The 55,675-nt window shown below is 70.4% G+C and carries 54 protein-coding genes and 2 tRNA genes (2 of these 56 only partly in view); 30 read left to right on the forward strand and 26 right to left on the reverse strand.

Annotated features, from left to right (window positions below; translation table 11 throughout):
- From serS to ACFY1E_RS08560, 8 genes are all read right to left on the reverse strand, one after another.
- Positions 1–600: the start of a serine--tRNA ligase gene (serS, locus tag ACFY1E_RS08525; RefSeq protein ID WP_389072946.1), read on the reverse strand. The gene continues 678 nt to the left of window position 1, outside the view; 600 of the gene's 1,278 nt are visible here — the first part of the coding sequence; it begins with the start codon at positions 598–600; the stop codon falls past the left edge of the window.
- 543 nt (positions 601–1,143) lie between these two features.
- On the reverse strand, positions 1,144–2,076 hold the full coding sequence (gene pheA / locus ACFY1E_RS08530; RefSeq protein ID WP_344403254.1) for a prephenate dehydratase: 933 nt from the start codon (positions 2,074–2,076) through the stop codon (positions 1,144–1,146).
- A 34-nt stretch (positions 2,077–2,110) separates the two neighbouring features.
- Entirely contained in the window at positions 2,111–3,421 is a 1,311-nt protein-coding gene (gene efeB / locus ACFY1E_RS08535; protein WP_389072949.1) for an iron uptake transporter deferrochelatase/peroxidase subunit, read from the reverse strand.
- Positions 3,422–3,429: 8 nt separating this feature from the next.
- The gene (locus ACFY1E_RS08540) at positions 3,430–5,577 is read right to left on the reverse strand and encodes a copper resistance protein CopC (RefSeq protein WP_389072951.1); all 2,148 of its coding nucleotides are present in this window, start codon (positions 5,575–5,577) and stop codon (positions 3,430–3,432) included.
- A gap of 13 nt (positions 5,578–5,590) precedes the next feature.
- Positions 5,591–6,040 carry a copper chaperone PCu(A)C gene (locus ACFY1E_RS08545; RefSeq protein WP_389072952.1) on the reverse strand — a complete coding sequence of 150 codons (450 nt, stop codon included), beginning with the start codon at positions 6,038–6,040 and terminating at the stop codon, positions 5,591–5,593.
- Positions 6,037–6,690 carry an SCO family protein gene (locus ACFY1E_RS08550; RefSeq protein WP_389072953.1) on the reverse strand — a complete coding sequence of 218 codons (654 nt, stop codon included), beginning with the start codon at positions 6,688–6,690 and terminating at the stop codon, positions 6,037–6,039. The genes ACFY1E_RS08545 and ACFY1E_RS08550 overlap by 4 nt, the downstream gene beginning before the upstream one ends.
- A gap of 81 nt (positions 6,691–6,771) precedes the next feature.
- Positions 6,772–7,509, reverse strand: a complete 738-nt coding sequence (locus tag ACFY1E_RS08555) for a YcnI family protein (protein WP_389072955.1) — start codon at positions 7,507–7,509, stop codon at positions 6,772–6,774.
- A gap of 146 nt (positions 7,510–7,655) precedes the next feature.
- Positions 7,656–8,489: a hypothetical protein gene (locus ACFY1E_RS08560; protein ID WP_389072957.1), complete on the reverse strand. Its 834-nt coding sequence runs from the start codon at positions 8,487–8,489 to the stop codon at positions 7,656–7,658.
- Positions 8,490–8,712: 223 nt separating this feature from the next.
- Between ACFY1E_RS08560 and ACFY1E_RS08565 the strand changes: the two genes are divergently transcribed.
- Positions 8,713–9,159, forward strand: coding sequence for an ATP-binding protein (locus ACFY1E_RS08565; protein ID WP_389072959.1), 447 nt, complete (start codon positions 8,713–8,715; stop codon positions 9,157–9,159).
- A 286-nt stretch (positions 9,160–9,445) separates the two neighbouring features.
- Here the strand turns inward: ACFY1E_RS08565 and ACFY1E_RS08570 are convergent, their stop codons facing one another.
- The 3 genes from ACFY1E_RS08570 to ACFY1E_RS08580 form a co-directional block, all read right to left on the reverse strand.
- On the reverse strand, positions 9,446–10,813 hold the full coding sequence (locus ACFY1E_RS08570) for a PLP-dependent aminotransferase family protein (RefSeq protein WP_389072961.1): 1,368 nt from the start codon (positions 10,811–10,813) through the stop codon (positions 9,446–9,448).
- Positions 10,814–10,894: 81 nt separating this feature from the next.
- A complete protein-coding gene (locus ACFY1E_RS08575) occupies positions 10,895–12,361 on the reverse strand; it encodes an aminopeptidase P family protein (protein ID WP_389072962.1) in 1,467 nt (488 codons plus the stop codon).
- Between the two features lie 81 nt (positions 12,362–12,442).
- Complete coding sequence (locus tag ACFY1E_RS08580; RefSeq protein WP_389073375.1) at positions 12,443–13,954, reverse strand: PP2C family protein-serine/threonine phosphatase; 1,512 nt, start codon at positions 13,952–13,954, stop codon at positions 12,443–12,445.
- Positions 13,955–14,449: 495 nt separating this feature from the next.
- Between ACFY1E_RS08580 and ACFY1E_RS08585 the strand changes: the two genes are divergently transcribed.
- Positions 14,450–15,115, forward strand: coding sequence for a bifunctional DNA primase/polymerase (locus ACFY1E_RS08585; protein ID WP_389072965.1), 666 nt, complete (start codon positions 14,450–14,452; stop codon positions 15,113–15,115).
- A 109-nt stretch (positions 15,116–15,224) separates the two neighbouring features.
- Entirely contained in the window at positions 15,225–15,761 is a 537-nt protein-coding gene (locus ACFY1E_RS08590) for a hypothetical protein (protein WP_389072966.1), read from the forward strand.
- Positions 15,762–16,004: 243 nt separating this feature from the next.
- On the opposite strand, the gene ACFY1E_RS08595 is transcribed toward ACFY1E_RS08590, so the two are convergent.
- The 3 genes from ACFY1E_RS08595 to ACFY1E_RS08605 all read right to left on the reverse strand — a co-directional run bounded on the left by ACFY1E_RS08595 (position 16,005) and on the right by ACFY1E_RS08605 (position 18,753).
- Entirely contained in the window at positions 16,005–16,970 is a 966-nt protein-coding gene (locus ACFY1E_RS08595; protein WP_389072968.1) for a DUF5926 family protein, read from the reverse strand.
- A gap of 91 nt (positions 16,971–17,061) precedes the next feature.
- Positions 17,062–17,622, reverse strand: coding sequence for an ATP-binding protein (locus ACFY1E_RS08600; protein WP_389072970.1), 561 nt, complete (start codon positions 17,620–17,622; stop codon positions 17,062–17,064).
- 303 nt (positions 17,623–17,925) lie between these two features.
- Positions 17,926–18,753 (reverse strand): glycerophosphodiester phosphodiesterase, encoded by an 828-nt coding sequence (locus ACFY1E_RS08605; RefSeq protein WP_389072972.1) that lies wholly within the window; start codon positions 18,751–18,753, stop codon positions 17,926–17,928.
- 257 nt (positions 18,754–19,010) lie between these two features.
- Between ACFY1E_RS08605 and ACFY1E_RS08610 the strand changes: the two genes are divergently transcribed.
- The 3 genes from ACFY1E_RS08610 (at position 19,011) to ACFY1E_RS08620 (ending at position 21,147) form a co-directional block, all read left to right on the forward strand.
- A complete protein-coding gene (locus ACFY1E_RS08610; RefSeq protein WP_389072974.1) occupies positions 19,011–20,438 on the forward strand; it encodes a S1C family serine protease in 1,428 nt (475 codons plus the stop codon).
- Between the two features lie 93 nt (positions 20,439–20,531).
- Positions 20,532–20,616 (forward strand) — tRNA-Ser (locus tag ACFY1E_RS08615).
- 48 nt (positions 20,617–20,664) lie between these two features.
- Positions 20,665–21,147: a hypothetical protein gene (locus ACFY1E_RS08620; protein WP_389072976.1), complete on the forward strand. Its 483-nt coding sequence runs from the start codon at positions 20,665–20,667 to the stop codon at positions 21,145–21,147.
- 14 nt (positions 21,148–21,161) lie between these two features.
- Here the strand turns inward: ACFY1E_RS08620 and ACFY1E_RS08625 are convergent, their stop codons facing one another.
- Positions 21,162–21,629 (reverse strand): hypothetical protein, encoded by a 468-nt coding sequence (locus ACFY1E_RS08625; protein ID WP_389072978.1) that lies wholly within the window; start codon positions 21,627–21,629, stop codon positions 21,162–21,164.
- A 39-nt stretch (positions 21,630–21,668) separates the two neighbouring features.
- Positions 21,669–22,538 carry a bifunctional DNA primase/polymerase gene (locus ACFY1E_RS08630; RefSeq protein WP_389072980.1) on the reverse strand — a complete coding sequence of 290 codons (870 nt, stop codon included), beginning with the start codon at positions 22,536–22,538 and terminating at the stop codon, positions 21,669–21,671.
- A gap of 332 nt (positions 22,539–22,870) precedes the next feature.
- On the opposite strand from ACFY1E_RS08630, the gene ACFY1E_RS08635 reads away from it, so the two are divergent.
- The 6 genes from ACFY1E_RS08635 (at position 22,871) to ACFY1E_RS08660 (ending at position 28,459) form a co-directional block, all read left to right on the forward strand.
- Positions 22,871–23,182, forward strand: coding sequence for a hypothetical protein (locus tag ACFY1E_RS08635; RefSeq protein ID WP_389072983.1), 312 nt, complete (start codon positions 22,871–22,873; stop codon positions 23,180–23,182).
- 204 nt (positions 23,183–23,386) lie between these two features.
- Positions 23,387–24,331: a bifunctional MaoC family dehydratase N-terminal/OB-fold nucleic acid binding domain-containing protein gene (locus ACFY1E_RS08640; protein WP_389072986.1), complete on the forward strand. Its 945-nt coding sequence runs from the start codon at positions 23,387–23,389 to the stop codon at positions 24,329–24,331.
- Positions 24,328–24,744, forward strand: a complete 417-nt coding sequence (locus ACFY1E_RS08645; protein WP_389072988.1) for a MaoC family dehydratase — start codon at positions 24,328–24,330, stop codon at positions 24,742–24,744. The genes ACFY1E_RS08640 and ACFY1E_RS08645 overlap by 4 nt, the downstream gene beginning before the upstream one ends.
- Positions 24,741–25,907 carry a lipid-transfer protein gene (locus ACFY1E_RS08650; protein ID WP_389072990.1) on the forward strand — a complete coding sequence of 389 codons (1,167 nt, stop codon included), beginning with the start codon at positions 24,741–24,743 and terminating at the stop codon, positions 25,905–25,907. Before ACFY1E_RS08645 ends, ACFY1E_RS08650 begins: the two co-directional genes overlap by 4 nt.
- Positions 25,908–26,086: 179 nt before the next feature.
- The gene (locus tag ACFY1E_RS08655; RefSeq protein ID WP_389072992.1) at positions 26,087–26,644 is read left to right on the forward strand and encodes a SigE family RNA polymerase sigma factor; all 558 of its coding nucleotides are present in this window, start codon (positions 26,087–26,089) and stop codon (positions 26,642–26,644) included.
- A gap of 138 nt (positions 26,645–26,782) precedes the next feature.
- Positions 26,783–28,459 (forward strand): long-chain fatty acid--CoA ligase, encoded by a 1,677-nt coding sequence (locus ACFY1E_RS08660; protein WP_389072994.1) that lies wholly within the window; start codon positions 26,783–26,785, stop codon positions 28,457–28,459.
- Between the two features lie 162 nt (positions 28,460–28,621).
- On the opposite strand, the gene ACFY1E_RS08665 is transcribed toward ACFY1E_RS08660, so the two are convergent.
- A complete protein-coding gene (locus ACFY1E_RS08665) occupies positions 28,622–29,818 on the reverse strand; it encodes an MFS transporter (RefSeq protein WP_389072996.1) in 1,197 nt (398 codons plus the stop codon).
- A 180-nt stretch (positions 29,819–29,998) separates the two neighbouring features.
- Here ACFY1E_RS08665 and ACFY1E_RS08670 point away from each other — a divergent pair, with 180 nt between their 5' ends.
- Entirely contained in the window at positions 29,999–30,577 is a 579-nt protein-coding gene (locus ACFY1E_RS08670; protein ID WP_389072998.1) for a TetR family transcriptional regulator, read from the forward strand.
- 53 nt (positions 30,578–30,630) lie between these two features.
- Here the strand turns inward: ACFY1E_RS08670 and ACFY1E_RS08675 are convergent, their stop codons facing one another.
- On the reverse strand, positions 30,631–34,692 hold the full coding sequence (locus tag ACFY1E_RS08675; RefSeq protein WP_389073001.1) for a PAS domain-containing protein: 4,062 nt from the start codon (positions 34,690–34,692) through the stop codon (positions 30,631–30,633).
- 253 nt (positions 34,693–34,945) lie between these two features.
- Positions 34,946–35,407, reverse strand: coding sequence for an SSI family serine proteinase inhibitor (locus ACFY1E_RS08680; protein ID WP_389073003.1), 462 nt, complete (start codon positions 35,405–35,407; stop codon positions 34,946–34,948).
- Between the two features lie 198 nt (positions 35,408–35,605).
- On the opposite strand from ACFY1E_RS08680, the gene ACFY1E_RS08685 reads away from it, so the two are divergent.
- Positions 35,606–35,699: transfer RNA gene (locus ACFY1E_RS08685), tRNA-Ser, on the forward strand.
- 60 nt (positions 35,700–35,759) lie between these two features.
- On the opposite strand, the gene ACFY1E_RS08690 is transcribed toward ACFY1E_RS08685, so the two are convergent.
- Together ACFY1E_RS08690 and ACFY1E_RS08695 are read right to left on the reverse strand one after the other, a co-directional pair.
- Positions 35,760–37,268 (reverse strand): tyrosine-type recombinase/integrase, encoded by a 1,509-nt coding sequence (locus tag ACFY1E_RS08690; RefSeq protein WP_389073006.1) that lies wholly within the window; start codon positions 37,266–37,268, stop codon positions 35,760–35,762.
- Positions 37,265–38,080 carry a hypothetical protein gene (locus ACFY1E_RS08695; protein ID WP_389073009.1) on the reverse strand — a complete coding sequence of 272 codons (816 nt, stop codon included), beginning with the start codon at positions 38,078–38,080 and terminating at the stop codon, positions 37,265–37,267. The genes ACFY1E_RS08690 and ACFY1E_RS08695 overlap by 4 nt, the downstream gene beginning before the upstream one ends.
- A gap of 128 nt (positions 38,081–38,208) precedes the next feature.
- Here ACFY1E_RS08695 and ACFY1E_RS08700 point away from each other — a divergent pair, with 128 nt between their 5' ends.
- From ACFY1E_RS08700 to ACFY1E_RS08755, 12 genes are all read left to right on the forward strand, one after another.
- Complete coding sequence (locus ACFY1E_RS08700; protein ID WP_389073011.1) at positions 38,209–38,445, forward strand: helix-turn-helix transcriptional regulator; 237 nt, start codon at positions 38,209–38,211, stop codon at positions 38,443–38,445.
- A gap of 475 nt (positions 38,446–38,920) precedes the next feature.
- Entirely contained in the window at positions 38,921–39,439 is a 519-nt protein-coding gene (locus ACFY1E_RS08705; RefSeq protein WP_389073012.1) for a hypothetical protein, read from the forward strand.
- The gene (locus ACFY1E_RS08710; protein ID WP_389073013.1) at positions 39,436–39,837 is read left to right on the forward strand and encodes a hypothetical protein; all 402 of its coding nucleotides are present in this window, start codon (positions 39,436–39,438) and stop codon (positions 39,835–39,837) included. The genes ACFY1E_RS08705 and ACFY1E_RS08710 overlap by 4 nt, the downstream gene beginning before the upstream one ends.
- A gap of 67 nt (positions 39,838–39,904) precedes the next feature.
- Positions 39,905–42,577, forward strand: coding sequence for a hypothetical protein (locus tag ACFY1E_RS08715; RefSeq protein ID WP_389073015.1), 2,673 nt, complete (start codon positions 39,905–39,907; stop codon positions 42,575–42,577).
- A 243-nt stretch (positions 42,578–42,820) separates the two neighbouring features.
- Entirely contained in the window at positions 42,821–43,054 is a 234-nt protein-coding gene (locus ACFY1E_RS08720; protein ID WP_389073017.1) for a hypothetical protein, read from the forward strand.
- An 11-nt stretch (positions 43,055–43,065) separates the two neighbouring features.
- Complete coding sequence (locus ACFY1E_RS08725; protein ID WP_389073019.1) at positions 43,066–43,323, forward strand: hypothetical protein; 258 nt, start codon at positions 43,066–43,068, stop codon at positions 43,321–43,323.
- Between the two features lie 414 nt (positions 43,324–43,737).
- The gene (locus tag ACFY1E_RS08730; RefSeq protein WP_389073022.1) at positions 43,738–44,061 is read left to right on the forward strand and encodes a helix-turn-helix domain-containing protein; all 324 of its coding nucleotides are present in this window, start codon (positions 43,738–43,740) and stop codon (positions 44,059–44,061) included.
- Positions 44,062–44,424: 363 nt separating this feature from the next.
- Entirely contained in the window at positions 44,425–44,712 is a 288-nt protein-coding gene (locus ACFY1E_RS08735; protein ID WP_389073024.1) for a WhiB family transcriptional regulator, read from the forward strand.
- An 86-nt stretch (positions 44,713–44,798) separates the two neighbouring features.
- Positions 44,799–45,446, forward strand: coding sequence for a hypothetical protein (locus tag ACFY1E_RS08740; protein WP_389073025.1), 648 nt, complete (start codon positions 44,799–44,801; stop codon positions 45,444–45,446).
- Positions 45,447–45,763: 317 nt separating this feature from the next.
- Complete coding sequence (locus ACFY1E_RS08745) at positions 45,764–45,919, forward strand: hypothetical protein (RefSeq protein ID WP_389073027.1); 156 nt, start codon at positions 45,764–45,766, stop codon at positions 45,917–45,919.
- Positions 45,920–45,978: 59 nt separating this feature from the next.
- Entirely contained in the window at positions 45,979–46,395 is a 417-nt protein-coding gene (locus ACFY1E_RS08750) for a hypothetical protein (protein ID WP_389073029.1), read from the forward strand.
- A gap of 3 nt (positions 46,396–46,398) precedes the next feature.
- On the forward strand, positions 46,399–50,418 hold the full coding sequence (locus ACFY1E_RS08755) for a phage tail tape measure protein (RefSeq protein ID WP_389073031.1): 4,020 nt from the start codon (positions 46,399–46,401) through the stop codon (positions 50,416–50,418).
- Between the two features lie 303 nt (positions 50,419–50,721).
- On the opposite strand, the gene ACFY1E_RS08760 is transcribed toward ACFY1E_RS08755, so the two are convergent.
- Genes ACFY1E_RS08760 through ACFY1E_RS08770 form a run of 3 tightly spaced genes read right to left on the reverse strand, consistent with a single transcriptional unit; the run spans position 50,722 to position 51,526 of the window.
- A complete protein-coding gene (locus ACFY1E_RS08760) occupies positions 50,722–50,907 on the reverse strand; it encodes a hypothetical protein (RefSeq protein WP_389073034.1) in 186 nt (61 codons plus the stop codon).
- The gene (locus ACFY1E_RS08765; RefSeq protein WP_389073036.1) at positions 50,904–51,134 is read right to left on the reverse strand and encodes a hypothetical protein; all 231 of its coding nucleotides are present in this window, start codon (positions 51,132–51,134) and stop codon (positions 50,904–50,906) included. Before ACFY1E_RS08765 ends, ACFY1E_RS08760 begins: the two co-directional genes overlap by 4 nt.
- On the reverse strand, positions 51,131–51,526 hold the full coding sequence (locus tag ACFY1E_RS08770; protein WP_389073038.1) for a DUF6415 family natural product biosynthesis protein: 396 nt from the start codon (positions 51,524–51,526) through the stop codon (positions 51,131–51,133). The genes ACFY1E_RS08765 and ACFY1E_RS08770 overlap by 4 nt, the downstream gene beginning before the upstream one ends.
- Positions 51,527–51,756: 230 nt before the next feature.
- On the opposite strand from ACFY1E_RS08770, the gene ACFY1E_RS08775 reads away from it, so the two are divergent.
- Genes ACFY1E_RS08775 through ACFY1E_RS08785 form a run of 3 tightly spaced genes read left to right on the forward strand, consistent with a single transcriptional unit; the run spans position 51,757 to position 53,391 of the window.
- The gene (locus tag ACFY1E_RS08775) at positions 51,757–52,017 is read left to right on the forward strand and encodes a hypothetical protein (protein WP_389073041.1); all 261 of its coding nucleotides are present in this window, start codon (positions 51,757–51,759) and stop codon (positions 52,015–52,017) included.
- Entirely contained in the window at positions 51,989–52,516 is a 528-nt protein-coding gene (locus tag ACFY1E_RS08780) for a DUF6879 family protein (RefSeq protein WP_389073043.1), read from the forward strand. The genes ACFY1E_RS08775 and ACFY1E_RS08780 overlap by 29 nt, the downstream gene beginning before the upstream one ends.
- 23 nt (positions 52,517–52,539) lie before the next feature.
- On the forward strand, positions 52,540–53,391 hold the full coding sequence (locus ACFY1E_RS08785) for a helix-turn-helix domain-containing protein (RefSeq protein WP_389073046.1): 852 nt from the start codon (positions 52,540–52,542) through the stop codon (positions 53,389–53,391).
- A gap of 62 nt (positions 53,392–53,453) precedes the next feature.
- On the opposite strand, the gene ACFY1E_RS08790 is transcribed toward ACFY1E_RS08785, so the two are convergent.
- Complete coding sequence (locus tag ACFY1E_RS08790) at positions 53,454–54,032, reverse strand: hypothetical protein (RefSeq protein ID WP_389073048.1); 579 nt, start codon at positions 54,030–54,032, stop codon at positions 53,454–53,456.
- Positions 54,033–54,175: 143 nt separating this feature from the next.
- The gene (locus tag ACFY1E_RS08795) at positions 54,176–54,730 is read right to left on the reverse strand and encodes a hypothetical protein (RefSeq protein WP_389073049.1); all 555 of its coding nucleotides are present in this window, start codon (positions 54,728–54,730) and stop codon (positions 54,176–54,178) included.
- 207 nt (positions 54,731–54,937) lie between these two features.
- On the opposite strand from ACFY1E_RS08795, the gene ACFY1E_RS08800 reads away from it, so the two are divergent.
- Positions 54,938–55,675, forward strand: the 5' portion of a protein-coding gene (locus tag ACFY1E_RS08800) for a hypothetical protein (protein ID WP_389073051.1). 201 nt of this gene lie beyond the right edge of the window; 738 of the gene's 939 nt are visible here — the first part of the coding sequence; it begins with the start codon at positions 54,938–54,940; its stop codon lies off the right edge, out of view.

Consider the following 55,675-nt stretch of genomic DNA (forward strand, 5'->3'; position numbering starts at 1 on the left):
GCGGACCAGGGCGGGCGTCAGCATCGGCGTGAAGCCGGCCGCGGTGGCCTGCGCGATCGCCGCGTTGACCAGGGCGAGCTCGAGCAGTGCGCCGACACCCGTCAGGAAGTAGAAGCGCGAGCCGGAGACCTTCGCGCCGCGCTCCACGTCGATCGCGCCGAGGAGCGTGCCGAGCTCCAGGTGGTCCTTGGGCTCGAAGCCCTCGGCGCCGAAGTCGCGGATCGTGCCGTGCGTCTCGAGGGTGACGAAGTCCTCCTCGCCGCCGACGGGCACATCGGGGTGGACGAGGTTGCCGAGCTGGAGGAGCAGCTCCTGCGTCTCGGTGTCGGCGGCGTCGCGCTCGGCGTCGGCGGCCTTGACGTCGGCGGCGAGCTGGCTCGCCTTCTTCAGCAGCTCCGCCTTCTCGTCCGCGGAGGCCTTGGGGATGAGCTTGCCGAGCTGCTTCTGCTCGGCGCGCAGCTCGTCGAAGCGGACGCCGGACGACCTGCGCCGCTCGTCGGCAGACAGGAGAGCGTCGACGAGCGCGACGTCCTCTCCACGGGCGCGCTGGGACGCGCGCACACGGTCGGGGTCCTCACGGAGCAGGCGAAGGTCAATCACGCGGTCAAGGCTACCGGTGCCGGGATACGGCCCACGACTCACCATTCCCAACAGCCATCAATTGCGGCTTACGTTCAGTTATGAGCGAATTGCCCACAGTGTCAACAAAAGGCGTCCCACTCCCTGGAACGGGGCAGCCGGTTGGCGCCCGGTTGACCCGATTCCCTTGTGGGGAGCGGGACTTGGGGTTTGGTTGTCCACAGCGATCCACACCCCGAAGAAAGTTATCCACAGGCTGTGCGAGGGGTCTGTGGATTTCGGAATTGATCACTCCGAAACCGGAGCGTCACGCCTGGGAATCGTGCCCCAGACCCCGATTTACCACCACTTTCGAGTGGAAAGCGGTCGCCCCAAAGGATTGCCTAAAGGAAACACGTGGACGAACGGTGACATGCGAGCTGATGGATGCAAGGGGGCTCCACAGGCAGATTTGTCGACAGAGTCATGGTTCCGTGTCGACTTGTCCCCAGGTCGAGAAGCTTGCCTGTGGATAACTTCTGTGGACAACGAAAATCTGCAGGTAGGACCGGCCGGTCGGACCGGCTAGAAGCGGCCGTCCTGGCAGCGCGCGACCCAGTCCGACGCTGCGAGGAACTCCTCGTCCGACGTCCCCTGGCGCGGTGCGCGCACGTCCTCGACGCCGATGTCCGCGCGCGGGTACGAGCCCAGGAAGCGCACCTCGAGGCAGATCCGCTTGAGTCCCATCAGGGCCTCGGCGACCCGGCGGTCGGAGATGTGGCCCTCGGCGTCGATGCAGAAGCAGTAGTTGCCGATGCCGGCGCCCGTGGGCCGGGACTGCAGCAGCATCAGGTTGATGCCGCGGGTGGCGAACTCGCCCAGCAGGTCGCGCAGACCGCCGGGGTGGTCGTCGCGCTGCCACAGCACGACGGACGTCTTGTCGGCGCCGGTGGGTGCGGCGGGCCGGGCGGGCCGGCCGACCAGCACGAACCGGGTCTGCGCGTTCTCGGCGTCGTGGATCCCGGTCTCCAGGGCCTCCAGGCCGTACCGGGCGGCCGCGAACTCGCCCGCGAAGGCGGCGTCGTACTGGCCCTCCTGGACCAGGCGGGCGGCGTCCGCGTTCGAGGCGGCGGACTCCCAGTGGGCGTCCGGGAGGTTGTTCTTGAGCCAGTTGCGCACCTGTGGCTGGGCGGCCGGGTGGGCGGAGACCGTCTTGATGTCGGAGAGCTTCGTGCCCGGCCTGACCAGCAGCGCGAAGGTGATCGACAGCAGCACCTCGCGGTAGATCATCAGCGGGGCGCCCGCGACCAGTTCGTCGAGGGTGGTGGTGATGCCGCCCTCGACGGAGTTCTCGATCGGCACGAAGGCGGCCTCGGCCTCGCCTGCGCGGACCGCGTCCAGCGCGGACTGCACCGACACGTACGGGATCAGTTCCCGGGTGGCCGCTTCGGGAAGGGTGCGCAGGGCGACTTCGGTGAAGGTGCCCTCGGGGCCGAGATACGCGTAGCTCGCTGGCATGACCTCACCCTAATGGGCCTTACGCACACGCGGCTCACGCCTCCAGCAGCCGCTGCCCCACGTACTCGCCCTGTGCCGCTCCGCCCGGTACCGCGAACAGGCCGCTCGCCTCATGGCGGATGTACTTCGACAGGGCGTCGCCGCGGTCGAGCTTGCGCTGGATGGTGACGAAGCCGCGCAGCGGGTCGGCCTGCCAGCAGACGAAGAGGAGCCCGGCGTCGGGGACGCCGTTCGCGTCGAACCCGTCGTGGTAGGAGAACGGGCGGCGCAGGATGGCGGCACCGCCGTTCTGGTCGGGGCGGGAGATGCGGGCGTGGGCGTTGCCGGGGACGACGTAGTTGCCCTGTGCGTCCGTCTTCTCCAGGTCCATCGCGGTCGTTTCGGTGCCCCCGGACAGGGGGGCTCCGTCGGACTTGCGGCGCCCGATGACGTTCTCCTGGTCCTTGAGGGAGAGCTTCTCCCAGTCGTCGAGGAGCATGCGGATGCGGCGTACGACGGCGTAGGAGCCGTTCGCCATCCAGGCGGGGTCGTTGGAGCCCGAGGGCGGTACGAAGATCCGCTTGTCGAAGTCGGGCTCGGTGGGCTTGGGATTGCGGGTGCCGTCCAGCTGGCCCATGAGGTTGCGGGCCGTCATCGGGTGGGCGGTGGCGCCGGGAGTGCGGTTGAAGCCGTTCATCTGCCAGCGGATGCGGGCTGCGCTGCCCGCGTCCTTCTGGATGGCCCGCAGGGCGTGGAAGGCGACCAGGGCGTCGTCGGCGCCGATCTGCACCCACAGGTCGCCGTTGCTGCGGGCCTTGTCGAGCTGGTCGGAGGAGAAGTCGGGCAGGGGGTCGAGGGAGACCGGGCGCTGCTTCTCCAGGCCGGTGCGGGAGAAGAAGCTGTGGCCGAAGCCGAAGGTGATGGTCAGGGACGACGGGCCCGCGTCCCGCGCGACATCTGTGTCGTCGCTCGCTGCCGCCTCGCCCGCCATCAGCCGCTCGGCCGTCGCCGACCAGCGGCGCAGCAGTGCCGCAGCCTCCTTGCGGCCCGCGCCCGCCGTCAGGTCGAAGGCGACGAGGTGTCCGCGGGCCTGGAGGCCCTCGGTGATGCCGGGCTGGTGTTTCACGTGAAACATCACCCGATTGGAGCCGATTGAGCTGAGCGGGGTGGCCTCGGAGGGTGCGGCGGCATACCCCACGGCTCCGCCGGCAGCGCCGAGCGCGAGCCCGGTGGCGCCGGCGGTGCCGAGCAGCTTCCGTCGCGAGATGCCGTCTCCGGAGAGCGCCTTTTCGGAAACGCCCTCCTTCGGAGCCGCTTCGGGAGCTGCGTCGGGAGTGCGGGCCTCCCGGATGGACTTGTCAGCCATGGTGCGATTCAGCCGATCTGCGCGTTCTTGGAGACGGTCACCTGGTCGATGTCGGAGGTGCGCACGGTCACGGCGACCTTCCAGTCGCCGGCCATGGGGATCTGCACCCCGTTCGTCGCCCAGTGTCCGGTGGCGATGTGGTCGGGGCTGACGGGCAGCGGCCCGATCTTCTTCGTCTCCAGGGTGAAGGCGACCTTCACCTCGGGGATGTCGAAGGCGCGCCCGTTGGGCCGCTGGACGTAGACGTGCATGTCGTTGCCGCCCACGCGCGCGGGGTCGAGGTCCACGGACACGACGCCCTTGCCGTCCGTGCCGCCCGTGTCGAACGGCATGGTCAGGGTCAGCGCGCCGGACGACGAGTCCGCCGTCGACGAGGAGGACGAGGACGCCGAGGTGGCGGCCTTGGCCTCCTGTTCCGTGCGTCCGGGCTCGGTCTGGGTCAGCACGGTGGTGACGGCGAGCAGGACGACGGCGACGCCTGTCTCGGCGAGTACGGAGCGCCGTAGGCCGAACCGGTCGGGGTCGGCGTCGCGCTGCCGCTTCTGCCGTGCGGTGGCCATGGCGGCCTTCTGGCGGGCGAGCTGGGCGGCGCGCTCGGAGTCGGCGGGGGCTTCGGAGTCATCGGAGGCCCGGGCCTCGTCGGCCGTCTCGGGCTCGTCGGGCTCCTCGGAGCCGGTCGTGGACGCGGTGGCACCGGCAGCCGTGGAACCGCGGGCGGCCCGCGGTCCTGTGCCGGCCGAGGCGTCGGCGGGCGCCGTCGCCGTCTTCGCGGAGCCTGCTCCGGCCCGGGCGGCGGCCGGCTCCTTCACACTCAGGTCGTCGCCCTCCGAGGGCGTGTCCTGCTCCGCCGCCTCCTCGCGTGGCTGCACGACGGCGGTGTCCGCAAGGCGTGCCGTCCACCGCCGGGAGATGCCCGCGATGCCGACGAGCAGCGCCACGAGCCCGATCTTGACGAGCAGCAGCTGTCCGTACGCCGTGTCGGTGAACGCCGACCAGGAGCCGAGCTGGCGCCAGGACTGGTAGATGCCGGTCGCGACGAGGGCGAGGACGCTGCCGAAGGCGACTCGGGAGAAGCGGCGTACCGCCGCGGCCTCGATCGGGGGGTCCGACCGGTACAGCGCCACGAGGAGCGCGCACAGGCCGCCGAGCCATGCGGCCACGGCCAGCAGATGGACGACGTCGACGGGCATCGCGACGCCCGGCTGGAGCCCGGTGGAGGCGTGCTCCGCCATCGCCCAGCTCGCCGCGAGCCCGGCGGCCACCACGGTTCCGCCGATCGCGAGTCCGAACGTCAGGTCCCGCTTCTCCTCGTCGTCCCTTGAATCAGGCAGTCGGCGCGAAGCGTCGTCGTTCGGGGTGGTGGTGGGAGACGGGCGGGCGTAGGCGCCGAAGAGCACGGCGATGAACAGGGCCGCGGCGGCGAGCAGCAGCAGCCGGGAGATCAGTGCCGCGCCCGCTTTGGTCTGCAGCACCTGCCCGAGCAGGCTCAGGTCGAAGATGGCACTGACTTTGCCGGAGCTGGTGTAGGAGCCGCGCAGGAGCAGCAGCAGGAGCGTGGCGGAGGTGAGCGCGAGCCACCCGGAGACCACGAACCGCTGCAGTGCCCGTACGCCGGAGCCGCGCCGCCAGCAGACGAGGACGAAGGCGGCGCCGCCGACCATGACGATGTAGCCGGCGTACGACACATACCGGCCGAAGCCGTACAGCCGGCCGACGATTCCGCCGCCCACCGTCCGGTCGGTGACCGAGACGGTGGTGGTGGAGGGGGCGCCGATGGAGAAGGTGAAGGCGCCGGCGACGGGGTGGCTGTCCGCGGACACGACCTGCCAGGACACCGTGTAGGTGCCGTCCGGCAGGCCGCTGTGCAGCGGCACGGCGTAGGAAGTGCCGCTCACGTTGGACGGTTTGCCGGTGTCGACGCGCTTGCCCTTGGGGTCGAGGACGCGCAGTGAGTCCTCGGAGGTGGCGACCTTCTCGGAGAAGGTGAGCGTGACCTGGCTGGGTGCCTTGTCGACCACCACCCCCTGGGCGGGGTCGCTGCCGGTCAGCGCGGCGTGCGCGGAGGCCGGCCCGGCAGCGGCGAAAAGCATGCCGAGGACGGCCAGGAACAGCAGCGCCAGAGTCCGCACGCGGCGGGGGGTGATGGTCCGGGTCACAGTGGTCCCTCCCTCAGTGGCCGGTCGCGGGGTTGTACGTGGCCGACTTGACCGGCATCTCAACCTTGATCGGGCCGGACTTGGCGAAGTGCAGTTCGAGGGTGACTTTCTCGCCCTGCTTCGGCTTGCGCTTCAGGTTCTCGAACATCAGGTGGTTGCCGCCGCTCTTGAACACGAGTTGACCGTGAGCGGGGACATCCAGGGACTTGACCTCCTCCATGGACTGCCCGACCGTCTCGTGGACGGTCACGCTGCCCGCGGCGTCGCTGGTGACGGAGGTCAGTTCGTCCTTGGTGCCGCCCTTGTTGGCGATGGTGAGGAAGCCCGCGGCCATGTCGGAGACGGGCTGGGGCATGTAGGGGGAGCTGACGGACAGGTCGGCCTTGGCGTCGCCGGAGCCGCCGCAGCCCGCCAGGGCCAGTGCTCCTGCCAGCGCCGCGGCCGGGGCGACGAGGTGCCTCACGGGTTCTCCCCCTTGATGATCTTGGGGAGGTCCTTGGTGTAGTCGTCGACCTGGGCGTCCTCGCCGTAGAGGACATAGCCGCCGTCGGTCTTCGGCGAGAACGCGATGACCTGGGTGCCGTGCACCGAGACGGTCTTGCCGGTCTTCTTGTCCTTGTGGGTCGGCTCGATGGAGATGCCCAGCGTGCGGGCGCCGGCCTGGATGGTGGCGAAGTCGCCGGTCAGACCCACGAACTGGGGATCGATGCCCTTGAGCCACTTGCCGAGTTCGGCCGGGGTGTCGCGCTGGGGGTCGGTGGTGACGAACACGACCCGCAGCTTGTCCTGTTCGGCCTTGGGCAGCTGCTTCTTGGCGACGGCGATGTTGCTCATCGTCAGCGGGCAGATGTCGGGGCAGTGGGTGTAGCCGAAGTAGATCAGCGTCGGCCGGCCCGCGGTCTCCTTGCGGAAGTCGTACTTCTTGCCCGTGGTGTCGGTGAGGACGAGGTCCGGCTTCTCGAACGGCTTGTCGAGAACGGTCGCGGCCTTCTGCGAGGTCTCCTCGGAGACCACGGCGACGGGCGAGTTGCTGTCGTCGCCGCTGCCGCAGGCGGAGAGGGTCAGGGTGGCGGCGGCGAGCAGCGCGGCCGCGGCGAACGTCTTCTTGCGCATAGAAAAATGTCCCAGATGTGAGAGCTCCGGTGTGCACCGGGGGTCGTACGGCCCCCGGTGCACCACACGGAGGAACGGGCCTCAGGCGTCGCTGCGACGACGTCCGGCGAGCACGCCGTACGCCACGCCCAGCGCGCCGACGACGATGCCCACGACGGCGAGCACACGCGCCGTGGTGTCGCTGCCGTCGGAGGCGGCGGAGGTGTCGGCGGCGGTGTTCTCGGTGGTCTTGGTCTCGTCGGAGGCGTCCTCGGCGGAGGAGCCGTGCGAGTGGCCGTCCTCGGAGGCGGCGGACAGGGTGAGCACGGGGGCCGGGTTCTCGGGCTCCTGTGCGCCGTCCTTCTGCACCTCGATCCAGCGCACGACCTCGTTGTCGGAGTACGTCTGGAGGGCCTTGAAGGTCAGTTCGTCGGCGTCCTCGGGCAGCGCGCCGACGGAGACCGGGAACTTCTCGAAGTAGCCGGGTCCGATGCCCTTGCCGTCGGCGGTCCAGGTGATCTTGGAGACAGCCTCGCTGATCTTCTTGCCGTGCACCTCGATCGGCTTGGCGAGCTTGGACTTGGTGACCTTGATGTTCCAGCCGTCCATCGGCTCCGGCAGGGCGGAGGCCAGCGGGTGGTCGGTCGGGAAGCTCACCTCGAGCTTGGTGGTCGAGGCGTCGTCGCGCTCGTTGGGGACCTTGAAGTCGACGACCGCGTAACCGCCCTTGGCGGCCGTGCCCTCGGGCTGCACGGTGACGTGCGCGAACGCGGGCGCGGACAGGACGAAGACGGCAGAGGCGGCGAGGGCGCCGGTGGCGGCGAGACGGGAAGCCTTCATGAACGGATGCACTCCACTTCGGGTTTCGAGTGAGTTCCGGTGGTCGGAGGAAAGCGTGCGCACGGATGCAGGGAAGTGTGGGCACGCGCGTGTGCCGCACGACGGCGGCCCCGACCCCACGGCTGTGGAGTGGCGGTCGCGTCGCGTCAGGCGGCGAGGACGAGGGCGGCGGCCGGCGGGCCGCGCCTGATCACCGTGTGCTGGAGTGCGGTGGTACGGGGCTTCGGAGGCGCGAGCAGCGCGGTGCGCGGCGGTCGCGGGTCCGCCTCTGGCGCGGCCGGGAGCCCGGCGCACAGGGCGCGCACCAGCGCGAGCGCCGCGCGCAGGGACCGTACGAATGCGCCCTCGGCCATCGAGTGGGCCGAGAGTTCCATGAGCCGCAGCAGGGCCAGGTCGCCGCGGCGCAGCAGCCAGCCGGCGGCGATCGCCGCGAGGACGTGACCGAGCAGCATCGGCAGGGACGGCAGCAGCGAGGCCGTGGAGGCGGTGGCGGACAGGGCGTCCGCCGGATGGTGCATGGAGCTCATGTCCATGCTCATGGCGGTGTCCGGGGAGATCCGGGCTTCGGCGAGGAGCCTGCGGGCCTGGGCGGGGCTGATCGCCGCAGCCGTCGTCCCGCACACGAGCCGCGCCGCCCGCTCCACCAGTGAGGCGTCGGACGTCGACGTCATGGAGGACATCGGCATCGCGCCCGAGGAGACCGTCTGCTGCGCCAGCCCGAACAGCGTGTGCAGCAGGGTCTGTCCGGCCGCGAGCAGCGCCGCGATCCCGGTCAGCGAGCGCACCCGCCCGGCCAGCGGCGCCGCCACCAGGACGGCTCCCAGGAATCCCGCGCCCAGCGTCCACAGCGGAACCGTGGCGCAGGAGGCGAGGATGTGACCACCCGCGGCCAGCACGACGCAGACCGCGGCGAACACCGCGGCCCGCAGTATCCGGAGATCGTTTCCGGAGCGCACCGTGCGCTGGTGGGGGGCAGTCATGGCGGGCTCATCATCGCACTGGGCCGCTGGCCGCCCCACGGCAGGTCCGCAAGGTTCCCCACCGACCGGAAGATCACTTTCTGCTACGACCGGCCCGCACATACACCGATTCTGTTTCGGACGCATCGCCCATATGGGCGGCATCACGTCAACTCCGTGCTTACGCACGGCTCCGCGCGGCAATAAGAAACGGTATGTCGAGCCGCGGCCGGGAGGCTGGAGCATGAGCATCTGGTGGTCACTCCACTTGCGGCGTGAAGCTGCGAGCGTTCCGCTCGCCCGACGCCTCCTGCTCGGCACGATGGAGACGGCGGGCGTCGACCCGGACGTCTCCTACGACCTCTCCGTCGCCCTCACCGAGGCCTGTGCGAACGCCGTCGAGCACGGCGGGGGCGCGGTGCAGGGCGCCTCCTCGGAGGCGTACCGGGTCACCGCCTACCTCGACGGTGAGAAGTGCCGCATCGAAGTCACCGACTCCGGCCCGGGGTTCGCGTTCTCCGCGACCCCCCGCCCCGCCCGCCCCGAGGCCGAGCACGGCCGGGGCCTCGGGCTGATCAGGGAGCTGGCCGACCACGTCCACATCGGCCACAAGCCGGGACGTACGGGCACGGTGGTGAGCTTCGACAAGATCCTCAAGTGGCGGGACGACTCACCGCTGATGGCGGTGTGAGGGGCTCTCAGCTTCCTCAGCATCCACAGTCGGTTCTCATCGGCGCCCTGCTTCCCTGAATGGCGCCGTCCTTACGTCTGCCTTCGATGACCCGGCGCCGTGCGATCACGGTCACCGGCGGCACGGTCGCGGCCCGGCGTTCGCCGACACGACCACGGACATCGAGGCGAGCATCACCGCCTCGGCCACTTCGCCCGACAGCGCGCGCATGACGCAGATGACCAACGTCGCCGAGTCGCGCCGCCGGTCGGCATGTGTGCGCGGTCCAGATGGCCCGGAGGCTCCCTCAGGCCCCCTCCAGCACCTTGCCCAAGACGTCCAGCGCCTCCGGATACGTCCGCTCCCGAGGCGTCCCGTAGCCGACCACGAGCCCCTGCGGTCGTCCTTCGCCGGGTGTGTGCCAGTGGTCTCCCAGGTGACCGACGGCCAGTCCCTCGGCCTCGGCCCGCTTCAGCGCCGCTTCCTCGTCGGCGACCTCCACGAGCGCGTGCAGCCCGGCGGCGATCCCGCGCACCTCGTGCTTTCCGCCGAGCCGGTCCAGGAGCTGGTCCCTGCGTCTGCGGTATCTGAGGCGGCATGCGCGCACATGCCGGTCGTAGGCATGGCTGTCGATGAGTTCGGCGAGCGCCAACTGGCCGATGGACTCGGTGTGGTGGTCGCTGTGCAGCTTGGCGTCGGCGACCGCGTCGACCAGGTGCGGCGGCAGCACCATCCAGCCGAGCCGCAGCGCGGGCCCGAGCGTCTTCGAGGCGGTGCCCAGGTAGACGACCCGCCCCGGCGCCATCCCCTGGAGCGCGCCCACGGGCTGCCGGTCGTAGCGGAACTCCCCGTCGTAGTCGTCCTCGACGATCAGCCCGCCACGCGCGCGTGCCCAGTCCGTGATCGCCCGCCGCCGCTCGGGGTGCAGCGTCACACCGGTCGGGTACTGGTGCGCCGGTGTGACGACGACGGCCTTCAGGTCCCCCAACTCCTCTGCGCACAGGCCACGTTCGTCCACCGGCACCGGCAGCACGCGTCCCCCGTTGCGCCGCACCACCTCCCGGTGGAACGGCAGCCCCGGGTCCTCCATGGCGATGTCGGCACCGTCCAGCACACGTGTGAGCAGCGCCAGCCCCTGCACATACCCGGAGGTGATCACGATCCGCTCGGGCGGCGCGATGACGCCCCGGGCCCGCCCCAGATAACCCGACAGTGCGGTCCGCAGCTCGATCCGGCCGCGCGGATCCCCGTAGTCGTAGGCCAGCAGCGGCGCCGTCGCGATGGCCCGCCGCAGCGCCCGCAGCCAGGCCGCCGCCGGAAACGCCCCGACGTCGGGACTGCCGGGCCGCAGATCGAAACGCGGGGTACGCGCGCGTGCGGCCGCCTCCGGCGCGTCGGCGTCCAGGGAGGGCAGCGAGGCGACCTGGGTCCCGGAGCCCTGCCGGGCGGTCAGATACCCCTCGGCGACCAGCTGGTCGTAGGCGGCCTTGGCGGTCCCCCGCGAGACACCGAGCTCGGCGGCGAGCCGCCGGGTGGCGGGCAGCCGCGTCCCGGGCGCGAGCCGCCCGTCCCGCACGGCGTCCCTGAGCGCCCGCTCGAGCCCGACCCGCCGCCCGTCACCGGAGTCGGGCTCGAGATGCAGGTCGACTCCGACGCCGGACCAGAAGTCGTCCACGACGACGCTCCCCCCAAGGTTGGTGATTCCAGGCACGTCAATGGCCGGGCACCCCACTGGTACCCGGCCATCCGTCTCGTATCAGCTCTTGAGCGCGGCCATCCACGCCTCGACCTCGTCGGACCGGCGCGGCAGCCCGTCCGAGAGGTTCCGGTTGCCGTCGGCCGTCACCAGGATGTCGTCCTCGATCCGGACGCCGATCCCCCGGTACTCCTCCGGCACCGTCAGGTCGTCGGCCTGGAAGTACAGCCCCGGCTCGACCGTGAGCACCATCCCGGGCTCCAGCGTCCCGTCGACGTACGACTCCACGCGTGCGGCAGCGCAGTCGTGCACGTCCATGCCGAGCATGTGCCCGGTGCCGTGCAGCGTCCACCGCCGCTGCAGCCCGAGCTCCAGCACCCGCTCCACGGGCCCCTCGACGAGCCCCCACTCGACGAGCCGCTCGGCGAGCACACGCTGCGCGGCGTCGTGGAAGTCGCGGTACTTGCCGCCCGGCTGCACCGCCGCGATACCGGCCTCCTGGGCGTCGTACACGGCGTCGTAGATCTTCTTCTGGATCTCGGTGAAGCGCCCGTTGATCGGGAGGGTGCGCGTGACGTCGGCCGTGTAGTACGTGTGCGTCTCGACGCCCGCGTCCAGGAGCAGCAGGTCGCCCGAGCGCACCGGCCCGTCGTTGCGCACCCAGTGCAGCGTGCAGGCGTGCGGCCCGGCGGCGGCGATCGTGCCGTAGCCGACGTCGTTGCCCTCCACGCGCGCGCGGAGGAAGAACGTGCCCTCGATGTACCGCTCCGAGGTCGCCTCCGCCTTGTCCAGAACGCGTACGACGTCCTCGAAGCCGCGGACCGTCGAGTCGACGGCCTTCTGCAGCTCGCCGATCTCGAACTCGTCCTTGACCAGCCGCGCCTCGGAGAGGAAGACCCGCAGCTCCTCGTCGCGCTCGGCGGTGACCTTGTCGGTCAGCGCGGCCTCGATCGCGGCGTCGTACCCGCGCACGACCCGCACCGGTCCGGTGGCCTCACGCAGCGCGTCCGGCAGTTCGCGCACGTCGGAGGCCGGGATGCCGTACAGCTTCTCCGCCTCGGTCAGCGAGTGCCGGCGGCCGACCCACAGCTCGCCCTGGCCGGAGAGCCAGAACTCGCCGTTCTCCCGGTCGGAGCGCGGCAGGAGGTAGATCGTCTCCTGGTGACCGTCCGCGGTCGGCTCCAGGACCAGGACGCCGTCCTCGGTCTGGTTGCCGGTGAGATACGCGTACTCGACGGACGCGCGGAAGGGGTACTCCGTGTCGTTCGAACGGGTCTTCAGGTTGCCCGCCGGGATCACCAGACGCTCGCCCGGGAAACGCGCCGACAGCGCGGCGCGCCGTGCGGCGGTCTCAGCGACCTGGGCGATCGGCTCCAGGTCGTGCAGCTCCGTGTCGGCCCAGCCGGACTTCATGCTCTCGGCCAGCTCGTCGGACACGCCCGGGTACAGGCCGTTCTTCCGCTGCTTGATCGGCTCTTCAGACTCAGTCTCCGGGGTCTCCGGGGTGAGCTCGTCGGCCACGGTCATCCTCCTCGATACGGCACTGGACCCCCTCCATCGTACGGTCGTACGGAAGGGGGCCCAGGCCCTGAAGACCCTTACCGGCCGCTACTCGAAGCGGGCCGCCAGCAGCACCACGTCCTCATCGCTCTCCGCCGAGTCCAGCCCGTCCGGCAGCACCGTCCGCAGTACGTGGTCGGCGATCGCGTCCGGGTCGTGCCGCAGCGCCCTGGGGACGCCCGCCGCCGCCGCGTGCAGCCGGGTGAAGGCGCGGTCGGTGGGGTCGCCGGTGCGGTGCAGCAGACCGTCGGTGTAGAGCAGCACCGTCTCGCCGCGCTCCGCCTGGAACTCCATGCTCGGTGCCTCCCAGCAGGCGAGCATGCCGAGCGGCGCGGACACGGACGTCTCCACGAACTCCGTGCGCCGCTCGCCGACCAGCAGCGGCGGGCAGTGCCCCGCACCGGCCAGCGTGATCTTGCGCAGGGCGGGCTCGCAGTAGGCGAACAGGGCGGTCGCGGAGCGGGCGGGCTCGGTGAGGCGGAGCAGCAGCTCCAGATCGGACAGGACCGCCACCGGGTCCTCGCCCTCCATCACGGCGTACGCCCGCAGGGAGGCCCGCAGCCGGCCCATCGCGGCGACCGCGCTCGGCCCGGAACCGGTGACCGAGCCGACTGCGAGACCCAGCGCGGCGTCGGGCAGGGGCAGTGCGTCGAACCAGTCGCCGCCGCCGCGCGGACTGGTGCGGTGGCGGGCCGCGAGCTGGACGCCTGCCACCCGGGGGAGCCGGGACGGCAGCAGCTCCTCGGCCATCGTCGTCATGCACGCGCGCGTGCGTTCCACCTCCACCAGCCGGGCCAGGTGCTCGCCGGCGTAGCGGGCGTAGAGCCCGACGAGGTGGCGCTGCCGCTCCAGTGGTTCGGCGGGCTCGTCGTAGAGCCACACGGCGGCGCCGAGACGGCCCGAGCGCTCGCCGGCCAGGGGGAGGGCGTAGCAGGCGGCATAGCCGAGACGGGCGGCGACCTCGCGGTGCCGGGGGTCGAGCCCGTCCTCGGCGAAGAGGTCAGGCTGGGCGATCTCGCCGTCCCCGCCCGGCAGTCCCTCGAGGATGCGGCCGTAGGACATGGCACTGCGCGGCACCGTCTCGATGTGCCCGAGGTCGGCGCGGGCGAGGCCGAGGCCGATGGTGGTGTCCGGTCCGAGGCGGTCGACCGGTTCCAGTACGACAAGACCGCGCCGGGCGCCGACGAGGGCGGCTCCGGCGCGCAGCAGCTCCGTGAGGGCGTCCGCGAGGGAGTCCGTGCGGTTCAGGCGTTCGGTGAGTTCATGGAGGGTCGTGAGGTCCGAGACCCAGCCGGCCAGCCGGTCGGTGAGCAGTGCTCCCGGGGGGTTGGGCGGAGGGACCGGTGAGGTACCCGGGGCTGCGGGCGCGGGCGCGACAGTGTGTGCGGGCGACGGAACCGTTGAATCGATTCCGGCCACTTTCGGAGGGTGAGGGGCGTTCATGGCGTCCGGCTTCCGGACTGGTGCGTATTGCTCAAAAGCATCGCAAACCCCCATGTCATTCTGCGCCGCTAGCAGTGTCTCCACATGTACACGCACTCGTAAGGGGATGTCCAGCATTGTCCTGCTGGGATTCCTGGTGTCCATGGGGACCGAGTGATCCCCTTGTCTAAAAGCAAATTTGGCTTAAAACTGACTCGGGTTACGGGGTATTGCGGTCGACTGGGCTTGCTCGACGGAGCGTCACAGCGGTCGTGATGGGTACGTACTCGGAGAAGGCCAGGGGTGGTGGACCGCCACCCGGAACCTGGTGACCGACTCCGGGCGTCTTAGCCACCGACGACCGAGCCCCATCCTCCCGTGGCGGAGGCGAAGAGAAATACGCGGGACGGCAAAACGCCAGACTTCGCCACCCCCACGCCACGCCCATGCTTTTGATGGATGCAGCATGGACGAGGCTGCCGCGGATGCAGTCAACGTTCGGCCCATAGGGGTTCCCCTTGCCCGGGGCAGGGGTGTGATGCGCCAACAGGTACGCACAGTGAAGTGATCGACACATGGTGTGATGTGGCCCCACGGTGTTGCCAGCGGTGCAACGGAAAGGAACGAGCGCTCATGCGCGAGATCCTCGGAAGGCGACGCAGGCTCCTGTCCAAGCGCAGCGACGGAAGGCCTGAGTTGATCAGCGCGGCCCTGACCTTCGCGACGGAATGGCAGTGGCCCGTACTCCCGGGTGTGGCAGCGGACCCGCAGGCGCGTTCCCGCTGCGGCTGCCCCGACGCGGAGTGCACGGTGCCCGGCGCGCATCCCTTCGACCCCGGGCTGCTCGCGGCAACGACCGACGCCCGCATGGTGCGCTGGTGGTGGAGCAACCGGCCGGCCGCACCCGTCATCCTGGCCACCGGCGGCAAGGCGCCCTGCGCGGTGAGCATGCCGGCCCTCGCCGCCTCGCAGGCCCTGACCGCACTCGACCGCATGGGCATGCGCCTCGGCCCGGTCGTCGCCTCGCCGAGCCGCTGGGCGATCCTGGTGAAGCCGTACAGCTTGGAGCAGTTGGGCGAGCTCCTCTACGCCAAGGACTTCGTCCCCGGCTCCCTCCGCTTCCACGGCGAGGGCGGCTATGTGGCCCTGCCCCCGTCCGAGACCGGCGAGGGCGAGATCCGCTGGGAGCGCGCGCCCCTGCCCGGCTCCGCCTCTCCCTGGGTCCCCGACGTCGAGGCCGTGGTGGACGCGGCCGTCGAGGCCCTCACTCGTACGGGTGTGAGCGCGCCCGAGTTGTAGGGGTGTCCGGCGCGCGCGGGACGGCACGCGCCCGCGTGCTCGTTATCTTCCGCACATGCTGCATGATCCTGGGGGACACCCCCCAGACCCCCGAATCCGTCTGCTCGCCATGGCGGGCGTAGTGGTGTGCGCAGTCGTGCTCCCGCTGGCCGTGGCCTCCGCGGGACCGGCGGGCGACGAGGGGCACACCGTCGTGCGTGCCCCCGCGCACGCATCCGTACGTGCCTCCCCGCGTCCCCAGGACGCCAAGGCGCCCTCCGCCGCCCCCGCCCCTTCCCCCTTGCTCGACCTCGGCCTGGACACAGCCGTCCGCTGCGGCCCCGAACTCACCTCCCCGCAAGGCGTCGAGGCGCAGACCTGTGTGCTCACGCAGGGCGAGGACACCTGGGCGCGCACCTACTACCGCAATGTGACCGGCAAGGCCCTGGACTCCGCACTGAGTCTGATGGGGCCCGGGGGCCGCACCGTGCAGCTGAGCTGCGCCGTGGGTGCCGAGAACGAGCCGGGGATGTGCGAGACACCCCGGCAGCACACCCGGGGCGCGCTGGACGCCTACACGGCGGTCGCGGAGTTCGCGGGGCGGGCCGGGCACGGTCCGCTGCTGCTGCGCTCCGGGAGCAACTCCGGGAAACCCAGCGGGAGTTGACGGGCGGCAGCATTCCGTAAAGGAACCGCGCGCATGAAAAGACCCGGTTGCTGGCGACGGGGGATGCACCAGCAACCGGGCTACTGGAACGGTAACAAGAGATCCGCGGTTCGCAAATTCGATCCGGGCTTTCCAGTCACGTATTTGCTTGTTCCCAGCGGGACTTTGAGCGGAGTCACCGGTTCCGGAAGATCGGGTTCGCCTGACCGACCGGTCAGTCGAACCCCATCTCGTCACTCTTCGTCAACTCAGCGTGACCTGCCGGTTGGTGAGGCCGCCGCGCGCGCGGCGCTCATCGGCCGTCAGCGGAGCGTCCGAGGCGAGGGCCGTCGCGAGCCGCTCGGCGAACTCGGCCGCCGGCTTCTCGATGTCGTCCGCGCCGACCCCGCTCGGCAGGTCCCAGACCGGGACGGTGAGCCCGTGAGCGCGGAAGGAACCCACGAGGCGGGTTCCTTCACCCAGGTTCGACCGGCCCGCCGCGTGCAGCCGCGCGAGGGCGTCCAGAAGCTGCTCCTCCGGGTACGGCATGACCCAGCGCAGGTGGTTCTTCTCCGGCGTCTCGCACCAGTACGCGGCGTCCACCCCGGTGAGCTTCGCGGTCGGGATGGCCGCGGCATTCGCCCGCTCCAGGGAGGCGGCCACCTCCGGCGTGGCGTTCTCGGAGTCCGGGACCCAGAACTCGAAGCCGCTGTGCACAACTGGCTCGAACGCGCCTTCGGGATCGAGCAGATCCTGCAGCCGCGGGCCGTCGGCCGGAGCGCGCCGGCCCTCGATCGGCGTGCCGGGCTCTGCGGTCAGCGCGCGCTGGAGGGTGTCGGCGAGGTCGCGGCTGATGTCGCCGGACGCCGTGTCGTTCTGCAGGCCCAGCAGCACCGAGCCGTCGTCGCGGCGCAGGGCCGGCCAGGCCATCGGCAGCACCGTCGCCAGCGTGAGGGACGGGACGCCCTCGGGCAGGCCGCCCTTCAGGGGCAGCTCCACGGTCGCGGCCGGCACCAGCTCACGCAGCGCCACCCAGTCGCACTCGCCCGGCAGCCCCTCGAAGGGACGGTGCACCAGCTCGGTCACGGCGTGTGCGGCGGCCCGTCCGTGACAGGCCTTGTAGCGGCGGCCACTGCCACACGGGCAGGGTTCGCGGGCGCCGACGACCGGGACCTCACCCTCCGTGATCTGCGGGCGCTTGGCCTTCGTCTGGGGTCGCTTCTTGGCCATCGTGGGTGTCTCCCGGTTACGGCTCGTCTGGTACGGCGGGAGCCTAGCCGTTCACGCCGTGCGCCACGGGGACCTGTGGACAGCCAGGTGTTCAGTCCAGGTCGTCGAACGCGTCCGCGAAGTCCAGGCCCGGCATCGCCGGGATCCTCGACACCGTCGGTGCGGTGACGCGCGTAGCGAAGTCGTCGCGTCGCAGCCGGGCATCCGGGTCGTGGACGTCCTTGTGCACGACGACCCACACCGTGACCTCGCCGCGGGCGTCGTCCCGTACGCCCCAGTCGTCGGCCAGCGCCGTGATGATGTTCAGCCCGCGGCCGCCATGCGCGGTGACCGAGGGGGTGGCGGGAGCCGGGCGGGTGGGCCCGCCGCCGTCCGTCACCTCCACCGTGAGCCGACCGCTCCGGTCCACCCGCCATGCGGCGCGGACGTCGCCGTCCCCGGCCAGGGCGTCGCCCAGGGGCCGGCCGTGCTTGCACGCGTTGCTCAAGAGTTCGGAAAGAATGAGTACGGCATCGTCGATCACGGTGTCCGGCACGCCGCCCGAGCGCAGTTGCTCGCGCATACGGTGTCGCGCCTCCCCCACGCCCGCAGGGCCATGGGGTACGGCCATGCTCGACGACGTGGGCACCTCCTGTGCCACCACCAACGCCACCCCCGAGACCTCCTTTGCCCCACGCCACGGTGTGGATGCCCCATTGGCCTGTACCGGAAACCGGCCAATCCACGTTCAGTGACGCATTCGCAACGATCAAATACGGAGCGAATGCGCCGGGGCACTCCCTGTAGCCGTGTGGCTGGATTTCGACTGTGGCCGAGTCTGGAGGATGGTGCCCGAGTGCCTGGTGGGTCAAGGGTTCTTCACAGGTCTTTACCAGTGACGAACGATGACGAACAGTGACGAACCGTGGTGACGGCGTGGTGACGGACCGTGGTGCAAGCAGCTGAGGAGCGCCGCTCAGCGGCCGAGCTGACGCAGAACCGCACGTGGGCGGTTGGTGATGATGGCGTCGATGCCCAGGTCGACGCAGAGATCCACGTCCTCGGGCTCGTTCACCGTCCACACGTGCACCTGGTGGCCGGCCGCCTTCAGGCGCTCGATGTACGTGGGGTGATTGCGCACGATCCGGATCGAGGGGCCCGCGATCCGGACACCCGCCGGCAGCCGTCCGTCGCGCAGCCGGGGCGAGACGAACTGCAGCAGATAGACCGTCGGCAGGGTCGGCGAGGCGGCACGCACGCGATGCAGCGAGCGCGCCGAGAAGCTCATCACGCGCACGGGCGAATCGGCGGCCGACGCCGGGGCGTCCAGCCCGAACCGCTTCAGCAGCACCAGCAGCCGCTCCTCCACCTGTCCGGCCCAGCGCGTCGGATGCTTGGTCTCGATCGCCAGCTCCACCCGCCGCCCCGCATCGGCGACCAGCTCCAGCAGCCGCTCCAGGGTCAGTACGGAGGTGTCCTCCCGGTCCTCGGGCCGGAACTCCCAGTCGGGCTCCTCGTCGCGCGTGCGCCACAGCTCCCGCGTCTTGCGCGAGCCGAAGTCCAGGGCGGCGAGCTCCGCGAGCTCCAGCGCGGAGACCGCGCCCCGGCCGTTGGACGTGCGGTTGACGCGGCGGTCGTGGACGCACACGAGATGGCCGTCCGCCGTCAGGCGTACATCGCACTCGAGGGCGTCCGCACCGTCCTCGATCGCCTTCTTGTATGCCGCCAGGGTGTGCTCGGGGGCCTCCTCGGAGGCTCCTCGGTGGGCGACGACTTGAATCCGGTGCCGGCGTGCGTGGGTCACCGCGTCATGGTGCCACCGCAGAGGGGTAGTCGTGCGATCGGAGGAGCATAGATTGCGCCCCTTTTGCCTGTCATGGCCTATATAAAGAATGGCCCCGGACCCACAGGCACCGCTTATGGTGCCCTGACGGCTCATGGGAAAAGCTGACGGCATACAAAAGAACATGCACAGCTGCATCGCGCCGGGCCGTCGAGAAACGTGAACGAGCGTGACCGAGTGCGACCGAGAACAACAGCCGTGGACCGAGGAGAGAAGCTGTGAGCACCGAGAACGAGGGCACCGCGGTACCCCCGGCCCCGTCCGCACCCCCCGTGCCGGTGGACGCTCCCACTGCTTCGGCACCCGCCGCCCCCGAGGGGAACGACCACACGGCCCCGCTTCCGCCCGTACCTCCGAGCGCCCCCGGCGCGCAGGAGCACACGCAGGAGCAGCAGCCGGCACCCGCGGGCTCGGCCCCGGACGCCTCCTGGCCGCCCCCGGTCGTGCCCTCGTACGCCGACGGCGGCGCCGGCGGAGCGGGCTCCGGCTGGGGCTCCTCGTACCAGCAGCAGCCCGCACCGAAGTCCGGCCGCGGCGGTCTCGTGGCCGCGATCCTGGTGGCCGCGCTCGTCGCCGGCGGCCTGGGCGGCGGCCTCGGTTACACGCTGGCCAAGAACAACGACGACAACACCGGCTCCACCACGGTCTCCGCCTCCACCAGCGGCGGCGCCGTCAAGCGGGACGCGGGCACGGTCGCGGGCGTGGCCGCCCGGGCGCTGCCGAGCACGGTCACCATCGAGGCCGAGTCCACCAGCGGCGAGGGCGGCACCGGCACCGGTTTCGTCTTCGACACCCAGGGCCACATCGTCACCAACAACCACGTGGTCGCGGACGCGGTCGACGGCGGCAAGCTGACGGCGACCTTCCCGAACGGCAAGAAGTACGACGCCGAGGTCGTCGGCCACGCGCAGGGCTACGACGTGGCGGTCATCAAGCTCAAGAACGCCCCCTCGGACCTCAAGCCCCTGACCCTGGGCGACTCCGACAAGGTGGCCGTGGGCGACTCGACGATCGCCATCGGCGCCCCCTTCGGTCTGTCCAACACGGTCACGACGGGCATCATCAGCGCGAAGAACCGCCCGGTGGCCTCCAGCGACGGCTCCGGCAGCAGCAGTGCGTCGTACATGAGCGCCCTGCAGACCGACGCTTCGATAAACCCGGGCAACTCCGGCGGCCCCCTGCTGGATGCGGCGGGCAATGTCATAGGCATCAACTCCGCGATCCAGTCCACCGGCAGCGGCGGCCTCGGCGGCTCCAGCCAGTCCGGCTCGATCGGCCTGGGCTTCGCCATCCCGATCAACCAGGCCAAGTACGTCGCGCAGCAGCTGATCAAGACCGGCAAGCCGGTCTACGCGAAGATCGGCGCGTCCGTCTCCCTGGCGGACTCCTCCAGCGGCGCGAAGATCACCGAGCAGGGCGCCGGCGGCTCCGCGGCGGTCGAGCCCGGCGGCCCCGCCGACAAGGCGGGCCTCAAGCCCGGTGACGTGATCACCAAGCTCGACGACCGCGTCATCGACTCCGGCCCCACCCTGATCGGCGAGATCTGGACGCACAAGCCCGGCGACCAGGTCACGATCACCTACCAACGCGACGGCAAGTCCCACACGGTCCAGCTCACCCTGGGCGCGCGGCAGGGCGACAGCTGACCTCGCGCTTCGGACCCGGTGCGGACCATGGCCCGCAGGACGCACGCAGGGCCGGTACGCTGTACCCGCTCCGCCCCTGGTGGGCGGCAGCGGGGTGGGTTGCCCGAGCGGCCTAAGGGAACGGTCTTGAAAACCGTCGTGGCGCGAGTCACCGTGGGTTCAAATCCCACACCCACCGCTGGTTGTTGAGCCTTGGTGCCGGAACGCTTCCGGCACCAAGGCTCTCTTGCTTCACGTGACGACAACACGCTTCCGCATCTCGGCCTGGGTCCTCCTACCGACGTTCTTCCTCGCCGCGTGCACGTCAGGGCCCGGCGCCGAACCGGTGCACGCGAACGCGGCGGCCCCGAGCCGAACCACCGCGACCGCGGCACAGCAGGAGAAGAAGCTCGGTGCAGAAGCCCGGTCGGCCCTCGAAGCCACCGCGACCGGCTCGATGGTGGCTTCCGGGCTGGAACGTGTGTCGGACGGACTGCACACCGATCCGGGCCTTTCCGAGGGCACTTCATACCGCCTGACCGTGGTCTGTGCCGGCACCGGAACCGCCGTCATCGAGTTCGCACCGGCGGGCGCGGCGGCGCGGAAGCAGTTTTCCTGCGACGGGACGCCGGTCCTGGAACGCTTCACCGCGAAGCACGCGCAGCACGTCGACGTCAATGGAGGGCGAGGCGCCGCAGGGATGATTGCCTGGCGGATCGAAAGGGTGTGAGCCGGACCGGCCGGCTACAGCTCGCAGTCCCGCGCCAGCCCCTCCCAGTCCACCCCACGCAAAGAACCCTCCGCATCGCATTCGCACGGCACCCGGGCGGTCGGCTGGAACCAGATGACCGTCAGGGCCGAGTGGTACAGGACCGGGTCGTGGGACGGGTCCAGTGCCGAGGACCGGAAGGAGCCGACGCAGGCGACGGACGGCAGGACCTCGACGGGGCCGAAGGCGCCCGCGTACTGGTCCGGGTATGCGCGTGGGGGCGGGACGAGGTGGACCGGGGTGGCGGGGGACGTGCGTGCGGCGGTGCTGAGCAGGCCGGCGATCACCAGGTCGTTGACCGGCTTGCAGGGGTAGCCCGGCCAGTCCTCGGGCATGCCTCCGTACGTCGACGACAGCCGCAGCGCGGCGAGGTCGACGGGGCGGCCGGAGGAGAGGACCACGCGGGCCAGCGACATGGTCCGCGCTCTGGTGCGGTGGTGCATGGACGTCCTCTGCTCATGTGCTCCGTGTTTCGTCCGGTCTCACGGCCGGTGCCCCGTCATCCGCGCAGCGGACGCGATCGTCGCCCGTGCCTCGCGTTCCGACAGTCCGGTGTTGAGTGCCGCGTCCAGTAAGGGGGCGACCAGGGCCGGCCCGATGCCGTTCTCGTATGCGCGGCAGGCGGCCCAGAACAGGCGCGTGTTGCGCTGTCCCTCGTGTGCGGCGAGGACGAACTGGACGAGGCCCTGGCCGTGGTCGCCGGCCGAGGGGTGCGTCGAGGGGTGGACCGGGCGCGGCGGCGGCAGCAGGAGACGCAGGAGGGCCGGCGGGCAGGCGGCGGGCGCGAGATGGGCCGTGCCGGGTGCCGCCGTGTAGACGCCGTGGTCGGTGCGGGAGCCGGGACCGACGAGGTAGCCGCCGGCGCCGCGGATGTCGATGCCGGGGGCGAGACGGCCTGCGGAGTTGGGGACGGCGGCGTCGGGCGGGCCGCTGAGCCAGAGGTGGCGGCCGCCGCTGGGGGTGAGGACGACGACCGTCTCGGGGATCGTGAAGAGGTGGCGCAGGGCCAGTTCGCGCAGGGCCGCCGAGGAGTCCGTACCGGACTTCGTGTCGAGGTCGACGCCGATCAGATGGTGGGGCGGAAGGCCGCAGGCGATGCCGTAGCCGGTCGCCCAGGGGGCCGCGGCGAACAGTTCGCGGATGCGTGCCGGGTCGGTCGAGGCGTCGTACACCCCGTGTCCGAGGCGGCCGCACTCGCCGTGGCAGGGCTGGGGGTCGGGGTCGGCGCGGTGGGGGGAGCGCAGGGCCGGGAGTTTCGTCCGGGACAGGGGGATGACGGCCAGTCCGCGCTCGGCGGCTGACAGGGCGTGTGCGAGGGCCAGCGTCGTGGCCTGCCGGTCGGTGGTGGCCATGCCTCTATGTTCGTACACGCGTTCGAAAAAAGGAAGAGGCGCCGGGCTCGACGCGCCGGGGAGCGGAGGTTGGCCGGAAAAACGCCGGGTCGCTGCACCCCTTGCGGCGCTTGGGATGGAGACGCCCGGACTGTCCTGACCTGGGCGTTGAAAGCGGCGATAGGGGTTTATCGATATGTCGTAGCACTTGAGGAGGAATCATGCGTTCCGGTGTGGTTCGCCAAGGATCCGGTGGGCAACCCTGATCTTGCGACGTCGTGCACAGCACCGGGGTGGTCGGCCAACTGCCTTGGTAACAGCCGTACTTCACGTTGGTGTTCTGGAGGAACAACATGGCAAGCATCCGTACCGCCCGCGTCATCGCCGCCGTCTCCGCCCTTCCGCTGGCAGCCGCACTGTTCGCCGGCGTCGCGGCGGCGGACAACGGCGCCGTCGCGGACAACGGATCGAACGCGGGTGTCGCAAGCGCCGTCGGCAGCGGTGTGGGACTCGACAACAACGGCAACTCCTCGACCACACAGCAGAACGCGGTCGGCTCCGGCGCCTCGAACCAGAGCAACACCGCCCAGGTCAAGGGCTCCGCGTTCACGGCCGTCAACCAGGGGAACCGGAACGTGGCCATCAACTTCACCGAGCTGTGGTGAGCCGGCTCGCCTGACTCGAAAGGTCAGGTGTGCTCAGGGGTGCAAGGGCGTCTGCGCGGCGGTACTTCGGTGCCGCCGTGCAGGCGTTTTCACGTCCGGGGCGACGACCTTGACAGTGCACTGCATCTGACGGACAGTCAGAAACTCTGGCGGGGAACGACGGAACCCGCTCGGCGGCCGCGGTGTACCAGAAGTGTCAGTGAGTTGGGCGATGCAGGAGACGGCGAGGGGGCGACGTTGAGCGAGGACGAGCTGGGAGCACGGCTGAAGGCCTACGAGGGGCGGGCCGCCGCCGTGTCCGGCAGAGGCAGGGATCCCGTCAACGCACCCATGATCCGGCACTGGTGCGAGGCGATGGGAGACACCAATCCGGCCTATGAGGGCCCCGACGCCATAGCTCCTCCCACCATGCTCCAGGCATGGACCATGGGCGGCCTCTCCGGCCACGAGGGACGCACGGGGGACTACGACGAGCTGCTCGCCCTGCTCGACGAGGCGGGCTGCACCTCGGTCGTCGCCACCGACTGCGAGCAGGAGTACCTGCGACCCCTGCGCCCCGGGGACGAGATCACCTTCGACACGGTGATCGAGTCGGTGTCCGAGCAGAAGACGACGAAGCTGGGCACGGGGTACTTCGTCACGACACGAACGGACGTCCGCGTGGGCCACGCTCTCGTCGGCACGCACCGCTTCCGCATCCTCAAGTACGCCCCCGCACGCCGCAGGAAGCCCGAGCAGCCCGCCCGGCGCCCGCGCCCCGTCGTCAACCGTGACAACGCCGGCTTCTGGGAGGGAGTCGAGCGCCACCGGCTGCTCATCCAGCGCTGCACCGACTGCGCGACCCTGCGCTTCCCCTGGCTGCCGGGCTGCAACAAGTGCGGCGGCCCGGACTGGGACACGGTCGAGGCGAGCGGCGAGGGCACGGTGTACTCGTACGTCGTCATGCACCACCCGCCCTTCCCGGCCTTCTCCCCTCCCTACGCGGTCGCCCTCATCGAACTCGCCGAGGGCGTGCGGATGATCAGCGACGTGGTCGGAGTGCCCTACGACAAGGTGCGCATCGGAATGCCGGTGCGGCTCGAATTCCAGGTGTACGACGAGGAGTTGGTGCTGCCGGTGTTCCGCGCCCGGGAGGAGGAGACCGTATGAGGGCCGGTGAGAAGCTGCCACCGCTGGAGATCCCGGTCACCCGCACCCTGATCGTGGCCGGCGCCATTGCCTCCCGCGACTACCAGGACGTGCACCACGACGCCGAGCTGGCCCACAAGAAGGGCTCCCCGGACATCTTCATGAACATCCTGACGACGAACGGCCTGGTCGGCCGCTACATCACCGACCACTTCGGGTCGACGGCGATCCTGCGCAAAGTGGCCATACGGCTGGGGGCGCCCAACTACCCCGGGGACACGATGGTGTTGACGGGCACGGTGGAGAAGGTCGTCGAGCAGGCGGGCGGCGAGACGGCCACGGTCCGGGTGGTGGGGGCGAACGGCATCGGCAGCCATGTCACGGGCACGGTGACGGTCACCGTCCCCGCAAAGGCCCCCGGGGGTGCCGGATGAGCGTCCGCACCCGGGACGGCCTGGGCGGCCGGGCCGCGATCGCCGGCATCGGCGCCACGGAGTTCTCCAAGGACTCGGGGCGCAGCGAGCTGCGGCTGGCCGTGGAGGCGGTGCTGGCCGCGCTGGACGACGCCGGGCTGACCCCGGGGGACGTGGACGGGCTGGTCACGTTCACGATGGACACCAGCCCGGAGATCACCGTGGCCCAGGCCTGCGGGATGGGCGAGCTGTCCTTCTTCTCCCGTATCCACTACGGCGGCGGCGCGGCCTGCGCGACCGTACAGCAGGCGGCGCTCGCGGTGGCGACGGGCATCGCGGAGGTCGTGGTCTGCTACCGCGCGTTCAACGAGAGGTCGGGCCGCCGCTTCGGCTCCGGGGTGCAGCACCGTGAACCGTCCGCGGAGGGCGTGGCACTCGGCTGGTCACTGCCGTTCGGGCTGCTGACCCCGGCGTCCTGGGTGGCGATGACCGCACAACGGTATCTGCACACCCACGGGCTGACCCCGGAGGCGTTCGGGCAGGTGGCGGTGGTCGACCGCAAGTACGCGGCGACGAACCCGGCGGCGTACTTCCACGGCCGCCCGATCACCCTCGCCGATCACGCGGCCTCGCGCTGGATCGTCGAGCCGCTGAGACTCCTGGACTGCTGCCAGGAGACCGACGGGGGCCAGGCGATCGTCGTCACCTCGGTGGAGCGGGCCCGCGATCTGCCCCATCCACCGGCCGTCATAGCGGCGGCCGCCCAGGGCGCGGGCCGCGCACAGGAGCAGATGACGAGCTTCTACCGGGACGATCTGACCGGCCTGCCGGAGATGGGTGTGGTCGCCCGGCAGCTCTGGCGCACCTCCGGGCTCACGCCGGCCGACATGGACGTGGCGATCCTGTACGACCACTTCACGCCGTTCGTGCTGATGCAGCTGGAGGAGTTCGGGTTCTGCGGGAAAGGGGAGGCGGCGGACTTCGTCGCCGGGGAGTCGTTGCCGATCAACACACACGGGGGGCAGCTCGGGGAGGCCTACCTCCATGGGATGAACGGGGTGGCGGAAGGGGTGCGCCAGCTCCGCGGGACGGCCGTGAACCGAATACCGGGGGCGGGACGGGTCCTGGTCACCGCAGGCACCGGGGTGCCCACATCCGGCCTGGTCCTGACCGCGGACGGCTGAGCGGCCGGGCCCGGGGGCCCGGGTCGGCGGGCGGCCCCCAGGGGTCATCCCGCAGTACCCCGGGGCCGCTCGTCCACCTACAGGAGGTGCAGTTACCTCCACCCCTACAACCTGAGGGGGACTCGGCTTCGGGACCTGCGGCCGATGAGCCGGAGGCACCCCGCTCATAGCGTGGAGCCATGACCACACCCGTCTGCACCAGCGCGTCGACCGCTGCCGAACCGGCGGCGCTGACCCTCCCGTACCCGTCGTTCGCGTCGTACGTGAGGGCCCGGCAGCCGGTGCTGCTGCGTACCGCCCGGTCGCTGACCGCGAACCCCAGCGACGCGGAGGACCTGCTGCAGACCGCGCTCACCAAGACGTACGTCGCCTGGGAGCGGATCCAGGACCACCGTGCGCTCGACGGCTATGTGCGCCGGGCGCTGCTGAACACGCGCACCTCGCAGTGGCGCAAGCGCAGGGTCGACGAGTTCGTGTGCGAGGAGCTGCCCGAGCCGGAGCCGGTGCCCGGTGGGGACGACCCGGCCGAGCAGCAGGCGCTGCACGACGCGATGTGGCGGGCGATCATGAAGCTGCCCGCCCGGCAGCGGGCGATGGTCGTCCTCAGGTATTACGAGGACCTCAGCGAGGTCCAGACGGCCGAGGTGCTGGGCGTGTCGGTGGGTACGGTGAAGTCGGCGGTGTCGCGTGCGCTGGGCAAGCTGCGCGAGGATCCTGAGCTGGGGCTTGTGCGGTAATGCGGCTACCTGGTGCCCCGTCGAGGGGTGACCTGGTGGCTATTGGGGGCCGACGTGACGCGATCGATCATCGGCACCTAGTGACATACCGCGCGGTATGTGCGCAGAATCAGCGCAACCCTTACCGCCGCGTAGGCAATGTCGCCACGGGAGGACACCGTGCTGAGCACGATGCAGGACGTACCGCTGCTGATCTCGAGGATCCTGACCCACGGGTCGACGGTCCACGGGACATCGCAGGTGACCACCTGGACCGGGGAGGGCGAGCCGCACCGCCGCTCCTTCGCCGAGATCGGAGCCCGCGCGGCCCAGCTCGCGCACGCTCTGCGCGAGGAGCTCGGGGTCGCGGACGCCGACCGGGTGGCGACCCTCGCCTGGAACAACGCCGAGCATGTCGAGGCCTACTTCGCGATCCCCTCCATGGGCGCGGTGCTGCACACGCTCAACCTCCGCCTTCCGGCCGAGCAGCTGGTGTGGATCGTCAACCACGCGGCCGACAAGGTCGTCATCGTCAACGGCTCGCTGCTGCCGCTGCTCGCCCCGCTGCTGCCGAAGCTGCCCACGATCGAGCACATCGTCGTCACCGGGCCCGGTGACCACTCCCTCCTCGAGGGCGCCCGCCCCCGGGTGCACGAGTACGAGGACCTGATCGCGGGCCGGCCGACGGCCTACGACTGGCCCGAGCTGGACGAGCGCCAGGCCGCCGCCATGTGCTACACCTCCGGCACCACGGGCGACCCCAAGGGTGTGGTGTACAGCCACCGTTCGATCTATCTGCACTCCATGCAGGTCAACATGGCCCAGTCGATGGGCCTGACCGACCAGGACACCTCGCTCGTGGTGGTCCCCCAGTTCCACGTCAACGCCTGGGGCCTGCCGCACGCCACCTTCATGACCGGCGTCAACCTGCTGATGCCGGACCGCTTCCTGCAGCCGGCGCCGCTCGCCGAGATGATCGAGTCCGAGCGCCCGACCCATGCGGCGGCCGTTCCCACCATCTGGCAGGGCCTGCTCGCCGAGCTGACCGCCAAGCCGCGCGACGTCTCCTCCCTCACCCAGGTGACCATCGGCGGTTCGGCCTGTCCGCCCTCCCTCATGGAGGCCTTCGACAAGCTGGGCATGCGGGTCTGTCACGCCTGGGGCATGACCGAGACCTCCCCGCTCGGCACGATCGCCCGTCCGCCGGCCCATGCGGTCGGCACCGAGGAGGAGTTCGCGTACCGCCTGACCCAGGGCCGTTTCCCGGCCGGTGTCGAGGCCCGCCTCAGCGGCCCCGGCGGTGAGCGCCTGCCCTGGGACGGCGAGTCCGCCGGCGAACTGGAGGTCCGCGGCAACTGGATCGCGGGCGCCTACTACAACGGCCCCGACGCCGAACCCCTGCGCCCGGCCGACAAGTTCAGCGAGGACGGCTGGCTGAAGACGGGGGACGTCGGGACGATCTCCCCCGAGGGCTTCCTCACCCTCACCGACCGCGCCAAGGACGTCATCAAGTCCGGCGGCGAGTGGATCTCCTCCGTCGACCTCGAGAACGCCCTGATGTCCCACCCGGCCGTCGCCGAGGCGGCCGTGGTCGCCGTCCCCGACGAGAAGTGGGGCGAACGCCCGCTGGCCACGGTCGTGTTGAAGGAGGGCGCCACGGCCGACTTCGAGACCCTGCGCGCCTTCCTCGCCGACGAGGGCCACATCGCCAAGTGGCAGCTCCCGGAGCGCTGGACGATCATCGAGGCGGTGCCAAAGACGAGCGTGGGCAAGTTCGACAAGAAGGTGCTGCGCAGGCAGTACGCGGAGGGGGCACTGGACGTGACCAAGCTCTGAGCGACGGCCGGGCTTGTGGCGCGGCGGCGTGGCTTGTCGCGCCACGGGCCCGGCCTGTCGTGTGACGGCCAGGGTTCTCGTGTGACGGCCCGGCGCGTCGCGGGTCCCTCCCGTACGGCGACTCTCACCGCCGTACACGGCTCCCGCCCCCTATGACGACCCTCACCGCCGCACGGCAGTAGCCCCCCAGCCCAGCACCAGCCACAGCCCCGCCACCGCGCACACCCCGCCCCAGCCCCAGTGGCCGAAGGCGAGGCCGGCCAGGGCGGAGGCGGTGGCGCCGCCGGCGAAGCCTGCTACGACGTAGGCGCTGTTCGCGGTGGCCGGGGCCGAGGTGGTGGTGAGGGCGAGGGTCTGATTGGCGACGTGGGAGGCGACGAGGGCCGCGTGGACGGCGATCGCGGCGACGAACAGGGCCGCGAGCGCCTGCCCGCCCCACCAGAACAGCGGCACGGACACGGCCGCGAGCAGATACGCCGACCGTACGACCTTGGCGGCGCCGAAGCGGTCGACCAGTCCGCCGGCCAGCGGCGCCACCGCGCTCGCGGTGAGCCCGAAGAGGCCGAACAGACCGGCGGTCGCGGTGGACAGGCCGTAGGACTCGCCGGTCAGCAGCAGGGCGAGCGAGGTCCACAGGGCGCTCCAGGCGCCGTACATCCCCGCCTGGCGTACGCACGCCCGCCACAGGTCCGGCGAGTGGCGCACGACGGACGGCATGGCGGCGAGGCCCGAGAAGAGCGAGCCCTGGCGGCGGGGCGTCGCCGCGGGGAGGACACGCGCGGTCGCGAGCCCCAGTACGGCGGTCAGTGCCGCCGCGCCCACGAAGGCCGTCCGCCAGCCGAAGGCCTGCCCGACCAGACCGCCGAGCACGCGAGCGGCCACGATCCCGGCGAACAGGCCGGAGATGACGGCGGCGACATGCCGGGCGCGGCGGTCGGCGGGGGCACGTGCGGCGACCAGCGGGACCAGGAGCTGGGGGACCACCGTGGCCGCGGAGGCGACCAGTACGGCGGCCGCGAGCGTGGTCGTCCCGGCGGCCGTGGCGCCGGTGACCAGGGCCGCGGCGGTGACCAGGGACAGGACGGCGACCAGGCGGCGCCGGTTCACGCTGTCGCCGAGCGGGGCGAAGAAGAGCAGGCCGGCCGCGTAGCCGAACTGCGCGACCGAGGCGATCCAGGCGACCGCCGAGGGGGTCGAGCCGAAGTCGTGGGCGATGAGGGGGAGCAGGGGCGCCGCGAGATAGATGTTGGCGGCCGTGACGGCGGTGCACAGGGCGATGAGGGGCAGGAACAGGCGTGATGTGCCCGCCGGCGCCGGAGCGGCGGTCCGGACCGGTTGCGCTGCGGTGGTGGACTGCATGGCGGACGGACTCCTTCGAGTGCCTTCGAGTTCTTCTGGTTCTTCTTCTGGTTCTTCTGGTTCTTCGAGCCAGCTCCAACAACTAACTGGTTGGTTGGAAGGAAGAACACCGTGCACCTTCCGACGATTCCCTGTCAACCAAATAGTTGGTTACCGGCCTCGGAGCGGTACCCTGCCCCCATGGCAGTCAGAGACCCCGAGGCCACCAGGGCCCGGATCTTCGAGGCGGCGGTGGCCGAGTTCGCCGCCCGCGGCATCGCCGGCGCCCGCATCGACCGCATCGCCGCCGCGGCCAAGGCCAACAAGCAGTTGATCTACGCCTACTTCGGCAACAAGGCGGAGCTGTTCACCCAGGTCCTGGGCAAGGTCATGCTCGACCTGGCCGCGGCCGTCCCCGTCGACCCGGACGACATCGAGGGCTGGATCGACCGCCTGATGGACTACCACGAGACCCACCCCGAGGTGCTGCGCCTGCTCTTCTGGGAGGGCCTGGAGTACGGCACCACCGACCTGCCCGACGAGGCCGAGCGGCAGGAGCACTACCGCCGCAAGGTGGCGACCCTGGAGGACGGCCAGGCCCGCGGCGTCATCACCGACGCCATCCCGCCCCGCGACCTGCTCCTGCTGCTGACCGCGCTGGCCAACTGGGCCGTCGTCGTTCCGCAGATGCGCCGCATCCTCGCGGGCACCGACGACACCGACCGCGACCGCCTGCGCACCTCGATCAAGGAGGCGGCACGCAGGCTCGTCGCGAAGTAGCGAAGTAGCGAAGTAGCGAAGCAGCGAAGTAGCGAAGCAGTCCTGACCGAGGCCTAGTTGGTCCCGATCCGCGACAGCAGATCGACGATCCGGCTCTGCACCTCGCTGCTGGTGGACCGCTCGGCGAGGAACAGGACGGTCTCGCCGGAGGCCAGCCGCGGCAGGTCTGCCTGGTCGACGGCGGCGGTGTAGACGACGAGCGGGGTGCGGTTGAGCTGCCCGTTCGCCCGCAGCCAGTCGATGATCCCGGCCTGGCGCCGGTGCACCTGCATCAGGTCCATCACCACCAGGTTGGGCCGCAGCTGCCCGGCCAACATCACCGCGTCCGCATCGCTCGCGGCCCGCGCCACCTGCATCCCGCGCCGCTCCAGCGTCGCGGTCAGCGCCAGCGCGATCTCCGCATGCTCCTCGATCAGCAGCACCCGCGGCGGATGCTGCTCGCTGTCCCGCGGCGCGAGCGCCTTCAGGAGTACGGCGGGGTCGGCGCCGTACGCCGCCTCGCGCGTCGCCTGCCCGAGCCCCGCGGTCACCATGATCGGCACCTCGGACGCCACCGCCGCCTGCCGCAGCGACTGCAGCGCGGTCCGCGTGATCGGCCCGGTCAGCGGGTCCACGAACAGTGCCGCCGGGAAGGCCGCGATCTGCGCGTCGACCTCCTCGCGCGACTGCACGATCACCGGCCGGTAGCCGCGGTCGCTCAGCGCCTGCTGGGTCGTCACGTCCGGCGCGGGCCACACCAGCAGCCGGCGCGGGTTGTCCAGCGGCTCCGGCGGCAGCTCGTCGTCCATCGGCACCGGACGCGGGGTGTCCGCGATCTCCACGGCCCCACCGGGACCGTCCAACGGCTCCGGCCCCTCGGCCGCGTTCTCGTCCGGCGCCCCTATGGCGTACGACCGCCCGGTGCCCTCGGTCATCTGCGCCAGCCGCGACTGCCCGGCCAGGGACGGCTGGGGCTGCGCCGGTACGGGCGTCTGCTCGGCCGCCGGGTGCGGACGGGCCGCCTGATCCGGGGCCGCGGCGGCGGGCTCGGTCCGGTTGCCCAGCTTGCGACGCCGGCCGGAACCGCTCGGGTTGTGCGGCGCGGGCGTGGCCGACGGCTGCTGCACCTGCGCCGCCTGCCGCGTGAACGGCACCCCCTGGCCCAGCGTCCGCACGCTGATGGCCTGGCCCTGCGTGGAGTTCGGGTCCACGGGAGCGGCCGGCGCGGCGGCCGCTTCGGCGGGGAGCGGCTGGGCCGGGCGTGCCGGTGCCGCGGGCGCCTCCGGGGGCAGCGGAGTGCCGGGGGCCGGAGTGGACTGACCGGGGGCCGCCTCCACGGGCGCCGCGGGATGCGGCTGAGCGGCGGCGGCCGGTGCGGTCTGGCCGGTGCCGTTCTGCGCGGCGGCCGCCTGAGCGGGAACGGGCGCGGCCTGCTGCACCGGCACCCCCTGCCCCGGGGTCTGTCCGCCGGCCTCCTGCGCCCCGGGCTGCGCCACGGCACGGCGACGGCGGCCCGTCGGCGCGCTCGTGGGGTGCGGCTGCGGCGGAGTGTGGTCGCCGGACTGGTCGTGCGGAACGGCATCGTGACGACCGTCGTCGACCAGAGCGTCACCGGAAGCATCCTGGCCGCCCTGCCCGGGGATCTGCGGCTGTCCGGGGACCTGATGCTGTGCGGGAACCTGAGGCTGTCCGGGGACCTGCGGCTGAACAGGAACCTGCGGCTGAACAGGAACCGGAACCGGCGCCTGCCCCTGCGCAGGTACGGCTGCCTGCCCAGGCACCGGCGCCTGCCCCTGCTCACTCGCGGCGGGAACCCGGTCCGCCTCCGCCGGCGGCAGGGCGAACACCGAACGCGGGGCCGCCTCCTGCGCGGCGGCGCGGTCGTTCGCGGCGGCCAGGGCGCGGCGGCGGCGTCCGGTCGGCTCGCCGTTCTCGGCATTCAGTGCGGCTGCGGCCTGCTCGGCCGGGACCGGCTGCTCGGGCGACGCGGGGCCCGCGGGCAGCGCCGCGGGCAGGGCGGGCTGCGCGCCGCCGTCCCGTCGCGCACGCCGGCCGCCGGGCGCGGGCACGCCCTGCGGCGGAACCGTCCCGCCCAGCCCCGTACCGACGGCCGCGGTCCCGGCGCCGTGCTCGCCGGCCATGACGACGGCACCCTCGGCGACACCGTCACCGGCGTCGGCCGGCCGCCCACGCCGCCGCCCGGTACCGCCGGAAAGCTCCAGTGCTGCCGAGGCCGCGGCGGCCGCCGACTCCTCGACCGCACGCCTGCGACGCCGCCCGGTGGGCACACCGCCCTCCGCGTCACCGGCGTCGGTCGGGTCACCGGCCTCCGCCGGCCCCTCGCTCTCCAGGAACGCGTCGACGGAGGACCGCCGGCCACGCCGCCGCCCGCCACCGGAGGTCTGGTCGGAAGCGACACCCTCGTCGGACCCGGCGCCCGAGACCTCGACCGGGCCGTCGGCCGCAACGGCCCCGGCCCCGCCGCCGATGGGCACCTCCAGCACATACGCGCTGCCGCTCATCCCGGGCACGTCGTGCGTCTGCAGCACACCGCCATGAGCCCGCACGATCCCGCGCACGATCGGCTCGTGCACCGGGTCTCCCCCGGCATACGGCCCGCGCACCTCGATCCGTACGACCTCGCCGCGCTGCGCGGCGGCCACGACGACCGTGTTGTCCATGTAACCGCCCGCCGACACGGGCGCGTTGCCGGTCGCGTCGACCCCGGCGACATCCGCGACCAGATGGGCGAGCGCACTCGCCAGGCGCTGCGGGTCGACCTCGGCCTCGATGGGCGGCGCGTGCACGGCGAACTGCACCCGGCCGGGCCCGATCAGCTCGACGGCCCCGTCGACACCGGCGGCGACCACCGCGTCGAGCATGACCTTCGTACGAGTGATCTGCTCGCTCCCGGCGTCGAGCAGCTGGTAGCCGAGGACGTTGTCGATGAGGGTGGTGATCCGCGAGTAACCGGCCGACAGGTGGTGGAGCACCTGGTTGGCCTCCGGCCACAGCTGCCCGGCGTCGTCGGCGGCGAGGGCGGCCAGCTCGCGCCGCAGCTCGTCCAGCGGTCCGCGCAGCGACCGCCTCAGCAGGGTCAGCAGCTGCTCGTGCCGTGCGGCGAGGGCCTCGTACCGGTCCTTCTCCCGCTCACCGAGCGCGGCATACCGCTCCTCGCCCGCAGCGAGCTCCTCGTCGTGCTGCTCCTGCAGCTCCTCGATCTCGGTGACGTGCTTCTGGCGCAGTGCGGTGAGCTCGGAGGCGTGCTCCTCCTCGATCCGCTCCAGCTCCTCGGCGTGCCGCTTCTCGAGAGCGGCCTTCTCCTCGGCGAGCGCGTCGTACGGCCGCCGGTCGGCGAAGGTCATCACGGCACCGACGAGCTGGTCCCCGTCGCGCACCGGAGCGGTGGTCAGATCGACGGAGACCTTGTCCCCGCCCTTGGAGAACAGCACCTGCCCCCGCACCCGGTGCTTGCGCCCGGAGCGCAGGGTGTCGGCGAGCGCAGACTCCTCGTACGGGAAGGGGGAACCGTCGGCCCGCGAGTGCAGCACGAGGGAGTGCAGCTCCTTGCCGCCGAGATCACTGGCCCGATAACCCAGTATCTGAGCGGCGGCCGGATTGACGAGCACGATCCGCCCGGCCGTGTCGGTCCCCACCACACCCTCGGACGCGGCCCGCAGGATCATCTCGGTCTGCCGCTGCGAACGTGCCAGCTCGGCCTCGGTGTCCACGGTCCCGGTCAGGTCGCGCACGACGAGCATCAGCAGCTCGTCGCTGCTGTAGCCGTAACCGTCGTAGGCCTGCTGCCCGTTCTCGAGGTTGGCGCTGGTGACCTCGACGGGGAACTCCACCCCGTCGGTCCGCCGCGCGATCATCCGGGTGGGCTTGGTCCGCCCGGCCGGGTCCATGTGATCGGGCCGCCGCATGGACCCCGGGATCAGCTTGGAGTCGAACTGCGGCAGCAGATCGAGCAGCCCCCGCCCCACGAGAGCCGTACCCGGCGCTTCAAAGGCCTCAAGCGCGATCGTGTTCGCGTTGACGACGGTCCCATTGGCGTTGACCAGCACCAACGCATCGGGAAGCGCGTCGAGTATGGCTGCGAGGCGAGCAGCGCCTCGGGATGGCCTGCTGCTCACGAGACGCTTCCTCCCTGTTACCGCACCTTGCCGACCGCTCGGGCCATCTTGCCAACCGGCCCGCGACGTGTCACGCGAGGGAGTCTAAGGGCAGTGGTTGCGCTCGCGACGCCGGATGAGAGGGAGGTCGCACGACGAGTTGAAGTAGAACGTGTGCCCGCATCCTCTGGCCTGCGCAGGCTTCGCGAGACCTTCGCCAGACCCTTACGGCGTTCCGGGTTTCCCCCGGGACAACCCTGTGCGCGTCGAGTCCCTACGGTTGCCCCTGGGGCCGCAGATCGGGCAGCAACGGCACGAGCCGGTCCCAGCGCCCGATCTGACATCCGTCGCTGCGGTCGTACGACGCGTCGACGGGCCGCCCGGCCCACCTCCCGGTGACATGCGCGGTGGCGGGCCCGCCGTACTGCATGGTGCAGACGCTGTCCTCGGGCACGGGCGCGAAGGTGTCCCTGCCCCACCGGGCGACACGATCGAGTGCTTCGCATGCGCCGCTGACATCGGGATGGTTGCCGCCGCCTGGATGGCAGTAGAGGTCGAACGTCCCGTCCGTACCGTCGCCCGCGTGCCGCACGGTGACGGTGAGGTGGTCGCCGGCCCGGTCCTCGTCCTGCACGGGTGGCGGTGCGAGGGCGGGGCGGCCGACGTCGGCGTGGGCGACGGCGGGCACGACGGAGGCGGCGGCGGTGGCGGCGACGACGAGAATCCGAGCGAACATGCCCTGACTAACGCGCCACCGTCCCGGTCGGCACGGACACCTCGGCACGGACACCTCGGCGCGGACACCTCGGCACGGGCCGGAAGGGCTTTGCTCTGCGGCCTGCCTGCCTAGTACCGTGGGAGTCGATTGGTGACAGCACGCTCGACTGTGTCATCATCTGCACGCACCACTCGCGCTCGCGCGGGCGGCTGTGCTGGAGGCGTCGCCTAGTCCGGTCTATGGCGCCGCACTGCTAATGCGGTTTGGGCCTTAAAGCCCATCGAGGGTTCAAATCCCTCCGCCTCCGCCATCTGACCAGGGAGTTCGGCCTAAACAGGCTGGGCTCCCTGAGTGGCGTTCAGGGGGCTTTTCAGCCCCCAGATGGCACGGTGTTGGCACCAACCGCTGAAAGGCGATTCTGGCGCGGAATGAAGGCCGCAATCTTGCGCGTGGCGTCCTCCGCCAACTCCTCTGCGACGACCGCGTACACGTCCTTTGTGAAGGACACCGACGCGTGGCCGAGCACCTCCGAGACGAACTTGTCATCGACCCCGGCGGCGATCAACATCGTGGCCGCACCATGCCGGAGATCATGGAAGCGGATGGGCGGGAGCGCCAGCCTCAGCGCTACCTCGACGGCCGCCTCCGTCGTCCGGTACTTCCGGGCGATTCGCTCGACCGACCAACCCTCCTTGCCCTTCCCGCGGATGTTCGTGTACCGCTCCAGCAGGATCCGGAAGCGGCTCGACAGATACTCCGCCTTCAGCGCGGTGCCGTCCTCGTAGCAGAACACTCGGCCGGCGTCCTGGTACGCCTCCCCCCACTGCAGCCGTTCCTCCAGCTTCCGCTTGTGCCAGGCCTTGAGGACGCGCACGGTCTCATCGTCGAGGGGAATCTGCCGGTAGCCGGCCTCGGTCTTCGTTTCGTCCAAGTCGTCGTCCGACTGGGACTGCAGGACGTGCAGGCGCTTGCGGGTCAGGCTGAGGTCTTTCTCCTCGGCGCCGACCAGCTCGCCGCGGCGCGGCCCGTAGTACGCATCCAGATGGAACGCCGGATACAGGCGCTCACCCTCGGCCTCGGAGAAGTCGAGGAACGCTCCGCACTGTTCGGAGGTCCACACCATGACCTTCGCAGGGACGGCCCCGGTCTTCTCCCACGCCGCGACGCGCTCGGCCGTCCACAGCAGAGGCTTCGCACGGCCCTGCTTCCGCTTGCCACCCTTCGACCGCCAGACCCCGTCAGCCGGGTTGTCCGGCCGGATCTTCGACAGCTTCACCGCGTCTGTCAGCGCGCCGTGCAAGACGGCGTGTACACGCCGGATGCGGCTCTCGGAGATCGGGCGGGTATGCAGCCGCCTGCCGTGCCGTGTTGCCCGGACGTCCTTCAGCCGGCGCAGGATCTCGGAGCGGTCGCCTTGTTCCTCCGGCCGGTTGAGCTTCCGCATGGCCGCGTACAGCTCGCGGAAGTGCTCGTCGGTGAGATCGACGACCTTGATGTGTCCGAGCCCTGGCTTCCCGTACAGGTCGATCGCCTCGCGCTCGGCGTCGAGGGTGCTCTGCTTCAGGCCCTCGCCGGTCTCGGCCTCGGACTTCCGCCAGGTGTACCGGCGCTCGAGGTACTCGCCGAGCGTGGTCTTCCGCTCGTCGTGCGCCTTCGGGCTGGCGGCCGTGCCGAGCGCGTTTGCCAGCTCGGCCTTGCACTCCTTCTCCGTGTCGTACGGACCGATGCGCGGCTGGCGCCGCTTCCCGTCCGCGGACTTCGGCGCCTCGTACCGGGCGTACCAGCCACCGTGTCCCTTCTTGCTGAGGCTCGGGCACTTCTTGCCCAGCAGCCGTTTCGTCTCCGGATCTCGGCACGAGCAGGCCTTGTACGGCTTCACTCCTTGTCCCCCTCGTCAGTCTCGCCCGCGTCCTCCGCGGGCTGGTCTTCCTTGTCTCGGTCGTAGTCGAGTGCCGCGCGGTTGTTCTCCGCGATGCGGTCGGGCGTGAACCATGCACGCGACGCTGCTTGCTGTCGCTCCGGCGACATGGATTCGAAGCCGGCGGCGAGCTCGGCCATGTTGGCCGGAGGTGTGGCGTAGCCCTCCGGGAAGATGCGGCCGAACTCCTCCGGGGTCATGTCCCGCAGCAGTGGGCCAGGTTCCGCGCCAGCTCGGCCCTTCACGCTCGGGCCGAGCCATCCCGCCTTGCGAGCGCGCGCGATCCAGGACCGCACCGTCTCTTCCGGCCGGCTGAACTCTTGCGCCATGCGCTTCACGGCCCCGGACGGACGGTTAGGCGCAGTCTCAGCGAGGTAGGCGACGGCGACGCTCCGAAGGAGTTCGTCACTGAGCGCCCCGCGGCCGCTGCTCCTCGCCTCCCGAGGCGGGTACTCCGGTGCCGGCGTCTCTGCCGACTGCGCGGCCCGGGCGGTGACAGCCCGCGCGAGGTGCAGGATGTCGCCGACTTGGATACGGCGCAGAAGGCTGCCGGTGATCCCGTTGCCTGCGGGGTCGTGGGCCTGCAACTCGACGCGGGAGATGACCAGTCCCTGCGAGCCGCGCGCAATGTCGCCCTTGGCGAGCCACTCGCCGGAGGTGGGGCGGCACTCGAACGTGGCCACGACCGCACCTTCGGTCTGCTTGCCGGCCACATCGGGGTCGGCGAAGGCGCTGATCTGGACCTCGTCGGGTCCATCGGTGGTGGGGGGCATGGGTGTCGTCACCTGGCGAGCATCGCAGCAAGCGCAACAGTAGGTCAACACACCAGCCCGGCAGACGTGGCACACCATGTCTGCTGACATGGTTGACCTGCCGTGGCCAGGCCTGCCATGCTGGCCACATGACAGCCACAGCGCTTCGCGTTCGTGCTCGTCTGCGCCTGCGCCAGGACCTCCCGGACCCTGCGGAGCGACGAGCCATTCGTAAGGCGGCGGGTCTCTCGCAGGGGGAGCTCGCCGAGGCCATCGGAGTCACCCGGCAGGCCGTCAGTCACTGGGAGGGCGGCACCCGCACTCCGACGGGCGTCCTGCTCGACCGTTACGTGTCAGCCATCCGCACCATGCGGGGCGCAGCATGACGGCCAGCTGGACGCGCGAGGCAGTGGAGGCGCTCGGCCCGACCACGGACGTGCCCACAGTTGCGTCGATCTTCGGCGTCAACAAGGACACCGTGTACGCGCAGATCCGTCGCAACGAGTGGACCGCTACCCGAGTGCTCACGCTCGGCCGGAAGATCAAGATCCCGACTCGGGACCTGATCACCCTCCTCTACGCCCCGGATTCCTCGCGTGACGAGACCGAGCAGCAATGTGCATCAGGGCCACATAACCCCACTTCAGGACCCATGGAATCGCAGTCTGAATGCGGTTGCAGGGTTGGGGAATCGGCCGTGATCCGGCCCCTCCGAGGGGCATGAAACGGCCCCTCTCGCGCCGGCATTTGGGGTGCCGACGAGAGAGGGACCTCAGCAACAGACCCACCTACAGCGAAGCCCCGGGCTCATCGCTCGGCAGCGACCCAGGGCTACGCGGAACAGATCGGGGATCCATCACCATGCAGAAGCTTACGACCAGCCCGACCGCCACCGCCATCTGCTCCGAGCAGGGCCGCGAGCGCGCTGCCCTGTGCGACACCGACGGCGCCCGCGAGCACAGCGAGTCGCTCCTCACCCCCGCACAGTCCACACCTGTCCTGGATGACGGGCTCGGCGCCGGAATCACCGCCCCCGTCGAGACCGAACTCCGGGACATCGACGACCAGTGCACACCCCGCGAGAACGAGGAACTGCCGTTCCTCGCCGCGCAGATGGTCGTGTCTGAGTACCGGCCGCAGGCCTACGGTCGGCACACCAACGTGTGGTTGCACTACGGCCGCACTACCGGAACCCTCACCCCGGCCAAGGCCCGCGAGGCGCTGGAAGCGATGCGTACCTTCGTCGAGCGCTTCGCAGCCGTGGTCGACCTGGCCGAGGAGACCGCGGCCGGCGACTTCAACGGCGACCCGGAGATTGAGCGCCTCGACCGCGAGGCCGAGGGCCGGCGGATCCGCGCCATCACCGAGGGCCGCAGGTGACCACGCGCACCGGCAACGGCCGTCCCCGCCTGGTCGCTTCGGCGGCCGGGCGGGGGCCCGCAGTCGACGTGCGGTGCCGTCTCCGGCTCAAGGTCGACCGGTACGGCTGCATTCAGCCCAGGTCCATCGACAGCCGCTCCGGTCTCATGAACATCTACGGAACCGGCGCGGTCGTCGAGGTCGATCTCGGCCGAGGATCCTGCCTCACCTACTACGACGCGGACCTGATCGCCGAGAACCTCGCCAAGTGCGCCGCGATCCACATCGTCAGCACCGAGGCGTACGGCGAGCGGCCGCGCATCGAACGTGGCACGGCCTACAACGCGGACGGCGCCGTCGTCGTTCTGCGGTGGGCCATCGAACGCGCGGCGCGCCGCAGAGGCGCCACCGCGTGCTGAACACCCCCGACTTCCACTGCTCCCGCCACCGCGCGGGAGCGGAGGCACACCCCCCGGAGCGCGACGAGTGAACGACGAGCAGCAGCCGCTCACCGCAGACCCCCAGGTCATGCGGGACTGGCTGACGCACCTGTACGGCGGGTGCCCCGGGCTCCTCAGCGTGTGCTCGGATGCCGACGGTTGGGCCGGCCGCCGCTTCTCCACCGACGAGGCCAGTATCGCGGCCGCCGTGGAGTACGCCGTGAAGTTGGACCGGCGGCGAGCGAAGGGCATCTATGCCCAGACCACGACGCTCCGCGAGAACCCGCGCGAGGGCCGCGGCGGCGAGGACTTGGTGCACGCGCTCACGCATCTGTGGGCAGACGGAGACTTCGGGACGATCGGCCACAAGCCCGGGCCCGACGATCTGCCCGCACCGCCGGACGCGGACGCTGTGGCCAAGGTGGTTGCGGAGTCTGGCCTGCCCGCGCCGTCCGGCTGGTCGTACTCCGGGGGCGGCTGCAACCCCGTGTGGCTGCTCGCCGAGAACCTCGTCATCACCAGCGACGAAGAACGGTCCCGGGCCAAGGAACTGACGACCGGTCTGCAGGCCGTTCTCGCCGCGCAGGCGTATCGGCTCGGATGGTCGTGGGACAGCGAGGTCGGCAACCTCGACCGGCTGATGAAGATCCCGGGGACGGTCAACCGGAAGGAAGGACTGCAGCGGCCGACTTCCCACGCCCCGGGCACAGGTGAGGTGTTCGACCTCGCCGACCTCGCCGAGGCGGTCTCAGCGCTGGTGCCCGACGCTCGAGAGGCGCTGGCTCAGGCGTCCCGCGAGAAGCAGCAGCGCAAGGCCGAGCGCAAGGGCGTGGCGGTACCGCCCCCACGGAAGGAACGGCCAACCGGGCTGCACAGCGGAGACGGCCCCCTCGACGTCCTCGCCGACATGCTCACCTTCCGTGACCTGCTCGAACCCGAGGGCTGGACGTACGTCGGGCAGACCGGCGGCCGCGAGAAGTGGCTACGGCCCACCGCCGGAGGCGACGGACCGAGCAGCGCCTACAGCCTGCTCTGCGACGACCACGTGGCCGTGAACTGGTCCGAACGCTCAGACCTCCCCGTGGGGGCGCAGCCCCCGGGCCAGAAGCTCACGATCGGCACGTTGTACGCGCACCTCAACTACGCCGGAAGCACCATCGAGGCCGCACGCGACATCCTGCGCGCAGCAGCAGGCAGGCCCACCCGAGGCCCGGCCGCACGCCTGGCGCCGGCTGTCCTGTCCGAAGTGCGGCGCCGGTGCCTGAAGGACAGCTCACGCGCCCGTGACGAGGCCGAGAGCCTCCGGGCCCTCCTCGCCGACGACCCATGGGACGGGCCACAAGACGAACCCCCAGAGGGCCCCGATGACTTGCCAGAGGTCCGCGGGCTCATCCCGGAAACGTTCTGGGTTGCACGGCCCGAACTGCGTCACATCCGGCAGGCCGGCCACTCCCGTACCCGTTCCGGCGACGTCGCCCTACTCGCGGTGCTCACCCGCCTGTCAGCCCTGGTCTCGCACCGCATCCGCGCAGACACCGGCATCGCCGGGTACGCCTCGCTGAACCTGTTCGGCGGGATCATCGGGCCGTCCGGCATCGGCAAGTCGTCCGGCGTCGAGGTCGCCGAACGGCTCATGCCCGCACCCGCAGGGCTGGACTTCCGCGACGGCCTGCCCATCGGCTCTGGCGAAGGCCTGGCCGAGGTGTTCATGGGCGTCGTCGAGGAGGAGACCGGCGAGGTCAGAAGGAGAGGCGCGACCGAGACGCCCGTCACCGTGAGCGTCCGGAAGCAGGTACGGCACAACGCGTTCTTCTACGTCGACGAGGGCGCCACGATCACCCGGCTGATGCGGGAGCGGTCCGGGTCCACACTCGGCGAGACGCTCCGCAGCGCGGCCGTCGGCCAGACCCTCGGGCAGACCAACGCCAGCAAGGACACCAGCCGTTACATCCCGAGCGGCTCGTACAGCATGGGCCTGCTGGTCGGGTTCCAGCCGGAGACCGTGGCCCCGTTGTTCGAGGAAGTCGCTGAGGGCACACCTCAACGGTTCGTGTGGGTGCAGGTCATCGACCCTGCGATCCCTGACGTCCAACCCCCGTGGCCCGGCGAGCTGCGCGTGTGGCAGAACGCCGCCATCGTGGCGCCCGGTGACGAGGCGAGCGGCTTCGTCCTGGTCACGTTCGACGAGACCATCCGGACCGAGCTGCGCGTCGCCGACCTGGCCAAGGCACGCGGCCACGTGAGCCCGGTCCTGCAGAACCCGTTCGACTCGCAGGCCCCCGTGATGAAGGTGAAGCTCGCTGCGCTGCTGGCCATCCTGGCCGGTCGGCGGCACGTGACCGTCGAGGACTGGCGGTTGGCTCAACTGCTGTGGGATGCCTCGTGCGCCACCCGGGATGCGGTCATCGACTACACCGAGGCGAAGCGGCGCGCCGAGCAGGAGAAGCGCACTCTCGCCCGCATCGAGGAGGAGGTGCGGGTTGAAGGCGCGAAGCAGGCTGCCGAGGTAGCGCGGGCGGAGCGGGCTGTCGAGCGGCTCGCGACACGGCTCGCCTTGATGACGCGGGAGAACGGGCCACAGACCCGCAAGGAAGTACGTGCGCGCACGGCCGGCCGAGACAAGAAGTACCTGCCCGATGCGTTCGCCTACGCGGTGCTGCGTGAGTGGGTCGTCGAGGCGGACGGCAAGTTCGTTCCCGGTCCTGTCCCGCCGTCATGAGGGGGGACAGACAGGGGGGACACGAGGGGGGGACATGGGGACGGGGGGACAGCGTTTGTCCCCCCTCCCTCCCCCTCACAGAGACAGAAGAAGTTCCGAATCGAAACTATTGCAAGCGCAACTAAGCCTCTGACCGGCCTAAATAGAAGATCAAGATCAAAAACTATTCGACTCGCGTACCGCGCGAGGCAAGGGGGGACAAACAGCGTCCCCCCTGTCCCCCCACCACGAACGGAGTCCCCCATGGAACCCACACGAACCGACTGGCTCATCGGTGACATCGACCCCCTCGCCGTCGCCGCCGCCTACGCCTGCGGCCACTGCAACAGCACCACCGAACTCCGCACCGTCGACAGCACGGTCCGCGCCGTCGTCCACCACGACGACAGCTGCCCCGTCCTGACAGGAGCGCTTTCGTCGGCCCCGGACGTCGTCCGCGCACTCGTCGGGCACGTCCCCGACACCTTCCGCCCCTGAACGGGGACGCCATGGCGACCAACGACATCACCGAAGACGAGGCGTTCGGCCCCGTCGGCTACCTCGCAAACGCCCTCGCCCATCTCCGCGCCGGCCACCCGATCGCCGAGCTTGACGTCCCCCTTGTGCTCTACGTCGCCCCGACTCAGGCCGACGTCGACAACGCCCGCCACATGGCGACGCACCTCGAGCGGATCGCCCAACTCGAGGTATCTCCCGAACCAACCGCCCGCAGGGCATGGCCGGGAGCAGGGAGCGAACGTGCCTGATGAGGACGTGTCGCAGCCTGTTGACACCCGGATTTCGGTCCCGGCTGTTTCATCTTCTCCGTTGGGTTGGACGGCTCGGCGTGGCGGCCCGTATCCGCACCTCCGGTTGGACGCCAGCGTCAAGGCCACTGAGGGGCTGGCGGTGTTCGAGCTGGTGCTCGGCCGGCACTTCACCTTTCGCCAGGCCGCTGCTCAGCTCGGCATGAGCCCTACGACTGCGTGGCGACGCTACTGGTGGTTCATGGACTGGACGTTGCCGGGGCGGTGGGGGCGGAAGGCGGGGCGGCTGCCGCCGATGCGGGGGACGCGGGCGTGTCCGCGCGGGCGCCCGTACATCGATGAGTTGGACGGGCCGAGTGGCCCGCTTTACCAGGGAGGAATCGAGGGATGACCAGGACGGACCCGCGGAAGCGTATGGACGCGCTGGTGTTGCTGGCTCAGGGCTGCAGCTTTCGGTCTGTGGCTGCCGAGTTGGAGGTGTCGGCGGGCACGGTCAGCCGTTGGGCGAAGGAGCCGGTGTTCGTCGCTGGGTTGGCTCGGGTGAAGGCGGCGGTGGCGTCCGCGAGGGTCGACGCGGACGCTGCGTTGGCGGTGTTCGAGGAGGTGGCGCGCAGTCTCGAACCGCCGGGTCATGGTGGGCCCGTGGTGGTGTCGATCCCGGCTGGCGCGTCGCCGCGGCGGGCCCGCAAGTTGGTGGCGCAGGGCGTGGCTCGTGCGGTGGAGAGGGGCCTGCAGTGAACGGGTACGACCTGGCGGCGGTGGTCGTCGTTTGTGTGACGGCGGTCGTGGTGACGCTGCTGTGGGCGTTGGTGAGGGCGGGGCAGCGGGTTGGGCCTCCGTCTGGTCCGGGGCCGGTGAGGATGTCGGATTCCGAGGCGTTGCGGCAGCGGCTCGGCGAAGCGGTTCAGCGGGCTCGTGAGGGGGGCGTGTGGTGACGGCGGTGGATGAGTCGGCGGCGTGGGCTCGCGAGGAGTTGGCGCACCTGGTGGATGTGCCGGAGTACGGGTCGTCGGAGTGGCATGGGCTGGAGCCGTCGGATCCGCGGCGTCAGGCGGCGCTTGTCATTGCGGCGGAGCGGTGGCGTGAGGGCCAGGTGTCCGTGTGACTGGCGTGCGTCCGGGGCTGGTCCGGCTCGGCGTGCCGGGGTTCGTGGTTGAGGCGGATCTGCCGGTGCCGTGTGGCATAGCCCCTGACGAGTACTTCGCGAAGGGGACGCGGCCGGCGCAGGCCCGGGAGTTGTGCTCGGGCTGTGGCTACCTCGAGGCCTGCCGTGCCTACGCGATGGCGCGGCCGGGGCTGTGGGGTGTGTGGGGCGGGACGACGCGGCGTGAACGGGAGCGGCGTCAGGTGCGCGCGGAGCGCTCCCCGCCGGCTGTGCGGGTGCGGTAGGAGCGGGATGGATGCGACCTGGGCGGGCGTGTGCCTGCCGGGTTACCTGCAGAGATCGACAGTTGGTAACGGAACGGAGTAGAAGAATGACGACCCTGGTGACGGAAGAGCAGGTCAAGCAAGCGGAGCAGGACGCCGAGCGGGCCGAACAGGCGAGTCTCGCGGCGGACAAGCTGTACGTGAAGGGTGCGGGGAGCACGCAGGCGTACGAGGAGCAGCAGAACGCCCGTCGGCGTGCCGAGCAGGCGAAGAAGCGGTTGGAGAAGACGCGCACCGACTATGCCGAGCAGGAGACGCTTCGGGCGGCCCGTGCGGAGTTGATGCAGACGGCGACGAAGGAAATGGCGCCGGTCTTCCGGAAGGTCGCCAAGTCTCGCGAGGAGGCTGTGTCGGCGCTGGCGGCCGCGAGGACGGCGATGGGGAAGGCGCTGGAGGCGGCGGGCACGTATGACGTGCTGGTGCGGGAGGCGGCTGGGGAGTTGGTGAATCGGGGCCTGCGCGGGGAGTACGGGGAGCAGACGGGCGGCTTGTTGGACGGGTCGCTCATGGTGGCGGGTGAGCGGTGGAGCTCCGTTGACGCGCCGGGGGTGCTACTCGTGCTGTTGGGGGAGGCGGTTCGGGCGGCTGGTGGCCGGCACCGGTTGGGTGTGGTGCCGCAGGCGGCGTATGTCGGGCTGGCCCAGCAGCGGGCGACGCGGGAGTTCTTGGATCGGCTTGGCGTCACGCAGGGTTGAGCAGGTCGCGGTGCCCGGTGTCCTGGTGGATGCCGGGCGCTGTTGTTTTTGTGGGGTCCTGACAGTGCACGGGCTCGTGTGGTTCTTCTTGCTCAGCATGGCGGAATGTGGAGAATCTTCGGTGTGCGCGCCACAATTCGGGAAGACCTTCAGTATTTACGCAGGTAGAGCCGTAAAATCTGCGCATGGCAAACGTGCATGCGCACGGGGATGCGCTTCCGAAACTCCCCCTCGATCGGACGGTGCCGCCTCGTGAGCGTGCGGCCGTTCTCCTTGCTCTTGGTGGAACCTCCACAATCGCGGGCCGCGTGCTCGGCGTGGATCCATCCACGGTGCGCCGCTGGCGGCTGCGGGAGGAGTTCCGTGGGGAGGTGGCGCGGCTGCGGTTGCGGCTGGTCGGTCACGACCCTGCGGGCGCGCTCGTTGCCCTGTCCGGGCCTGCGGTGGGCGACGGCAGCGAGGCGGCCCGGTGAGCCGCCGCAAGCTCCACAAGCCGCGCAGGCGGCCGAATCGGGGCGCCGGGAGCGTGGCCATGGTGGCTGAGCGGATCGCCCGCGAGGCGCCCGAGGGTGTGCGGGCCCTCGTCGTCTCCGACTACACGTCCGGCGAGTCGGTCTGGGTCGACGGCCTGAGTGAACGGGTCCTCACCGCAGACATGCCGCGGTGCCAGCATCTTGAGCGCCAGGGTGGCGAGGGCTACGTGTACGCCTCCGAGGGCTACGGGCGTTGCCTGACCTGCCACCTCGGTTCCGTGGCAGGCGCTCGGGGCGAGGTGTCGAGGTGTGGGCGCTGCCGCGCGGCAGCAGGACCAGTGCCGTTGCAGCCTGTCGCGGTCCAGATCGGGCGGTGGCTGCTGTGCTCGGCCTTGTGCGGTCTGTGCGCGGAGTTCCTGCTGTACGAGGGCCGTCGGTCGGCCGGCGCGGCCGGTTCGGGCAGCGGGAGGCGATGAGCGATGCCGAACGTTGTGGAAATCCTGGTCACGGCCAAGGATCTGGCAGGTCCCACCCTCAAGCGCGTCGAGTCCCAGGTCGCCGGCACCAGCTCGGCGATGAAGGCCTTCCACAAGACGGCGATGCTCGCGGGCGCAGGGTTTGCTGCGCTCGGCGCCGAGTCGGTGAAGATGGCGTCCAAGTTCGACGCCAGCATGACCCTGCTGCACACGCAGGCCGGGGTGTCGCAGGACAAGATTGCGGGCCTGAAGCGGGGGGTCCTGCAGCTGGCGGGGAAGGTCGGCCAGGACCCCGACTCGCTGGCGGAGTCCCTGTTCCACGTTGAGTCGAACTTCGAGTCGATGGGCATCTCCAGCAAGAAGGCGCTCGCGCTCACCGAGACTGCGGCGAAAGGCGCCACGGTCGGGCACGCCAAGCTGGTGGACGTCACCAACGCGCTGACAGCGGCGGTCGCGTCTGGCATCCCTGGCGTGAAGAACTTCGACCAGGCGATGGGCGTCCTGAATGCCACCGTGGGCGTCGGCGACATGAAGATGCAGGACCTCGCGAACGCCTTCGGCAGCGGCATGGTCGCCACGGTGAAGGGCTTCGGCCTCAGCATCACCGACGTCGGCGCCGCCCTGGCGGTTTTCGGCGACAACAACATCCGCGGCAGTCTGGCGGGCAACCAGCTCCGCATGTCCGTCATGGCCCTGGCCCATCCCGTGGCCACCGCGGGTGACGCACTCCAGAAGCTGGGCCTGACGCAGACCACCCTCGCCACCGACATGCAGCATGGCGGCCTCAAGCTCGCGCTGGAGGACCTGGTCGCCCGCATGCACAAGGCCGGGATCTCCTCGAAGGAGCAGGGCCAGATCATCACCGAGGCGTTCGGCCGCAAGGCGGGCGCTGGCCTGAACATCCTCGTCGGGCAGATGGACCGGCTGGAATCGAAGTACCCCGCGCTGGAGAAGGGCGCGAAGGGCTTCGGCCAGTCGTGGGCCGACACGCAGAAGACGTTCGCGTTCCAGACGAAGCAGCTCCAGGCGTCGTTCGACGCGCTGATGATCACTGTGGGCGAGAAGCTCATCCCGCCGGTGCAGTCCTTCGTCAACCTCATGCTGCAGAACAAGACCGCCACCGTCGGCACCGTCGCTGTCCTGGCCGGACTCCTCACCGCGACGGTGGCTGTGTCCGCGGCGATGAAGGCCGCCGCCGCCGCGCAGGCCCTGTGGGCCGCCGGCGGGAAGGCTGTTGCCGCACTGCAGGGCGTCTTCGAGGGTGTGGCCCTGCGCGCGATGTATATGCGGGAGGCGTTCGTCGCGGCCGGCGGCGGGGTGGCCGGGCTGAAGGCTGCGTTCGCGGAGTTGGGGGCGGTCGGGAAGGCTTCGCTGGTGATCGGCGGTCTCGCGCTGCTCGCCGTGGGCGTCTCGAAGATCGCCGATCTCGGCAAGACGGCGCCGCCGGACATCGACAAGCTGACGACGTCCCTGGATCACCTGTCCTCGTCAGGGAAGTTCGGCGGCGAGCTGGCGAAGACATTCGGCAACATGGACGGCCTGATCGAAAAGGTCAAGCAGCTCAACGCAGAGACGGAAAGGACGAAGAAGGCCCAAGAGGGGGTCTTCGGTGCCCGGATTCCCGTTGCGGACGACATCGCTGACTGGGTTGCAAACAAGCTCACCCCTATCACCAGGGGTAGCAAGTCTCTTCAGGCGTTGTCGGGCGACTTCAAGAGCCTCGACGAGGCCATGTCGGGCCTGGCGTCCGGCGGCCATGCGGCGGTCGCGGCGAAGGACTTCGACATGATGTCGCGCGCCCTCAAGGGCGCCGGATACAGCACGAAGGACATCACCGCGCTGTTCCCGAAGTACCAGGCGTCGCTGGCCGGGTTGAAGGGTGACCAGGAGGTCGCAGCCCAGTCGATGGGCTTGTTCGGGAAGCAGGCGCTGGCCACGCAGGCGGCGCTCGATGCGGAGTCTCAGTCGGCGCAGGGCCTCGAACAGTCGATCATGGCGCTTAACGCGGTCCACCGCGCGGCATTCGACGCGGAGACGGGCTTCTACCAGGCGATGGCGGACGCCTCGAAGGCTGTGAAGGAGAACGGGCGCACCCTCAGCCTCAACAGCGATGCAGGCCGTAAGAACCGCGACGTGCTGAGCCAGTTGGCGGCGAAGACCGAAGACTACGTCGACAAGCTGAACAAGCAGCACTTCGCTGCGGACAAGATCGACAAGGTGTATCAGCAAGGCCGGAAGAACTTCATCGACACCGCGATGGCGATGGGGGATAGCGCGGCTCAGGCCAAGAAGCTCGCCGATGAGCTGCTGAAGACACCCGAGGCGATGAAGCTCCAGGTCAGCGTCAACAAGGCGGCCGCGCAGAAGGACATCGACGCGTTCAATGCGGCGGTGAAGAAGACGCCTGGTACGAAGTCCGTGACGTTGTCGACGTTGTCGAAGAGCGCCGAGCAGGTCCTGACCCAGTTCGGCTACAAGGTCACCCACCTGAAGAACGGCAGCGTGAAGGTGTCGGCGGTCACGGGCAGTGCACTGTCCCAGATCCACAACGTGCAGGGCGCCGTCAACAGCCTGCACGGAACAACCATCAAGATCACGACGGTTTTCGACCAGATCGGCTCAGCGCCGAGTACAACCGCGGACGCACTACGGCAGCAGGCCCAACGCTTCAGCAACGCGCACGGCGGCCTCGTGCGGCGGGCGTCCGGCGGCGCGGTGCAGCACTTCGACGGCGGCGGCTACATCGACGGCCCCGGCTCCGGCACGTCGGACAGCATCCTCGCGACGTTCGCGTCCGGGGCTGCGGCCCGCGTGTCGAACACCGAGTACGTGCTGCAGTCCTCGGCCGTCCGCAAGTACGGCGTCCATTTCCTCGACGCCCTCAACCAGGGGCGCCTGAAGCTCGCCGCGTTCGCTCGGGGCGGCCTCACTTCGGCGGAGAAGGACGCCCGCAGCGCGCTCAGCGGCGAGTTCGGCATCTCCTACTTCGGCCGTCTCGCCGGGTATCAGCGCACCCCGTTCGAGCACGGACTGGCCGCGCCGTCGGACGTGTCCGCCCTGGTGGACGCCCTGAACAAGGCCGCGGGCGAAATCCGGGCCGCGACTCGCGGCCGCACGGAGACGCACCTGTTGAAGGAGCTCGATGGAGTCGGCAAGTCGCTGATCCGGCATGAGCAGGCCCTCATCAAGGTCAACACCGCGCTGGACGCGGCCAAGACCAAGCTCACCAGCCTGAAGGACGCCGCCTCACAGCTCGCCGACAGCGTGAAATCCGGCATCGTGTCGGGCGGCGGAATCATGACGGCCGGGCAGAACTCCGGCGCGTTCACAGGCGCGGGCGGCCTGGTGCAGCAGATGGGCGTCAACGCCACGGCAGCGCGGAACTTCGCGGCGATGCTCGCCGCACTGAAGAAGCGCGGCCTGAACGCCCAATCCCTCTCCGAGATCGCACAGGCCGGTGTGACGGGCGGCTCCGAGATCGCGCAGCGCCTGCTGTCCGCGTCCCCCGGGGACATCAAGCAGATCAACACGTTCGAGAAGCAGCTGACGGCGGCAGCCGGCGCAGCCGGGAAGACCAGCGCGGACGCCATGTACAGCGCGCAGATCCGCGCGCAGGACAAGCTCGTGCACAGCCTCGGCCGGCAGCAGGCGCGGCTGGAGCGGGCGATGGACCATCTGGCGGCCGTGATGGAGCGGTCGCTGTCGAGGGCGCTCGGGCGCAGGGCATCGGGCGGCATCGTGGGCGCGGCCGCGTCGGGCGGGGTGCGTGGCGGGCTGACGTGGGTGGGCGAGTACGAGCCGGAGCTGCTGGAGCTGCCGGTCGGGTCGCGGGTGCATTCGGGGCCGGACTCCCGACGGATGGCCGCTTCTGCGGGGGGCGGGGGCGGCCGGGTGGTGCAGGTGAATCTCGTGCTCGACGGCAAGACGGTCGCGCGGGCGCTGATCGACCCGCTGCGGGGGGAGATCCGTCACATCAATGGGGGCGATGTGCAGGGCGCGCTCGGGCGGGGCCCGGTCAGGTAACGAAGGAGACAACAGGTGTTCATGCGACCGCCCCACCCCGGCGAGGGGGTGGGGCGGCTTGCTCTGACCGAAGTCAGAGCCCTGGACGACGCATTCCGGCGGACACACGTACACCAGCCCGTCGTCCAGCCCGTACGGGCGGACACTGATACGCCCGTCGCGGGTCACGTTGCCCGAGTCTGGCAGGACCAGAACGGGCGAGTAGGGAAGCTGAGCGGCCGCCCCCGACGGGGGACGGGGACGGGGCCGCCGCGTTGTCCCGCTGCCGGCTCCGTCGGCGCAGAGTCGGCAGCGGGGGCCTCGTCAGGGCCACTCGGTGTGCGCGTACACGTCCTTGTGCCTGCCCAAGGTGTGCGGCGGCCAGGTGCAGCGTCCGGGGCCGTGCGGGTTCCGGGTCCAGCAGTAGCCGGCCGCGCGGCCGGCCGTCAGGGACGCCTGTTCTCCGCGCGGCTTGTCGGTGTCGGCTCGGCGTTCGGTGGACGAGGTCACGGGGTGCCTCCTGGCGTGTTGGGCTGCCGCGTGGCGTGGTGGATCAGGATGCGCGCCAGCACCCGGATCGGGGCAGGGTCCGGCACGACGAGGTCGGCGTGATCGCGGTGCGCCCATACGTCCCAGCCGGGCCCGGACATGGCCTCTTCGTGGCCGAGGTAGACCGCATCATCCGAGTCAGTGATCGGCTCGTCGCAGGCCCGGCAGATGTGCAGTACGGCCGTCACGATGCAGCCCTGCTCAGCTTCTCGTAGTGGTCGCACAGAGCATTCAGGGACCGGGCCAGGCGGCGGGCGTAGGCGACCGCCCCGTGCGGGCCGGGGCCGGCCTCGGCGCGCAGTTTCCCGTGCGCTTCTCCGACGCAGGCCAGCGCGCAGTACCTCGGGATGCTGTCCTTGTGGAGTCTCGCGGCCACCTGCTCGACCTCGGGGGCGAGCAGCGCCAAGTGCCCTCGCAAGGTGGTGGTGAGCGAATCCAGCTCGGCGGGGGGCGGCGGCAGAACGTCAGGCGCTCCGTCCGGGCCGAGCAGCAGACACACGCTCTCCCTCATTACCTCAACGTCCGGCGGGGCCTGGTCCTGCTCTTCGGCCGTCGGCGGATGCGTGGTACTCATTGCCATGTCGGCGCTCCTCTGCAGCGTTGGCCACGCCCCGGGAGGTAGCCGCCTCGCCGGGGTTACTTATGGCAGTCGACGCTACGAGCGTGTTGTGCGGTGCCTCCACTAATGTTCACGAATGTTCACAGCGGTCTGATTCTGCAGTTCATGGCCGAGACTGCCCCCTTGACCAGTTACCCCAGTCGATCGACGGTGGTGTACATCCGTGAACACCACCAGCGTCGGAGGCGACGATGTCACTACGGTTCATCGGGATCGACCCCAACACGGGCACAGGAGAGAGCCCCACCGTGTGGCTCGACGACAGCAAGAACGAACTGGTCATCCAGGGATGGAAGCCGGACCAGGCACTCGAAGCGGAATGCGCCGCGTTCGAGGTGCCCGGGCACGCGGTAGGCATCCCCGACCACGAGGCAGTTGTCCGGATCCCGGCACGCATGGTGCCGGTCCTGAGGGAGGCGTGCGATGCCGCAGAGCGTGCCCAGCTTCGATGAGCTGCTGGACGGCGCCCGGCGCTCCGCCGTCCACCTGGAGATGCGGGACTCCTACGGCGTGGCCAGCGAGGCCGACGACTTCGCCCGCTGGAAGGACACGGGGGAACGGGACACCGACCCCGGATCGGCGTACTGGGCTTCATGGGTGGCGCTGATCCGCCGCACGGTGGCCCGCGGGGTCGTCGTGCGCCGGGCAAGGATCGTGTCAGAGCCGGTCAGCGACTACATCCGGTACGAACATGCGGCCACCCAGGTCAACGTGGACGCGGGCGAACTGGTGCGGTGGCTGCCGCGCCGGCGCGCGTCGGACATAGCGCTTCCCGGCAACGACTTCTGGCTGATCGACGACCGGCTGATCCGTTGGAACCACTTCACCGGCGACGGCGCATCCGGAGGCGGGGAGATCAGCGAAGATCCGGCCGCGGCGAAGCTGTGCGCCGAGGCATTCGAAGCCGTGTGGGCGCGAGCCGTCCCGCACACCGACTACAAGATCAGCTAGCGCGGAAGGTGCACGGCCAGCTCATGCCCATGTCCCCATCCTCCTCGGCCCAGGCCGCACGCGAACGGGTCGCGAAGCGGCTCCGAGACCTGCGCGCCGATGCGGGCCTCACCGGGAGTGAGCTGGCCGAGCGCTGCGGCTGGACGCATCCAAAGACGTCCCGCCTTGAGAACGCGCGCACACCACCCACACCGGACGACATCCGCCGCTGGTGCACCGCATGCGACGCCGCCGACCAGGCCCCGGACATCATCGCCCAGTCCCGGGACGCCGAGTCGCTGTACAGCGAGTGGCGGCGCAAGGTCCGCGCCGGGCTGAAGCGCCTGCAGGACAGCTACGTCGACCTGTACCAGGCAACGGAGTTGTTCCGGATCTACTCGCCCACCCTCGTGCCCGGCCTGCTGCAGACCGAGGGCTACGCGCGCGCCCTGCTGTCCGCCAACGCCCGGATGCTCGGCATCCCTGACGACTCCGACCAGGCTGCGGCCGCACGCGTCGAGCGCTCGAAGGTCATTCACGAGCCTGGGCACCGGTTCGTCATGCTCATCGAGGAGGGGGTTCTCCGTTACCAGCTGGGCGACAGCGATGCGATGGCCGCGCAGCTCGGCTACCTTCTCACGGCTGGGGCGCTGCCGTCGGTGTCACTGGGCATCATCCCCAGCGCGACCCCGGAGCGTGCTCTGTGGCCGCAGGAGCTGTTCCACGTGTACGACGACACTCTCGTCTCGGTGGAGTTGCTCTCAGCCCGTGTCCGCGTCACCCAGCCCTCCGAGATTGCGCTCTACCTGAGCGCGTTCCAGCAGCTGCGGAGCATGGCCGTCTACGGGGCTGAGGCGCGGGCGCTGATCGTGAAGGCCATCGACGCGCTGCACTGACCCCAGACACGGCGAAACCCCCAGACGGTACGTCACGGCCGTACTGGGGGGGGCTTTCCCCGCTACGCCTTCGGGACCGTCCACTCCGTCGGTGTGGCGAGCCCGGGAGGCGAGTACAGCACCGACGCAGGTCGCTTCCCCTCCGGCACAGGGAACACCAGCTTCCCGCGCGCGCACTTGCCTTCGGTCACCGTGACCTGCACGGGGAACTCAGGCTTCGGGAAATCGTCGTACGTGCTGCTCGACGGATCAATACGGCTGCCGTCGCTGTAGTACAGCGTCCAGCTGGTGTTGTCGTCGCTGTACGAGCCCTGCGTGACGCACAGCTTCAGGTCCGCGTACGCCCACACATAGCCGGACTGGCCGGCTTCCTCGCTGGCGCTCCCGACGGACGTGACGCCCTGCTTGTAGCCGAGGACGGTGACCGTGCCGTCGAAGGTGCTGGCGTTGCCCTCGCTGCTCTCGAACTCCCACGGCTGGCCGAAGGCATAGGTGGCCGAGGACGCCGACGGTGCGGCGGACCCGGGTGACGATGCAGCCGTCTTGGTGACGGTGACCGTAGGCGCTGGCTTGGCGTCGTTACTGCTGCATGCGGTGGCGCCGAGCAGCAGGACGGCGGCGACGGTCGTGCGGGTGCGCATGGATTCCCCCCGAGGTAACGGCTGAAAGGGCATCATGCGCGCCGTCGGGGCACCGTGCGGACGGTGTGTCCAGGTTGTGACTGTTGATGCCACTCGCCCGCTGGCCCGGACACACGAATGCACAGAGCGGCGCACAACAGTCCTCATGCCCGATGCTCAGGAAGCGAGGCCGTCAGGTAGATCTCGCGGATACGGGCAGCGATGGCAGCGTGTGCCTCGTCGAGCAGCATGATGGCCTCAGCGAACCGCCGTTCGGCTACTTGCGGGTCGCTTCGATGCATGCTGCTGGGCACGTTCGCAGCGCTGTGGGCCTGCGTCACCCGCTCGCGAAGCTCGTCGTCGAGCACGAGGAGCCGCAACATGTGCACGTCCCGATTGGCCTGGCGGAACTCTTCAGCGACCCCTTCCCCAATCAGGGTGCCCGCGTAGACACCGGTCTGGCGCGATGTCCTCATGTCGGCGTCGTGGGCCTGCCCAGCTGCGCGGCCGAGCTTGTGCAGGGCTTCGTTGAGGCGCTCAAGGTGGTCGAGTTCGAAGGTCTCGCGCCTATCGGTGATGACCTTGTCCCGCTCGGCCTGACGGGCTTTGATCTCGCGGGCGAGCTGGCGTCTCTCGGTAACGAAGTCGCGGAGGTAGGCAGAGGCCCCGCCGAGTATGAACGTGGCGACGGGCCAGACCGCGGTGAACCACTTTGGCATGCCGCGCAGACTACGACGAGGCTCACGAAGACGGGACCTCCAACCGCATAGGGGATGCGGTTAGAGGGGTTATGACCTGCTCGTTTCGCGACGGATGGCACGCCATTGGCACTACTCTCGGCCCGGGCCGCAGCCTCTGTGAAGCAACGACGGCATAACGGAATATTGGTATGACACAAGGAATACCGGACGCCTACCGTGCTGCTCATGAACGACGTCATGCCCGAGGGCGAGGCCATACGGCTCTTCACGGTGCCGATCACCGACGACCTCGCCGAGGAAGCGGTCGCAATCCTGACGCGGTTCCGTGAACTCGCCGATAGCGCACTGCGCGTGGAGGATACCGAGGCGTTCCATCAGAACACCGACTCCCTCTTCTGGAAGGAAGTCGCGGAGCTCGACGGGCTCGGCGAACCACTGCGCTCCGAACGCCGTAGGCTGCACGGCTTGCTCATCGAGACGGCGAACCTCACGAAGGACAACGCGTTGGACCACGTGCGGGCCCTCGAGCACGACATCGTCATGCAGCCGCCCCCCGTCTGGTCGCCACTCACCCTCAGCCGTGTCGTCCTGGAGGGGGTGCTCTTCTCCGAGTACCTCATCGATCCCACCATCCCTCTGAACCGGCGCCTGGCCCGCCTGGCGGGGATGTGGCGGACCGATGCCACCTACGCGCTCAAGCAGGCCGAGGCCCATGGGCAGGAGCCAGCGGAGGCTGGTCAAATGCTCGCGTACGTCGAGGACGCTCTGCAGAAGTGTCAGGCCGTGGAGCGGCATGACAGGCGGGGGAAGGTCAGCGGATACAGCTTCGGCAGTGAGTCCGCAGCGTTGGACATCAACATCACCGAGCGCGCTACCAAGGTCATGCCGGACTGGCTGCCAGCGCCATATCGCCTGACCTCGGGGGCGTCGCACAACCGGCCGTGGATGATCGGGCGGGCCAAG

The organism is Streptomyces sp. NPDC001604, from assembly GCF_042893475.1.
In the GTDB taxonomy this organism is placed as follows: Bacteria; Actinomycetota; Actinomycetes; order Streptomycetales; family Streptomycetaceae; genus Streptomyces.

Excerpts from the sequence above, each read along its gene's own strand:
- ACFY1E_RS08775 (WP_389073041.1), top strand. The coding sequence starts at position 51,757 with ATGTCACTACGGTTCATCGGGATCGACCCCAACACGGGCACAGGAGAG.
- ACFY1E_RS08645 (WP_389072988.1), top strand. The coding sequence starts at position 24,328 with ATGAGGGCCGGTGAGAAGCTGCCACCGCTGGAGATCCCGGTCACCCGC.
- ACFY1E_RS08550 (WP_389072953.1), bottom strand. The coding sequence starts at position 6,690 with ATGCGCAAGAAGACGTTCGCCGCGGCCGCGCTGCTCGCCGCCGCCACC.
- ACFY1E_RS08785 (WP_389073046.1), top strand. The coding sequence starts at position 52,540 with ATGCCCATGTCCCCATCCTCCTCGGCCCAGGCCGCACGCGAACGGGTC.
- ACFY1E_RS08780 (WP_389073043.1), top strand. The coding sequence starts at position 51,989 with ATGCCGCAGAGCGTGCCCAGCTTCGATGAGCTGCTGGACGGCGCCCGG.
- ACFY1E_RS08635 (WP_389072983.1), top strand. The coding sequence starts at position 22,871 with ATGGCAAGCATCCGTACCGCCCGCGTCATCGCCGCCGTCTCCGCCCTT.
- ACFY1E_RS08720 (WP_389073017.1), top strand. The coding sequence starts at position 42,821 with ATGGAACCCACACGAACCGACTGGCTCATCGGTGACATCGACCCCCTC.
- ACFY1E_RS08790 (WP_389073048.1), bottom strand. The coding sequence starts at position 54,032 with ATGCGCACCCGCACGACCGTCGCCGCCGTCCTGCTGCTCGGCGCCACC.
- ACFY1E_RS08595 (WP_389072968.1), bottom strand. The coding sequence starts at position 16,970 with ATGGCCAAGAAGCGACCCCAGACGAAGGCCAAGCGCCCGCAGATCACG.
- pheA (WP_344403254.1), bottom strand. The coding sequence starts at position 2,076 with ATGCCAGCGAGCTACGCGTATCTCGGCCCCGAGGGCACCTTCACCGAA.
- ACFY1E_RS08585 (WP_389072965.1), top strand. The coding sequence starts at position 14,450 with ATGCGCGAGATCCTCGGAAGGCGACGCAGGCTCCTGTCCAAGCGCAGC.
- ACFY1E_RS08590 (WP_389072966.1), top strand. The coding sequence starts at position 15,225 with ATGGCGGGCGTAGTGGTGTGCGCAGTCGTGCTCCCGCTGGCCGTGGCC.
- ACFY1E_RS08575 (WP_389072962.1), bottom strand. The coding sequence starts at position 12,361 with ATGACCGTGGCCGACGAGCTCACCCCGGAGACCCCGGAGACTGAGTCT.
- ACFY1E_RS08580 (WP_389073375.1), bottom strand. The coding sequence starts at position 13,954 with ATGCTGGACATCCCCTTACGAGTGCGTGTACATGTGGAGACACTGCTA.
- efeB (WP_389072949.1), bottom strand. The coding sequence starts at position 3,421 with ATGGCTGACAAGTCCATCCGGGAGGCCCGCACTCCCGACGCAGCTCCC.
- ACFY1E_RS08555 (WP_389072955.1), bottom strand. The coding sequence starts at position 7,509 with ATGAAGGCTTCCCGTCTCGCCGCCACCGGCGCCCTCGCCGCCTCTGCC.
- ACFY1E_RS08770 (WP_389073038.1), bottom strand. The coding sequence starts at position 51,526 with ATGGCAATGAGTACCACGCATCCGCCGACGGCCGAAGAGCAGGACCAG.
- ACFY1E_RS08670 (WP_389072998.1), top strand. The coding sequence starts at position 29,999 with ATGGCAGTCAGAGACCCCGAGGCCACCAGGGCCCGGATCTTCGAGGCG.
- ACFY1E_RS08630 (WP_389072980.1), bottom strand. The coding sequence starts at position 22,538 with ATGGCCACCACCGACCGGCAGGCCACGACGCTGGCCCTCGCACACGCC.
- ACFY1E_RS08625 (WP_389072978.1), bottom strand. The coding sequence starts at position 21,629 with ATGCACCACCGCACCAGAGCGCGGACCATGTCGCTGGCCCGCGTGGTC.
- ACFY1E_RS08565 (WP_389072959.1), top strand. The coding sequence starts at position 8,713 with ATGAGCATCTGGTGGTCACTCCACTTGCGGCGTGAAGCTGCGAGCGTT.
- ACFY1E_RS08725 (WP_389073019.1), top strand. The coding sequence starts at position 43,066 with ATGGCGACCAACGACATCACCGAAGACGAGGCGTTCGGCCCCGTCGGC.
- ACFY1E_RS08755 (WP_389073031.1), top strand. The coding sequence starts at position 46,399 with ATGCCGAACGTTGTGGAAATCCTGGTCACGGCCAAGGATCTGGCAGGT.
- ACFY1E_RS08650 (WP_389072990.1), top strand. The coding sequence starts at position 24,741 with ATGAGCGTCCGCACCCGGGACGGCCTGGGCGGCCGGGCCGCGATCGCC.
- ACFY1E_RS08655 (WP_389072992.1), top strand. The coding sequence starts at position 26,087 with ATGACCACACCCGTCTGCACCAGCGCGTCGACCGCTGCCGAACCGGCG.
- ACFY1E_RS08795 (WP_389073049.1), bottom strand. The coding sequence starts at position 54,730 with ATGCCAAAGTGGTTCACCGCGGTCTGGCCCGTCGCCACGTTCATACTC.
- ACFY1E_RS08560 (WP_389072957.1), bottom strand. The coding sequence starts at position 8,489 with ATGACTGCCCCCCACCAGCGCACGGTGCGCTCCGGAAACGATCTCCGG.
- ACFY1E_RS08695 (WP_389073009.1), bottom strand. The coding sequence starts at position 38,080 with ATGCCCCCCACCACCGATGGACCCGACGAGGTCCAGATCAGCGCCTTC.
- ACFY1E_RS08730 (WP_389073022.1), top strand. The coding sequence starts at position 43,738 with ATGGACGCGCTGGTGTTGCTGGCTCAGGGCTGCAGCTTTCGGTCTGTG.
- ACFY1E_RS08680 (WP_389073003.1), bottom strand. The coding sequence starts at position 35,407 with ATGTTCGCTCGGATTCTCGTCGTCGCCGCCACCGCCGCCGCCTCCGTC.
- ACFY1E_RS08740 (WP_389073025.1), top strand. The coding sequence starts at position 44,799 with ATGACGACCCTGGTGACGGAAGAGCAGGTCAAGCAAGCGGAGCAGGAC.
- ACFY1E_RS08660 (WP_389072994.1), top strand. The coding sequence starts at position 26,783 with ATGTCGCCACGGGAGGACACCGTGCTGAGCACGATGCAGGACGTACCG.
- ACFY1E_RS08665 (WP_389072996.1), bottom strand. The coding sequence starts at position 29,818 with ATGCAGTCCACCACCGCAGCGCAACCGGTCCGGACCGCCGCTCCGGCG.
- ACFY1E_RS08750 (WP_389073029.1), top strand. The coding sequence starts at position 45,979 with ATGGTGGCTGAGCGGATCGCCCGCGAGGCGCCCGAGGGTGTGCGGGCC.
- ACFY1E_RS08700 (WP_389073011.1), top strand. The coding sequence starts at position 38,209 with ATGACAGCCACAGCGCTTCGCGTTCGTGCTCGTCTGCGCCTGCGCCAG.
- ACFY1E_RS08705 (WP_389073012.1), top strand. The coding sequence starts at position 38,921 with ATGCAGAAGCTTACGACCAGCCCGACCGCCACCGCCATCTGCTCCGAG.